Raw genomic sequence first — 57,671 nt, forward strand, 5'->3', positions numbered from 1 at the left:
GACTGCGTTGTCGTTGGTTTTCATTATGCCATGAGTCCGAGCTCGCGTCGCCGCGCGGTGATGCTGGTGCCGAACTCGGTCTTGATGCGTTCGTCGCGGTACCACGTCATGTACTCGTCGAGCCTGCGGATGAACTCCCGCAGGGAGACGCCCGCGAAGGAGCGCTTGTGGAAGAACTCCTGCTTGAGGCGTCCGAAGAAGCCCTCGGCCGCCGCGTTGTCGGGGCTGCAGCCCTTCGCGCTCATCGAGCGCACCAGCCCGTTCTCCTCGCAGATCGAGATCCACCCGTCCCACCGGTAGTGGCATCCCCGGTCCGAGTGGATCACGGGTCTCTCGCCCGGTTTGAGCGCGGCGCATGCCTTGCGCAGCATGCCGTTGGACAGGGCCGAGTTCGGGCTCGTCCCGATCGTCCATGCCACGGGCATGCCGTCGTAGCAGTCGATGACCGGCGACAGGTAGACCTTGCCCGCGGGGATGGAGAACTCGGTGATGTCCGTGACCCACAGCCTGTTGGGCGCGTCCGCGTGGAAGTCACGGTTGACGATGTTCGCGGGCGCGTCGGACAGCTCGCCCTTGTACGAGGAGTAGCGGCGCGAGCTCTTGAACGGGGGCACCAGACCGTTGCCGGTCATCAGGCGCATGACCCGCCTGGCCGACACGACCGTGCCCCTGAGGCGCAGCGCCGCCCACACGCGCCGGTACCCGTAGCGCCGGCCGCTGGCCTCGAATACGTCGCGTATCTCGTCCAGCAGGGGCCCGTCCCTGTCGGGCAGCTCCCTGACGCGCCTGTGGTAGTAGTACGTGCTGCGCGCGACGCCCACGCGCGCCAGCAGGGAGCCGACGGGCTCGCCGGTGCGTTCGGCGACCCGGTCCGCGAGGAGGGACCTTTCCCGGTTCGACAGGTTGTCAGGGTCTGCGCCCGGCTCTTTTCCCAACAGCTCGATCGTGCCCCGGCGGATCTCGAGGTCGATCTCGAGGTCCCTGAGCTCCCGGCAGCGTTCCCGCGCCTTGCCGCGCAGGGACTCCGCCTCGTCGCGCAGGGACTCCGTCTCGCCCCGCAGCTCGTCCGCCTCCCGGCGCAGGGAGTCGGCCTGCTCGCGCAGGGACGCGATGACCCGGAGCAGCTCCTCCACGTCCGCCGCCGAGACCGCCTCCCCGGCCCTGGCGGCCGGCTTGCCGGAGGCCTTTCCCGCCGCCTTCCCGGCAGGCTTTCCCGCCGCCTTGGCGGCGGTCTTCCCCGCGGCCTTGGCGGCAGGCTTTCCCGCCGCCTTCCCGGCAGGCTTTCCCGCGGCCTTGGCCGCGGGCCCTCCGGCCCCTCCCGTCCGCGCGGCGTCGGCCGCGCCGGCGCGCACGGCGCGCCCCGTCACGTCATCCATGGTCGGCTCCTCCAGTCCGCCGGGGTCCCGGCCCTCCAATCCTCTCACGGACCCCGCCGCCGGCGCCACCGGCACGCCGCCCGCCGCGGGAACCCGCCGCGACGGATCGGCCCGGTCCACCCACTTGCGCAGCGTCCCGGGAGACGGATACCCCAGGCACCGGCACGTGCGCTGCACACACCGGCCATGCGTCAGGAAATGCTCCACCGCCGCGCGCCTGAGCCCCTCGGGATACCCGCCCGCCGGCGCCGGCACCCTCGCGGGCGCGACCCTGCCCGGCACGCCCCCGTACCTCTCCGACGCGTACCGGCGGTACCACGCGCGCACCGAATGCCGGCTCGCCGGATACCCCAGCTCCCGCACCACGGCCGTCGCGCTCCGGTCCAGCCGCTCATACAACTCACACGCCCTGAGCCTCTGCTCCCGCGTATAACTAGCCATGACGCCCTCCAGTCAAAAGTCCAAGAAAACGTCACCACCTCGATGTGGATGCCAGGCCGATCGACAGCGAGATGGACGCCTCATACGCCACGAACATGAGGCCGCCGAGCAGCAGGTAGCGCCGCGGAGCGCGGGAGAGCGGCTCCGGGCGGCGCGTGATGAGCAGCAGCACGCCGCCGACCGTATAGATAAGCGCTGAGCCGAGCGTGGGCCCGAAGGAATCTGCGACGAGCCGCACGAGCCCTGCCATGAAGCCCCACAGCACGATGGCGAGCAGGCCGATGATTGTGGCGGTGCGGGTGGCGTTGGCATCGGGGGCGTGGGCGTCGGGGGAGTGCGTGGGCATGGAGGAAGGTCCTTAGGCTTTGGGGTTCTGGGACCAGAGTAATCAACGATGCGAACGATGGGCGGGCGCGACCCGGCATAGACCACACCCGCCCGTCTGTCAGTAGGTGTTGTGGTTCCACCCGTCGTAGGTACCGCAGTCGCTTGTGCACCCGCCTCCGAATGAGAAAAAGAAGCTTTCGTCCGGCTGGGCATTGTGTGCATTTGAGGGAGGCAGAGAACCGGAGCTTGCGGTTCCCGTCGTGGTGGAGCCTCCTGTGGTGGTGCGGGTCGTGCCCGACGTGGTGGAGCGTGTCGTCTTGCTTGCCTGTGCCTGCGCCTGTGCCTGTCGCTGGGCCTCTGCTTGTGCGGCGGCTTGGGCGGCGGCCGCGTCGTCGGCCTGCTTCCTGCCGATGCTGTCGTTGACCTTCACGCTCGCGTTGTAGATGGCTCCGGCGGCCGCGTTGATGGCGTTCGCGTCCGTGCTGTTCGAATCCCTGAGCGCCTGCCCTTGGTTGATGGCGTCGGTCAGGTCGAAGCGGGTCTGCGCGTCCGCCACCTGACCATCCGAACTGCCGAGGAGGGCGCGCCCGTCCGTGAGCTGCTGGTCGAGCGCGGTGTTCGCGTCATCGAGGGTTTTCTTGGTCTGGCTGTCGGTGACGGCTTGCGCGGCCGCCGTGACGTCGCCGGTGGCCTTGTCCCACGTGTTTCCCGCGTCCTTCCACGCTTGGGTGAGCGTGCCGAGCGTGTCCTTGTCCATCGTCGTGTCGCATGCGGCGGGCTTGCTTGCGGGGCTTGTTCGTGCCGTGTTGAGCGTGTCCAGCGTCGTGCTATCCGCAAGGGTCGCGGGATCGATTTTCGTCGTGTCCTCGCTGTCCGCGATGGCCTTCTGGTAGGCGTCGAGGGATGCGCGCGCTCCGTCGCTGGCTTGCTGGCACGCCGTGTACGCCGTCTGCCGGGCGTCCTCGGCCTCGGCCTGTGCCGTGCCGGTCCTATGGGCGTGGATGCCGATGCCCGCGCCCGCGGCCACAAGTGCGATGACGGCGCACGCGCCGATGATGGCCGTGCGCTTCTTCTTCGACTTCTTTGCCGGGTCAGGGGCGACGGGAGTATTGGTGTTCGTGCTCATGTCGGTTCCCTTCTCTATCCAATCGACTATCGAGCAAATCGTGGGAAACGCAAATCGGCTGCCGATTGGTGCGCGGTGCGGCGCGGGAAAATCGTCTCGCAAAATCGTGGAAAATACCGGAGATGGTTTTGAGCGGCGTGTCGTGGCGGTATGATGATTGAGACGGACGTGTTCAGCGGCCATGGGGGTCTGCAAGGCATCGTTGCCGGCACAGCCGTCGCGCGCTCTGCAATTGGGGGAGTGCGTTCGAATGATAGGAAAGGACACAACATGGCAGTTATCAAGGACCGTCTGGGGAACGTGATCGTTCAGGATGATACGAAGACCCTGCGCGAGCTGGTGGTGGAGAACAAGACGCACCTGGCGGGTGCGGATCTCCACGGTGCGGATCTCCACGGGCTCGACCTGAGTGGCGCGGATTTCCGCGGTGTTGATCTGAGCGGTGCCGACCTCAGCTATGCGAACCTCAGCTACGCCAATCTCGGCGCCCTGTGATGCGTAAGGTCTGATTCGGTATTTCGATGATTCGAAAGAGTCCCGCGGGAGGGCCCGTTGCATACGCGCGGGCCCTCCCGTTTGACATACGATGTGTGGCCATATGATGTAAGCGCATGCGATGCACGGCAGTGGGCCGTCGTGAAAAGCGAGACAAGGAGTGAGAGATGAGCTTGACGCAGCGTGGCCCGGCGTATTCCGTGGATCAGAATTCGCGGCGGGTGCTGGATTACTGGATCTGGAGGGAGCTGTGCTCCGATGGAGCCCTTGATTTTTCCAACGATTTCCAGGAAGCATCAAGGAACAAGAACGGCGTCTATCGGCTTCCTGTGAATATGTGCAAGAATGGCGGATCGGATTTTGCTCAGTTTTTCCGCAGTCGAGGGCTCCAACCGAAAAAGAGCGGGCAATCGAGGGGTAATACGCAATACACGAACAATGTTGTGACGCTCTATCTGGGTTGCATCAATTTGTTTCCGATTGTCGAAAAACTCACGAAAACACAGCATCCGTCAGGTTCGACGCCCCAGGCATGGCGATATTGCTATGCCGTGCAACTTGAGCTCACCGATGACTATCGGGTCAGCAAGATACTGCAACATCCCAATCAGTTCGCTTCAAAGCTATCCACAAGCTGGACCTGGGCCGCTCAGTGCTGCCTTGGCAAGGGAGAGGCGCTGACTCCCAAGAACGTCATATCGGAACAGGCAAGCCTCCAGAACGCGTTTGCGGAACGCTTCCGGCTGATTCAGGGCGAGGACATAGACGGTTCGGGTGTGGGCGCACATCTCAACGATGTCATGTGCCAGCTTGTGAGATACTCCGCCGGTCTTCCCACGAACGATGGTGACGCCTTCATCTGTTTCCGCTTGTCGGGGCGCGATCCGGATTCGTTCTATCTCAAGGATCTCTATGAATGCGAACATGCGGAAGGCCGGGCTGCGATGCCACGGCTTTCCGCAAACGGTGCCGCGTATCTCCAAAGGGCATGGCAGCTGTATGGGAAACAGCAGATTCCGCTGGGCGCCGGCAACCTGTATTCGGGTGATGCTTCCAACGGGGTGTCGTTCTTCGACGTCAATTCCGTGGTCGAATTGTCGGACCCCTCGAAGATGCCGCTGGGGCGGTTCCCCTCGCCGCGGGGCCGGCATCTGAACTTCATGCAAAGCCTTGCCCTGAATGCGACGACGACGCAGCTCGATTGTGAGAACGCCGGTGCGCGGATCCAGGCGGTCAACGGACCCCCGGGAACCGGGAAAACCACGCTTCTGCGAGACATTGCAGCATCGTATATCGTCGAGCAGGCGGCGTGCATGGCCGACATGATGGCTCGCGGCACCGCGAAAGGCCATCTGGGTGAAGAGAATCTGCAACGATTGGCGAGATACTCCGTCGTATTCGCAAGCAACAACAACAGCGCCGTGGCCAATGTGATCGACGGCCTGACGAAGATCGCGGGCGTTGATGAGGAATTCCGGAATGAGCTGATGGAGCTCGGGTTCCCGAATCTTGCCAATGGCGATGCCATCCTGGTGGCGTTCCAAGGAGGCCGAAAAGAGAACGTATACATGTTGCTGGAGAAGGTTCGTCACATGGCCGAAGAGCTGGAAGCCGAGCGGAACAGTGCTGAAGCCGAGCGGAACAGTGCTTTCAATGATCTTAAAGCTCTCCGGGAATTCCAAGCGGCTTGGCAAGAGGCGGAGGATCTCAGGCTTGCCCTTGACTACTACTGCAATGGTGAGACGCTTGGCCAGCAGCAGGAGGAGGTACAGCGCCGGTGCGTTGAAGTGCGGAATCAGTTTGCCAACAGCACGGAGCAATACAATTCGTGGAATGCAACCTATGCGCAGGAGATGCAGAACGCGGCTGCCCTCTGTTACTTCGACGAGTACGCGCGTCGGCATGGAATCGAGTATCCGGGATGGACGCGTTTCATAGCTCGCTTCAGCCAGCGCGCCGCCTTGCGTTACAACGCGGTGGTGAATGATTTCAACGCGGCAGTGTATTCGCATAGGCAGCAGCTGGATTGGATCCGGAATCAGGCGACGGCGTGGGGTCAGGAATGCCAAAGGTTGGGTGATGCAAGTGGGTCTCTTGAGAGTGCGTTTGTCTCTGTGCGGCAGCGGCTTGTGTCTATGCAGGAGGCCAGCCAACGGGTGAATCTCGATCCGAGCTCCATTACGGTTCCAGATTTCTCGCAGGGAGATTACCCCGCGCTGCACGGTTCGACACCGTGGTTGTGCGAGGCGTTCGAGCACGCGCAGAGGAAGCTCTTCGTCAAGGCGGTTCGCCTGCGGCATCGGTTCTTGAAGCAGCATGTGCGCGAGATTAACAACATGCTCGATTTCTTCGATGATTCTTATTGGAAAAGCGTCGATTGGAAGGGAAGTAGTCAGAAGGCTCCGGATCTTCAAAAGTGGGCGACATCGTGGAGCATGCTGACGCTGTGCGTTCCCGTTATCGGCACCACGTTCGCCAGCGTCAGGAGGATGATCGGAAGCGGTTCGATCGGAGTTCTCGCTATAGATGAGGCGGGCCAGGCCCTTCCGGAATCCGCGTTCGGGGCGATCAACCGAGCCAAGAAGGTGATTGTGGTCGGTGATCCCGCCCAGCTGGAGCCCATCGACAAGCTGGAGACCCCCATTGATGGTAGCCTCAGATACCGCTTTTTCAACGATTGCTCTTGCTTCGATGGCCGAATCGAGATTCCTTCGGATGCCGACGCGACCCTGAGTGAATCCGTGCAGACCATAGCCGATCAATGTGGCACCTATTTCAGCTATGATGGCCGATCCGGATCCCGCCGGATTGGCATACCCCTGTGTGTGAACCACCGGTGTGGGCACCCCGTGATCGATATCAGCAACAGTCTCTCATACCATGGGCGCATGGTGAGTCCCGGCGATGCACGGATAGATGCCGGGGAGTTGGCAGCCGGGCAGTTGACGCGGAATGCGCACCCGGTGCCGTCGACAACCTGCTATGCGGCGTGGTTCGATGTCTCGCCCGGCATGTTCGGCGGATACGAATCCGGGGGTGGTGCGATGGGCTCTCTTAAGAACTACATTCCGGCCGAGGGACGTTTCGTAATCGTCGCGATTCGTGAGCTGCTGCGTGATGCGCAGATCACCGGATTGATGAAGGACGACATCGTCGTGCTCACGCCTTTCCGCAATTGCGTCGAAGGTCTCAGGCGCGATCTGAAGGAAGCTGACCTCGGAGACATCGGTGTGCAGACCGTGAGCAGCTACCAGGGTCAGGAGGCGCCCGTTGTGTTCTTCGTGCTCGGTGCGGGGTGCGTCAATCAAGGCGCGGCGCGGTGGGCGGTCGGGAAGCATAACCTCGTCAATGTCTCCGTGACGCGTGCGAAGGGCAGGCTGTACATAGTCGGCGACCATGGCATGTATTGCGGCGCCGGGATGCCCGATACGTGCGGGACGGTGTGCGCCGTGCTCGATGGTTCGCCGTCCGGATGTGTTGTTCTGCGGGATACTGTGGCGGCATTCATCAACGATGTGGAGGCGCGGCGGAGCGAAAGCGGCGGTGTCGCGTGGCTGCGGATGTTCGGGTACTGATGCGGCGAGTGGGGGACGGGTACACCGATCCCTACTCTCTGAGTATCGGACCATCTACCAAGACGGAAACGCCGCGGACGTACGAATCGAAACAGCCAGGAGGATGCTATGGAAGAAATAATCCCAACCCCTACGATGGGCGAAATCCTCGAAGAGGAGTTCCTCAAACCCTACGGGTTGACGGCAGAGGCGACGGCCACCGCGATCCACGTACCCGTAAGCCGAATCCGGGACATCCTCGACGGCAGACGGCATGTCGCCGCGGAGATGAGCATCCGGCTCGGACGGCTCTTCGGAGTATCCGATGGGTACTTCCTGACCCTTCAGAACGACATCGACATGCGGGCGCTGAGACAAAGCTTGGCAACGGAGCTTGAAGGGATTCGCCCCGTTGCCAGGCGCTAACTCCGGAACGCCTGAACGGAGAGTTGATTCAACAGGCGCGGGGTCGTCCACATGAGTGGACCGTGCCATCGTGGAATGCATGGCGCTCCCCACGACCGGCAGGAATCGTCTTTCACCTTATGAGATCCTCTGAGACAGCGGCCGTCCATCAGCCGGGGAGTCCTGGTTCGTCCTCGGCGGATTCCCGGATGCCTTTGATGATGTCTCCGATGGAATCGTGCTCGTGGACGATGTATTTCGAAATGATTGAAATGAGAGGGGCCGGATCGTCGTATACCTGCCATCGTTCCAAGCAATTCATGTATTCCCGTCCCGTATCGTGCCGAATACAGATTGGAGCGTAGCCTGCGCGCAGGAGCATCCAGTTGAGAATCTGCCGTCCTGTCCTCCCGTTCCCGTCCGCGAACGGGTGGATGTTCTCGAACATCGCATGGAATCCTGACGCTCGAAGAATGGGATGGGCGTTGCAGGTATTGATGGTGCTGACAAGAGCGTCCACGTCATCCCAGATTTCCAACGGGTCGGCTGTCTTGACGCGGGTGTCGCGGATGCGCACGGCGTAACCGTACGGCCGGAAAGTGCCCCGAAGGGCCGGCTGGACGTCAAGAGCGGTGATCTGATGCAGCGTCAGTATGGCGTTTGTGTCAAGGGGACGGTTCTCCTTCGCGAAGCGTCGTACGGTTTCCATGCCGTCGGCGCATCCCTTCGCGGCGAATACATATCGTGCCGGACCATCGGTGGGGAGGAACTCTCCATCAAGAACAAGCTCGGTGTCCGGGAGGGAAAGGGTCGACCCCTCCATGGCGTTCGAGTTGTACACATATCGTGACAGCCAGTCCTTCCGGTAATCCTCGAGTGCGGATTTCTCGACGCCGTCAAGAGGGTAGAGCGACTCGAGCGCATCCCTCGAAGCGTCGGCGCTGCGGATACTGTTCTCTATGCCGGGGTCCGCGGCGAGCGAGCCCAGCACGTCGGGTAGGCATTTGATCCTCTTGGAAAGTTCTTCGCTGGGCATGCGCGTTCCTTTCGCGTGCATATCGCATGCGGGTGGTTCTGGTGCCAAGTCTAGCCAAGCCGCCTGAAGGGGGGATGCCTTCAAACGGTTCCAGTGCAATCCCGTCCTTACGATGAACTTCCCTCTGTGGTGGCCTTGGGGCCACCGCGCCCACGGGAAACGGATGAATGTTACTGTATGCTTATTCATACAAAGGAAATTCGATTGCACCAAGGAGGGGACATGGTGACGACTTCACTTGACATCGCAGCCTGGCTCGTGTCACACCATGATGCGGAAACCCGCCTTACCAATCTGTCTTTGAACAAGCTCTGCTTCTATGCGCAGGTCGAATCCCTGCGGAACGCCCACAAGACGCTGTTCGACGATCCGATCGAGGCATGGCGGTATGGTCCGGTCTGCCCGGGCGTCTACCGCGCCTACAAGCGCTACGGTCGCAACGCGATTCCCGCTCCGGCGACGCCCGTCCCCGATCTGGCTCCCGACGAGGCCAGGATCATGGAGAATACATGGAAGGATTACGGTTGGCTGTCCGCCTATGACCTCGTCCGTCTTTCGCATCGGGGCGACGGCGCATGGTCCAAGGCGTGGGCTCAGGGCCGGGACACCATGATCACCCCGGATTTGATCCTCGAATCGTCTGATATCAAAGGCTTCGACCCCAGGCGGACGTTCGCCGCGTCTGTGAAACGTGTCGAAAACCGGTACGGGAACACGCTGAGGCTGTTGGAGGACTCGTGACCGTCCTCGCGATGACTCTGGGCGACGAGGAGATACAGGGGCTGGCTGATTCGCTCATGCAGATTCATGCGGAAGTGGTCCGTGGGAAAGGACTGGATCTGTCCCGTGTCGTGTCCTCGGAAAAGGAGGGGGGTTATCCGCGGCAAGATCGTCTCCGTTGCGTATTCATGCTTCGCAACGGTCTTCGACCAAACCCCCTCCGACCGTTTCCCGGATGTGTTCGTTCAGGTTGCGACCTTCGCGCAACACTTCGCCAAAGATCATATCTTCGCCGATGGAAACAAAAGAACCACGGTCATCGCATGTTTCTCCCTGCTTGACCAAGAAGGGATTGAGATTGCGGTGCCGGACTCGCAAGACAGGCTTGTGAACGAGATTTACAAGGCTATTCAGTGCCTCGTGACCGGAGCCGCGAATGTCTGGGATTTCGCCGACTTTCTCCGCCGTGCGTCTTCATGCCGAACGTCCTGAAATCCAACGGGGAACAGTCGCATGCTCAACGACATGGGTCGTTCCCCACAGCGGTTACCTGCCAACAGGACAACGGGTTTGTCTCACGGAATCATGGATGCGGATAATGTGGTCTTATGAGAGTCGACATTCAGGATTTTGAGGCGTGCGGCCGGTCGGGCCTTTACTACGGCGGAAACGGCGGGCGCAAGGAAGGCGTCGTCTGGAACGGTGAGTACTGGATTGCCAAGTTCCCCAGCTTGCACGTCGGGGCTGCAGGGGACGTCCCGTCAATAAACACGGCGCCGATTTCCGAATGGCTCGGATCCCATGTCTACGAGATGCTGGGGGTCCCGGTCCAGAAGACGGTGCTGGGCGTCCGCGACGGCGGGATAGTCTGCGCGTGCAAGGATTTCACTATGCCGGGCAGGAGGCTCGTGAGTTTCCACGACTTGAGGAACACGCTGTCGGATGATGAGGAAGGCTTCGTGGAATCTCCCTCCGCGGGGTCGGGCATGGTTCTCTCCGATGTCCTTATGGGCATCGACCGTCTTCCGGAATTGCGCGAGATACCCGGCGGAAAGGAAAGGTTCTGGCGGATGTTCGTCACCGACGCTTTCATCCGGAACATAGACAGGGATAACACGAACTGGGGGATCCTCGTGGCGCCGGGCACTCGCTCCGCCCTGGCCCCGGTGTTCGACAACGCGGATTCGTTCAACAGAAAACGGACGGAGGCCGCGATCGAGAGGGTCCTTTCCGACCCGCAGGCGGTGGAAAACGACGCCAGGGACGTGAGGTCGTGCTTCGCGCAGGATTCGGGGAAGCCGATCCTGCCCTTGGAATTCATGGAATGCGGCGCCACGCCCGAGTGCATCCGAGCACTCGACTGGTTCATGGAACGCTGGGATTTCGAACGTTTCGATTCCCTGCTCGACGGCATCCCCGAAGAGACCCATGGCATCAAGGTCATTCCCAGACGATACAAGGAATACCGCCACCGGGTTATCGAATGCCGATATCACGAAGTCTTCGCCGGGCTCTGGAGGAAACTCCACGGGAACGTCATCCCAATGGGTTTCCGCTGAAGTTGCGAAAGGGCGTAGGTGGCTTTGTCAATGGTGTTCTGATGAATGCATGTACGGCGACATTTTTCTGCGCCCGCCCGCCTCGCCGCAACACCGACCCTTAATCAACCTCCGGCGGGTCCATCCACTGGTCGATCGTCTCATCGTTCTCGTCCGGGTATGCGAAGCGCACCTCGCGTCCGTCGCGGATGAGCACCTCGCCCAGACGCAGGGTCGCCGCGTTGGATCGCGACGGGGTCTCGAGGCCCTCCGGCATGTCGGCGGGGTAGTTGGGGTCGTCGGGGCGGTGCAAGGTGAGGATGACCTTCTGGCCGGGCAGGTAGAATCTCTCAATCCATTTCGACGCGGTCCCGATGGCCCCCTCCTGCGCAAGGGCGGTGCCGCTGACGAAATTGAACGCATCGAGCGACGGCTTCTGGTCGGGCCGGGAGGGCGATTCCCAGCGGCTGACCGTGACGAGGGTGACGCCGATCTGCCGGGCGAGCTCGGTCTGGGTGATGCCGGCGAATTCCCTCATGCCGCGCAGCATGCCGCCGGTGATCGCCTCCTCGATGTGCCGTTGGGTTGATTCCTCCAACGGGCTCAGGCCGTTTTCGGATGGGTTCAGGCCGCTTTCCGGTTCGCTCATGGTCGTCCTCCTGTGTCGTTTGTTGCTGCGGTCGCTTCCCGGCGCGCGGCTTTCCAAGCCATGTTAAACGATTTAACATAGCGTTTTTGCGATGTTAAGTCGTTTAACATACGATGTCAAATCCCCGAACCGCGGCCGTGCACGGCGCAGGGCACGGCCGCGATCCGCAAGCGCCATTCGCGCCGGCGGAATCGTGATGACCGGGCCAATCGTGGATCGGAAACGCGCGCCCGCACCTCGCAAGCCCTACTCCCGCTTCGATTTGCGGCGCCTGCCGAACGCTCCTAAAATATGCGCCTGGGGGTTGCAAAACCACATGCCCGGCCGACGACGGCGGGGCGGATAAGGATATCAGGATAAGAAAGAAGGGATTCATTATGGGGATTCTTGGAGCCATTGGCACACTTATGATGACGGCGTTCGTCATCGCCCTCGTCATCTTCTCCATCATCTGCACCAGTGCGCCCGGACAGGCGCTGGCGACGTTCATCAACACCATCTTCAACAACATCATCCCGGCCACGTTCGTGCTCGCGTTCGGACTGTTCATAGCCGGAATCGGCATGGCCGTCGCATGGGGGTTCGTGGATGACGCGAAAAGGAAGAGGCAGACGTTCTTCGACACCATCGGCCCCACCGTCGCTGTCGCCATCACGCAATTCATCGACGCCGTGTACATCAAGGGCGTGCTCGACATGGTGGGCGAACGCTACCACGACCACGACCTCGACGCGTTCTACGCGCAGACCACGGCGGCCGGGGCCGTCACCGGCATCGTGTTCGGCGTGCTCATCCTCATACCCGTGTTCTACACGCTCTCGAAATCGCGCGATTGGGATTATTCGAAGGTTGGTACTGAGAGCGGCGGTGCTGGCGCGGGTGCAGGCGCGCGGGGTGGTACTGGCTTCGGCGGTAGCGCCGGCGCGAGCAGCGGCCGCGCGATCGGCGGCGCCACCTCGTCCGACGATTCCGAGGATTGGGACGACGACGATGATGACGACTGGGAGTGAGTGACGGCGTCCGATGATGGGCCCGCGCCGGCGGTGAATCGTCGTAGCGGGCCCATCGTATGCGCTGGTAACATGAGATACATGCACCGTTCGGCTGGTGATGACGCCGGCCTTTCGGGGCTGTGAAATCAAGAACGCAAGAATAATTGAGGGGACCCAATACCATGATGCAGAAGATTGATAAAACCGATACACTGAGAAAAATCCTCGACAAGCAGCATTTCACCGTGGACTATTTCCAGCGTGAATATCGGTGGGGACGCAAGCAGATCGAGCAGATGATTGACGATTTCGCGGGGGCGTTCGAGGAATTCTACGATCCGGAAGCTCATAACTCCCTGCATGATGTCATGAATTACGGCTTTTATTACATGGGCTGCATCATCTGCACCGTCGGCGATGTGAAGCAAATCATCGACGGGCAGCAGCGCCTGACCTCGCTCACGCTGCTTCTGATATACCTGGACCATCTTCAGAAGCAGACGATTCCCGAAGAGGATAGGGTTCCGATTCAAGACATGGTCTATTCCGTGCAGTTCGGCACGAGGAGTTTCAACATCGACGTGGAGGACCGCGTCGACTGCATGAATGCGTTGTTGAAGGGGAACACCAATTTCGAAGCCGACAACGAGAGTTCCAGGAACCTTATTGAGCGCTACCACGACATTGAGGAGTATTTTCCCGACGAGCTCAAGGGCAACGCGCTCCCGTTCTTCATCAATTGGCTGATCGAGAAGGTCCTCCTGCTCGAGATCGACACGGGCGAGGACGAGGCGCACACCATCTTCCTTACCATGAACGACCGCGGCCTGAGCCTCAACAGCGCGGAGATGATGAAGGCATACATCATCCAGCAGATGGATGAGTCTGACCGCGATGAGGCGAACCGCCAGTGGCAGAGCAACATCAACAGTATCAAGAAAGCATACGCCTACGACACAAGCGGTATGGTCAACACGCAGGACGTTGATTTCATCTCCACATGGCTCCGCGCCAAGTATGCCACGACGATGCGTGAAAAGGAGAAGGGTTCCAAAGACAAGGATTATGAGCTCCTTGGCGATGGATTCCACACCTGGGTGCGAGACAACGCGCACAAGGGCATGGGGCTCGCGACCAAGGAGGACTTCAAAGAGTTCGTCTCCAGGGATATGACGCGGGTCACCGAGCTGTATCTGCGCATGAAGGAGTACGGGGAGAACCTTACCGAAGGGTTCGAAGAGGTTTTCTACAACGCGAACAGGAACCTTGCGTATCAGACGATGCTCGTCATCGCTGCCGTAAAGCCTGACGATTCCAAGGATGTCATCGACAGAAAAATCCGGATGACGGCGAAGTTCGTCGATGATTTCGCAACAACCCGCATCCTGAATTTCAAGAGGCCGAACTGGAGCACGAACAAATCCTTGCTCTTCCACGTCATGCAGGGCATCCGGAACGCCGATTGCAAGACGATCGGCATGGTCTATGTGCGGACGCTGCGCCGTATGGATGTATCGCTCGAGGGAATCACACGGTTCGGCCTGAACCAGTTCTCCTCCGGCTACATGCTGCATATTCTTGCGCGCTTCACATCGTATGTGAACGTGCGGATGGGGAATAAGTCTCATTTCGATGAGTACGTCGACCGCGAGAGCGGGGGCAACACTTTTGACATTGAGCATATCCTGCCTGATGTGTACGAGGACTACAAGGATAGTTTCGACAGCGAGCAGGACTTCGAGGAGACGCGGAACGGAATCGGCAATCTGATCATCCTGACGCGTGACAAGAACCGAAGCTACAAGGACATGAACTATAGCGAGAAGGTTCTCCGGTATGAAGGAGACAACATCCTGGCCCAGTCATTGAATGACAACGCGTATCGCAACAATCCTCAGTTCATGCCGGTTGCCAAGGAGTATGGCCTGCACTCCTTCCCGCAGTTCACCAAGGAGAGCATTGCCGAGAGGGCGGAATCGTATCTGAGCATGGCGAACGATATCTGGAACCCCGAGGCAATCAAGGACCTTGCGGGAGGCTGGTCTGACGAGGACGAACAGGAGCTCTTCAAGAACGAGAAGCATCAGGAATTCACGGTGACATACTCCGACCGAAGCTGGCCCGATGCCGTGAAATATGGCTTCCTCTCGGCGTCCCTCAACGGTAGAGGCCACACCATCTACAACGTGCAGGTGGGCGATGTGGTGTATTGCTACATCGGTGGATCCGGCTTCGTGGGAATCGGCGAATGCCTCTCGTCCGCCGTGCCGATGAAGGATTTCACGGTGGATGTGGATGGCGAAACCGTCCCCGTCGCCGATGCGCCGTGGATTGACGAGGACGCCAAGCTCAAACTCGATCCCGACCGGGAGGTGTTCATCCGCGTCAAGTGGAAGAAGTCCGTGCCGGATGCCTCCGATGGTTACTGGGAGAAGGGGATGAAGGCCCTTCCCGTGGTGGCGTATACCCCGAACGACAAGATGACGTATAAGAAGGTGCGGAAGCATTTCGGGTACACGGAGGAGTGAGTTGCGCGGGGCAGGGTTTCGACCCTGCCCCGTTTCATGTGTAATCCCTGCGCAACGATGCAAGGTAACGCTCCGAAAAGCTTGGAAAGAAGCCGTTTTATAACTTTTTATATCTTTTATATCCTTTATAACTTTGATGTAGACTGCTGAGCATTCGCATGCTGAATGGGTGTCGGGATCGGGTGACCATTCCCGGCCTGGACGTGGCCGATGGCGACAAGCAGGCGAAGATCAAACTCGGAGACATGGTGCATGGCCCTGCGCTGGACGGCTTGAGCGCCATGGGCAGGGACTACCTGCTGGCCATGGCCCAGGATGACGGCCCCTCGGCTACCGGCGACATCGCGAAAAGACTGGAACGCGACCTGGGATACGCCAACGTGTACCGCACGCAGCTCATCAAGGAGGACATCATCTACCAATCGTCGTATGGCTATGTGGATTTCAAACTCCCGTACCTGCGCGATTACCTGCGCGAGCACGGTGCATACCATCAGATGCGGAAGAATCTCTCCGGGGGCGAGTAGGCGCAGGGGAGCGGGCGTTGTGTGGAGCGAGGGCGTACGAGGTGCGACGGCTTTTCTCAGGTGCGGAGGCATCTCCGAAACCGTCGTTGCGTGCTTCTATCGATGTCACAAGATGCTCGAACGCTACCACCATTTCGAAGACATAACCGGTCTCGATCTGCACAACATGGATGACCGAGCGTCGCGCCACGGGTTGACGGGAGAGACGTGAGCATGAGGCGGGGTGATCTGAGGGGTTGACGAAGGGGTATGTGTCGCCTGGGAGCAGCGACAGTTGGGTGAGTTGTATGCCCCGTCGCGAGAGAAGAACAATGGTGCTTTCTCAGTCAGGGACATCATCTCGGTGGCGGGAATGCGGTACGCGTCCCGTGAATCCTCCAACTCCACCGACGATTACATGCGGACGTACAACGTGATGAGGGTCGGGGACATCGCTTTCGAAGGGCATACATCGAATGAATTCGCTTTCGGCAGGTTCGTCGAGAATGACTTAGGCGACGGCATCGTTTCCCATGTCTTCGTGGTGCTCAGGCCTCTTCCAGGGCGTAGGTATGATCTCGCTTTCTGGAAAGAGGCGATACATGATGAGTTCCTCATGAAGCGGATCCTCGCCCGGAGCACGAAGCGGTCGACGATGATGCATGAAATCGTCGTCTCCGACTTCCTCAAGGAGGTCTTCGCTGTACCCTCTTTATCCGAACAGCAAAAGATCGGTCGGTTCTTCTCAACCCTTGATTCCCTTATCGCCGCCGCCGAGCGACAGGAGGGCCTCCTCAAGCAGAAGAAACAAGCCTACCTGCAGCTCATGTTCCCACAGGAAGGAGAAGCACAGCCGCGACTGAGGTTCAGCGGATTCAACGGACAATGGCAGCAACGACAGCTGGGTGAGGTGGCGGAGATCGTTGGCGGTGGCACACCCGATTCTTCAAATGCCGATTATTGGGATGGTGACATCGATTGGTATATCCCAAGTGAAATCGGTGAGAGCAGGATTGCCCAGGCGTCGACGAGGAAGATAACCCGTGAAGGTCTGAACCATTCGTCTGCTCGATTGCTTCCCGCAGGAAGTATTCTTTTTACCTCACGAGCCAGTATTGGTCTGATGGCGTTCATATCCCATCCCTCTGCCACGAATCAAGGATTCCAATCGCTGATTCCGAACGGTGAGGTTGATCCTGATTTTCTGTATGCTTTGGGTCCGCGCATCTCCCGTTATGCCAAGAAGCATGCCGCGGGGTCTACGTTCATTGAAATCAGTGGAAGCTCTCTGGCGAAAGCCCCTTTGCGTATCCCCAAACTCCCCGAGCAACGACTGATAGGACAGTTTTTCTCAACCTTTGACAAAATCATTTCCGCAGTCGAGCAACAGATTGAATCCTTGCAAATGGCAAAAGCCGCATATCTGCAAAGAATGTTCGTATGATTGAGCCGCTTGTGGTCTGAGAAGGCTATGCCTTCTCAGACCACAAGCGGCTCCTGACTTTATATGAACAACTTCTGCAAATAAGAGGATTTCATCTTTCGAAGTTGCACGATTCTGCCTTCGGCATTTTCTACCAAACGATCCAACTTTTCGAAGAAATCACCAATTTTCAATTGCTCGTGGAGAGATGGCATCGGAATCCGTTGCCTAAGGAAATCGTCGACCACGAGTTCGTTCATGAGAGTCCCTCTCATCGTTGAGCGCAACAGCAAAGGCGTCATTATATAGCGATTTTGGAGCAGGTATTTCCAGAAAGGAACGCAGATCGGACGTGTTGGCCGGAAACTACGGAACCGCGATGACATCAGCCCATCACCTATATCGTTAATCACCACGTGCCCATACGGGTATTCCTTATGGCGGTTCCCCTCGAATGCGACATCGCCTACTCGCAGTACCCGGTATGTCTCGAGGGAAGCATGGGCTGCGCCATTGCCTTCGGGTTTGAAATGCATCGTTGACACTGAGATAGTTCTGTCGAAGCCGAATTCGGAAGTATTGTTGCGCTCCTCATTGATTTTCAGTACCGATGCCAGCGCTATGCGCTTCCATGTATCGTTGAAAGCGCTGAACCTCAAACGCGGTTCGGTCTTGCCTTCCTGGGGGAACATGAGCTGGAGACAGGCTTGTTTCTTCTGCTTGAGGAGGCCCTCCTGTCGCTCGGCGGCGGCGATAAGGGAGTCGAGGGTTTTGAAGAACTGTCCGATGAGGCGTTGCTCGGGTTGCGAGGGGTAGTGCACAGCTACGGAGCTCACCGCCGCACGAGATAGCGAAATTACTTTTGTTCCCTGCATCAAAGGGAACAGCTGATTGCGGAATCTGAGCGAGTTAAGATACTGACCCCAGTAGCCACAGCTCTTTGGCACAATCGGGCGTAGCGGAAAGGTATGTAAACCGGCGACGACTTCATGATTCATCAAGTGTTGAATTTCAACGCATTTCCCAGCAGTGGTGTCTTCAGCGGTGTCTGCCATGACGATGTCTCCATCTGCCAGACGGTCACCCAAGAAGCAGTTGTCGTCGATATGAATCGATGGTCCTTGTAATTCAGAAACATCGATAACCGCTCCATAACGAATAAGCACATCACCGTAGTGGATGTCTAGAATTCCATAGCAATCATTGTGCAAATTAGCTCGGGGAAGCGTGTTATTTCGAAGTATGTTGAAAGACTCTCCCAACTGTCGCTGCTCCCAGGCGTGGCGGCAGGCAGAAGAGGAGGCAGAAATGCCTGCAGCAGCCAGTGGAGATAGTCATTGTATGTTCACCACTCAGCAATGCTCGACATGGTGCAAACTCGTTTTCCAATCGTGTGGCCTGACATTATTCTCTGCAGCGTGCTACTCATAGTGATGCACCGTGGTAGCAACTCAAACCAATCGATACAGCACAAACATTTCTCAAATTTCCTGTCAAACGGGAGAGCTTGGAACGGATTCTCATCCTTGGGAGCAGCGACAGTTGGGGGAGGTGGTGCAGATTGTCGGCGGTGGTACGCCTGATTCGTCAAATGCCGATTACTGGGATGGCGACATCGATTGGTATACACCCAGCGAAATCGGCGAGAGAAGGTCAGTCGAGACGTCAGCGAGGAAGATCACCCTTGAAGGTCTGGTACATTCGTCCGCCCGTCTACTTCCCGCAGGAAGCATTCTCTTCACCTCGCGAGCCAGCATCGGCCTAATGGCATTCATAAGCCGCCCTTCTGCAACGAACCAGGGGTTCCAGTCACTTGTGCCGAGCAATAACGTGGATTCGAATTTCCTGTATGCCCTAGGGCCATACATCTCCCGTTATGCCAAGAAGCATGCTGCGGGCTCCACCTTCATTGAAATCAGCGGCAGTTCTTTGGCGAAAGCTCCGCTACGAATCCCCTCACTCGCCGAACAGCGCCGCATCGGCGAGTTCTTCTCCACTCTCGACAGCCTTATCGCCGCCGCCGAGCGACAGGAGGCCCTCCTCCGGCAGAAGAAACAAGCCTACCTGCAGCTCATGTTCCCACAGGAAGGAGAAACCCGGCCCCGGCTGAGGTTCAATGGGTTCAGCGGTGAATGGGAGTCATTGCAACTAGGCAAGCTCTATGAGAAGAACACCGAGCGTAACGGGAATCAGTTTGATGCAGGAAAGACTCTCTCCGTCTCTTCCATGACTTTCAACGCTTTTGGTAACGGAGCGGCGGAGGAATCCCTGACAACGTATAAGGTTCTTCGTATCGGCGATGCAGCCTTCGAGGGACATACATCGAATGAATTTGCGTTCGGCAGGTTCGTTGTGAACACCATCGGAGATGGGATAATGTCGCCTCGCTTTACAGCGATTAGACCGACTGCCCGGTGGCGGCAATCGTGCGATCTGGATTTCTGGTCGTGCTATCTGCACGACGAGAACGTGATGAAGCGCATTCTTGTTCGCAGTACAAAGCGCGGCACCATGATGAACGAACTTGTCCTCGATGATTTCTTTACGGAAAGAATCCGAGTTCCCTCTCTCCCCGAGCAGCGCCATATCGGCAAATTCTTCTCCACCCTCGAATCTCTTATCGCCGCCGCCGAGGAGCGAACTAAGCATCTCCGAGAGTTGAAAGGCTCTTATTTGCAGCGAATGTTCGCGTGAACGTCCGACATCTATCGTTCCTTTTCGGTCTGCGCTGAACTTAGCAACATACCGCGGGCCGGAAAGGATTGAACTATGTACCGAAACCAACTCCTGTCGCGTTTCTTCTCGGAATGGGTGAACACGTATAAGAAGGGCGCTGTCACGCAAGTCACTTTGCGTAAATACCTCATGACCCAGCGTCAGTTGGAATTGCTGGCGCCGGAGACGACGCTCGCCGACTTGACCCGTCTCGAGTACCAGCGCATCCTGAACCAGTACGCCGCCGACCACGAGCGGCAGACGGTAATGGACTTTCATCATCAGGTGCGCGCTGCAGTCCTAGATGCTGTGGAGGACGGCGTCATAAGGCGAGACCCGACCCGCAAGGCAGTCATCAAAGGAAAGGACAAAGCTGAGCGCAAACCCAAGTTCCTCAACCAGCATGAACTGGCGACGCTTCTTGCGGATCTTACCGTGGATACGGATCATCCGACGGATTCGATGCTCATGCTGATTGCAAAGACAGGACTGCGTTTCGCTGAGGCGTTGGGTGTGACACCCGCTGACTTCGACTTCCATCACCAGACGCTGCGGGTGTCGAAGACATGGAACTACAAAAGCCCAGACGGTGGTTTCGCCCCGACCAAGAACGCATCGAGCAACCGGCTCGTGCGGCTCGACTGGATGCTGTGCATGCAGATGAAGCAGCTGTGCGAAGGGCGGGACCGGGAATCGCCCCTGTTCATTGCGGAAGGCGAGCGGGTCTTCAACGCAACCATCAACGACCGACTTGCAGTCCTGTGCAAGAAGAACAACATTCCTGTGATTTCCGTGCACGGGTTGCGTCACACGCACGCCTCGCTGCTGCTCTACGCCGGGGTTTCCGTCGCATCGGTCGCCAAGCGGCTGGGGCATTCGAACATGACGACGACACAAACCACGTACCTGCACATCATCAAGGAACTTGAGTCGCAGGACAACGACAAGGTGATGCAGTTCCTCAGCACGCTGTAAACGCTGAGACTCGGGCTATGGTTTGCCCCGCGCCGCGGGGCAAACCATCATACGAACATGCGTTGCAGGTACGCGGACTTCATCTCTTTCAAAGCTCTTGTCCGCTCCTCGGTGGCGGCGATAAGGTTGTCGAGGGTGGTGAAGAACTCGCCGATGCGGCGCTGCTCGGGCAAGGAGGGGAAGATGCATTTGAGCGAGGAGAAGTCAGAAAAACTGATCGTTTTGCCGTCCCTGATGCCGAAAGTCACAGTCTTGAGTGATTCTATGAAGGACTTTCTCTTGAAGTACTGCTTCCAATAAGCATTGTCCTGGCTGGAGCATTCCGCATGGGTAAACACCGTGTATGCGGGGCTGACGATCCCAGTCTTGTCGGACAGTTCGAATCCGCCTTGGAATGACCTGAGGCTGATGACGAAATCTCCAGCTCGGACCAGCTTGTACGAACTCAGGTTATCCGTTTTGAATTTAATGTCTCTGCTTTGGTCGTCTCGGTAAACCATGCCTTCGCTTTGCGTCGCCGACAATACCGGGAGATCAGAATGGCCATTCTCCTTGACAGGGACAAACTGTTCCGAAGACCGTCGCTGCTCCCAGTCTTCGCTGAATCCACTGAACCTCAGCCGTGGCTGTGTTTCACCCTCGCGCGGGAACATGAGCTGCAGGTAGGCTTGTTTCTTCTGCTTGAGGAGGGTCTCCTGTCGCTCGGCGGCGGCGATAAGGCTGTCGAGGGTCGAGAAGAAGACGCCGATGCGGCGTTGCTCGGGGAGAGACGGAATTCCGAAGGCAGCGGAACCGACCAATTCCCAATCCGCACGGGGCATTTTGGAACCGGAGGACTGGTTGGCAATCGTAATAAACCTGGGGCTCTGAATGAGGGAGAACAAGAAAGAGCTGGCAACACTCGAAGGTGCAAGAACCCACCAATCACCAACGGCAACGCCACGAAAACCAGGCTTCAGCCGATTGCCAAGATACGGGCGCAGCTTCCCGTACAGAACGTCACCAGGTTCGAAACAAATACCTCTCTTCCCTTCTTTGGAGGTGAAGTCCCTTGCAAGAGCACCTCTACCAGCTTCCACATCTTCATATTCAACAGATGGCATATCCTCCGTGGAAATTGCCTGCGCTGATCGCCGAACGACCACCTCCCCCAACTGTCGCTGCTCCCAAGGGTCAGTGAAGCCGCGGAAACGCAGTTCTGGCACCGTTTTCTTGCTGTTCTTCTTGGCCATTATTACCTCGTGTTCGTGAAAATCAATGCACATTCTTGGGTGTGCTAAACCCGGTCGGGATGGAAGAAATCGTCATCAAGCACCCATGCCGTGACTTCCTGGGTGTGCAGATGGTAGCGCCTGACGAGTTCGGCGATTTTCGTGCCATTGATCAGCGTGACCATCCGTGTGTAGGAGCGAGATGCGCGGACGGCGTCTTGCGAAAAGTCGGACGTGGTGATGAAGATACCGTATTCGGCGTTGAACTTGTCCATTGCGCCACGGAATCGGTCAATCTCCGGGCTGGACACCGTTCCCTGCCAACGCTTCGCCTGGATGGCAACGCGAGTGGTCCGAAAATCGTCGCCAGTCACGTAGCCGAAGCCGTCGATTCCGCCATCACCCGTTGCTTTGATACCGAGATCAGGGTCAATGGTGACGCCCATTTCCTTCACCAGCTCGCGGGCGAATTCCTCAAACCGTATCGGCGTCAGGCCCATGAGCGCGTTGTGCAGCCTAGATTGGAACTCGGTTTCAGGGTCTTCGGATTCGGGAAGCGACATCTCAGTTTGTTCGATGGCGTCACCCGTGTCTTCCGCCTGTTCCACGGTAGGCACAGGTGCTTCTGTCTCGACAGGTTGCACGGAATTCTCCGAGTTGGCTTCACGCAATTGCTTGTTGCGTTTCGCACGGCGGTTCCACTCCGCGCGAGCTGGCTTGAACACTTCCTTCGTGAGATCCCATGAATTCATGTCCACTTCACGGCCCTTATCCGTCAGGGCAACCGTATGCCTGTCTTCGTCAGACAGGTACCCAGTGAAGACCAGATCCTTGATACTCATGTAGAAGGGGAAGTCGAAGGGGCGGAACGTCTCGCCGGGCCGGTTCGGGGAGTCCTTCTCCGCAGTGATCGTCTCTACATCAATGACGCGTGAGGAATTCTTCAATTCCTCACGAATCTGGGCACGCGTTGCGCGTCCGCCCAGCAGACGAACGACGCGGATGATTTCCGGGTAAATCAGTCGGCGTTGCTCGTCTTGTGGCAAATCATGGAATTCGGTCATTCCTGCGCCTCCGATGTTGCTTCCTTGCCGGCCTGCTTCGACCCATCGCTGTTCATCGCTGACGTGGGCACGAGTTGGTCGATCATGGCCTGGAGCTCCTTCTGGAGGCGTTCCATCTCCTTGGCATTGCTCTCGAGCTCGCGGTTGACTTCGTCGAGATCGATGGGCGCTTCTTCTTCGAAAGTATCAACGTAACGGGGGATGTTCAGGTTGTAGTCGTTCTCCTTGATTTCTTCAAGCGTCGCCACATGAGCGTACTTGTCCACGTCTTTGCGGGCGGCATAGGTGTCGATGACCTTCTGGATGTCTTCGTCGCGCAGGCGGTTCTGGTTCTTGCCCTTCTCGAAATTTTGGGAGGCGTCGATGAAGAGGATGTCGTTCGTCGTCCTGTCTTTGCGGAATACCAGCACGACGGTCGGAATCGACGTGGAGTAGAACAGGTTGCTCGGCATGCCGATCACGGCATCGAGGTAGTTCTTGTCGATGATGGCGCGGCGGATGGTGCCTTCGGCGGCGCCGCGGAACAGCACGCCGTGGGGGAGCACAATGGCCATGCGCCCGGTGGGCTTGAGATGGTAGAGGCAATGTTCCACGAAGGCGTAGTCGGCCTTGGACTTGGGTGCGAGCTTGCCGAAGTCCTTGAAACGGGGATCCTTCAGCTTGGATTCCGCGTTGTCCCAATGCTGCGAATACGGCGGGTTAGCCACCACCGCATCGAAGGAGCGCGGATGGTCGATTCCATTGCTGTCGATGCCGTCCGGCCAATCCTGCTCGAGGGTGTCGGCGTTGCGCAGATCCATCCACTGGTAGTCCACGTCGTGCATCATGAGGTTCATGCGCGCGAGGTTGTATGTGGTGCGGTTGAGTTCCTGTCCGTAGAAATGCACATGCTTGTCGGCGGGCAGCTCACCGTTGTTCGCCTTCCTCAGCTCGCCCTGCACCGTGAGCAGGAGCGACCCCGATCCGCACGTGGGGTCATAGACGTCAAAATCCACGCCGGGAGCATGCACCGCAGCCTTCTCCGTGTCGCTCGAATCCTCCGGCACATAGGTGACGAGACCGGCCAGCACACGCGACACTTCGTGCGGGGTGTAGAACTCGCCTGCCTTTTTGCCGCTGTTGCCGGCGAACTGTGCGATGAGGTACTCGTAGACGTTGCCCAGGATGTCGTGCCCGGATTCATCCAGGAAGTTCACCTCGTCGATGCGTTCCACCAGGTCCGCCAGCGCCTTCGTGCGCGCAGCGGTTGAGTTGCCCAGAGACGAGTTCATGAGGTTGATGTCGTCAAACACGTCACGGAAGTCGCGGCTGGCGTCGGCATTGAGCTGTGCGTTCTGCTTGAAGTGGTCGAAGATGTTGCCGAAGTCCTCGGGGCGCACCTGCTGGTCCTTGACCTTGCGGACGAGAGTCGCCCACGTGTCTTCCGGATCGATGGCGTAGCCGAGTTCCTCGGAAAGGGCCTGGTGCCATTCATCCAGCCCCTCCTGCTCGACGTCGCGCGCATAGGCGTCATTGATGTCTTCGTCGTCCTCCACGGTCAGGAGCCCTGAATTCTTCAGGAAACGCTCCTGCTTGGCGGAGAGATAGCGGTAGAAGATGAAGCCGAGAATGTAGTCGCGGAACTCGCTGGCATCCATCTTTCCACGCAGTGCGTTCGCCATCGCCCACAGCTGTGACGTGAGGTTCTTCGCGCGCTGCTCGTCGGAGATATGTTCGGGTTCGTTCTGCTCTGTCATGTCTGTTCCTGTTCTTAATGAGTGCTCTTGCGGTTATTGGCCGGCGGTCAGTACTTGGTCATCTGGTCGGCGAAGTTCTGGAGAGCTTCGTGCAGTTTGTTGCGGTACTGCAGTCGGGACATCTCGCGGATCTCGGGATCCTCGGCGTCGCTCTGGTAGTAGCAGGCCACTCCGTCGCTCATGATCGCGCCCTTGTACAGACGCTCGAATTCGCTTCCCTGGTTAAGGTCGGACGCTCCCTTGGTATGGCGCCTGATGATTTTCTCGATGAGCTCTCGCGCAGTAGTCACTTCAAGCAGACCCCACTTCTTTCTGAAATTAAGAATCTGGCGGCGCTGGCTTGCCTCGGTGTACTTGTCCACGATGTTGAGGACGTGTTCCGGCTTGACGGGGTAGGTGAGATTCTGCGTCTCTTCGAGCTCGCGGCTCTTCGCGGCATCCGCCGTTCGGATGATCCGGCTGGCCTGCTTGCGGTTTTCCATGGCGTTGGCATGGTCTTTGAGCACAGTGTACTTTTTCTCCACGTCGTCGGAACCCTCGTGAACGGCGTTGATGAGGTCGGCGAGGAGTTTCGCGATGTAGTCGAAGTTCACTCGTACATCGGAGATGTGCTCGACCCTGAAGTGAAGCGAGTCCATGTCGAGCAGCGGTTTGTCTTCAGGGTCTGCGGGGTTAACCGGATTGGCGGGATCGGCCGGCGTGGTATCGATGTAAAGCGTTGTGACGCTCCACTCGTATTCCTTCTGGTTGATGCCAAGGTCGTCATACAACTTGTCCGGATTGTCGTAGTCGAATTCGTCGTACTGCTTGAGCCTGCCCACGTTGTCATTGAGCTCCTGGACAAGCTGGTGGATGTGGGCTTGTGTTTCTTCGCTCTGCGGCGTGCGGGCAAAGCCATCCGTCAGCTCGCGGATCTCGTCAACGATCTTCTTCGTCTTCTCGACGGCCTCATCATACGGCTCCGCGAGAACCGAAGACAGGTCGTCGGGATCAATCGGCAGCTTTTCCTGGACGTTGGCGGAATCACGATTCGCATACTTGCTGATGGCCTCGTCCATCAGCTTCTTGGAGATGGTGGGGTAGCGGTAGTTGACGATGCGGCCGAAGGGCTTGGCCTCTGAATCCTCCACGCGGTTCGTGCGCGAATATGCCTGGATGAGGTTCGCGCCGGCGAGAACTCGGTCGACGTACAGGGTGTTGAGCTTGGGGGCATCGTATCCCGTCAGAAGCTGATCCACCACGATGGCGAGGTCGAGTTTCTCACCCTCACGCTGCTTGTCGGCGAGCCTTTCCATCACATCGTTGAAATAGCCATCGACGTTGAGGTCGTCCTGGCACCAGCTGGTGCCGAAGGTCTGGTCGTAGTCCTTAATTGCGGTACGCAGCCCAAGGTTGTTCGCATACTGATTATCGCCATTGTCAGTGGACCACGAGAACGTCACCGCGACCTTGATCGGTTGCTTGCCTTCTTCGACCAGCTTGGCGTTTGCCTTCTTGAACTCCTCGTAGTATGCGAGCGCCATCGGGATCGAGGATCCACCCCCGCGCACGTGGGTGGTGAGGATGGCGTTGTAGCGGAACTCTTTCGAACGGTTGCGCCACTTGGTGACGATGTCTTCCACCACCTTCTCGATATGGTGCGGATTCGAGTCATAGACGCCCGAATCGACGAGGCGTTCGGCTTCGTCGCTGGACATGCGGGCGATTTGATCATCGATCTCGCCTTCGCTGAGGTTCGGATTGTGCTCGGCGAGAATGGCGGGGAGCACCTTCTCGCGAATCTCATCGTCGGGAAGCGTATGTTCGAAGTCCACCTTAAAGCCCAGCACGTTCTTGTCTGCGATGGCTTCGCGAATGGTGTATGCGTGGATGAGCGGGCCGAACGCCTTGTAGGTCAGGTCTCCCTCGAAGGCAGGGGTTCCTGTGTAGCCGACCCATGCGGAACGGGGGAACTTGTTCTTGATCACGCGGATCATCTCGCCGTTCGTGGAGCGGTGCGCCTCGTCGACGATGAACACAGTGTTCTTCTTGTCTTGACGGGGGAATGATGCGCTCGAGGAGAGCTTCGCGAGCTTCTGGATGGACGTGACGATAATCGAGTCCTTGGTGGAGGTGCTCGACAGCTTGCGCTTGAGATCGCGCACATTGGCGGTGTCTGTGATGATACCGGCCTTCTTGTCGGAGGTGGATTCCGGGTCATAATCGGGGTCGTAGGCCTGGTAGTCCTCGAAGGTCTGCTTCGTCAGCGCCCTGCGGTCCACGACGAACACGACCTTGTCGACGTTGGGCAGGCGCGCTGCGAGCCATGCTGTCTTGAAGCTGCTGATGGTTTTGCCTGAGCCGGTGGTGTGCCACACATAGCCCACTTCCTGTGCGTCGGTACCGAAGGTGTGGTTTCGAAGCTTCTCCAGAACACGCTTCGCGGCATACACCTGGTAGGGGCGCATGACGATGAGCTTGTTGTGCTTGGGGGAATTGTCGAGAATCATATAGTTCGTGGCCATCCGGTGAGCCTGGGGGATGGACAGGAACAGATTGCAGAACTCCTTCCAATCGTAGACAGGGGAGCTGTCTTTCTCATGCTGCCAGCGGAACGCGAACGCGTTGTTGAAGGAGTCGGCATCGGTGTTCGCCATGTAGTGGACGTCGGTGGGTGTCATTTCGACGAGAATCTGCAAGGTGGAGAAGATATCGCCGTACATGTCCCAGCTGGCGTACTGCTGCATCTGGTTCATGGCTTCCTTGGGGTCATGGCTCGAAGCCTTCTCCTCGATCTGGATGATCGGCAGGCCGTTGATGAGGAGAGTGGTGTCGAAACGGCAGTTGGGCGCGCCGGCCTGGACGTGCTCGCGCTTGATTTGGTTGACGATTTGATACGTGGTGTTACCTGCGCCTACCTGGTCCTGGTCGAAGACGGTGAGGTATGTGGGTGCTCCGCCGTTGGAATCGTCACGTTGAATCTGCACCTGGGTCACGCCGTTGACTCCGTAGATCCACTGCCCAGCCTTGAACGGGGAGGTAAGGGCGCAGATCTCCTTTTGAACCTGCGCGAATTCCTGGTCGCTCAGCGGCTTGCCCTGCAGTTTGTCCGCGTTGTTGCGCTCGAGGATTGTGCGGAAGTTATCCCACAGTTGCGGAATCGTCTTGATTTCCGGTCGGTATTCCCACTGCTTCGTGCCACCGAGATGCTGCAAGTAATCGATGAGCTCATCCTCGAAGGCGAGTTCCGCCTGCGGCTTCTCGATGAATTCCATCTTCGTCTTCATTGAATCCCTTCTTCGCTTCGTTGACGCCATTGTCGCGCACTTCAAGCGACAGTCTCATGAATAGTGTAATACGGCGATGGCTTGGATGCAGCAATCCGTAACCCCATAAGCCCCACTTATAAGCCATCATCGGCGAAATTTGTTATCGGAAAGTCTGATGGCTTCATCGAAGATACTTGGAGAACGAGTGCGCGTTTCTTTGAATGCGGCGCGGGTACATTCATTGACGGTTCCCCGAAAGGCGGCAAGGCCAGCTGCTCCATTGTGCTTCGAGCGTGGCCGGGTTATCGTCATGTTGTCTTCCCGCCATGCCTTCTTGAGGAGCCTCCAGAACAGATTCGAGAGAAGGATGGATAGTGAGCTTCTACCATAAGGCCGTCTCCACCGCCGCAGCCGCAATCCTCGTCGGTGTCAGCGCTTTTGCGTTCGCCGGTTGCACCAAGGTGTCCGATTCCCAGTCCGCCGCATCGTCCAACAATGGCGTGACCACCATCAACTTCGTGCTTGAAAGCAATGACAAGCCGTATTCGTATGCGGACGAGAACGGCGATCCCGCCGGTTTTGACCTCGATGTGCTCAAGGCCATCGATGACAAGCTCGACAACTACACCTTCACCTACCAGGTGCAGGATTATGACACCGCACTCGTCGGCGTCAAGCAGGGCAAGTATGACGCGCTCATCGGAGCTTTCTTCGAAACACCGGCCCGCGCGGAGGAATACCAGCTGTCCACGCCTTACAACTACTACTTCATGAACCTCATCGTTCCTCAAGACAGCTCCATCAACTCCCTCGAAGACCTCAATGGCAAGACCATCGCCCCCATCGTGCCCACCGACGGGCGCTATGTGGCGCTCCAGAACTGGCTTCAGCGCCACCCGGATGTGAAGATCGACGTTCCCACCGTCTCCAATCAGGAGACGTTCCCGGACATGATCAACTCCGTGCATGACGGCACGTATGCGGCCGTGTATCTGTCGAAGGACCAGTACGACGGTGTCAAGGACTCGCTGGGGTATGAGATGAAGGTCACCGACGTGGTCGATGGCGCCGGTACCGTCATCCTGTACAACAAGGACAACCAGACGAACCTCAAGAACGACATCGATACACAGATCAACGCTCTGATCTCGGATGGCACGTTCTCCGACCTGAGCAACAAATGGTTCAACCAAGACAACTACCAGATTGCGAAGAAGCTGGGATTGCTGTCCTGAAACGGATGAAGGCGCGGACGAGCGCATACACCGCCCGCGCCTTCGTCAGACTGACAGGAGGTGAACATGGAAACTCCCTCGCAGATAGTGGCGAAGGTATTCCCGGGCATCGTGGCGCATATTCCGCAGACACTGCTGTACTGGTTCCTTCCGTCGGTACTCGCGTTATTTCTCGGCGCCTTGTTGTGCTGGGCGCGGGTGTCGAGCCGGCGCAATCCCCTGTACTGGATTTGCACAGTCAGCATCTCTTTCTTCCGCGGCACGCCCGGAATCGTGCAGATTTACATCGTGTTCTTCGGCTTGCCCAAGCTCATCTGGGCGATCGGCTATGACGTGAGCGACTGGACCGCAGGCGTGTACTTCATCATCGCCACCACACTGAACCTGTCATGCTTCATGGCGGAGACCCTGCGCGGGGGCTACCTGGCGCTCGACCGTGGCCAAGTGGAGGCGGGGCTGAGCATCGGATTCAACCGGGCGCAGAACTTTATCCATGTCATCGCACCGCAGACCCTCAAGGTTGCTTTGCTCAACATCAAAAACCTTGAGATCGACATGCTCAAGGACACATCGGTGGCGTACACAATCGGTGCGGTCGAGATCATGGGCTATGCCAATCGCATGATCTCCCTGAGGTCCGGAGTGGGGCAGCTGTGGATTCTCGGAACGGCCGCCGTGGTGTATTTCGTGATGTGCGCCGTGCTCGAGGTCGTGTTCAATCTTGCGACGCGCCGCATCTCGCGCTATGAGGAGGCTGCACGATGAACCTCGACACCGATTTCATGCTGTCCGACTTTCCGACGGTTTTCGCTGCCTTGCCTAGTACGTTGCTGTTGTCGCTGGATTCCATGCTGTGGGCGTTGGTTTTCGCTCTGATTTGCGGAGGAGCGCAGCTGGCGAAGATTCCGGTGCTCGACAAGGTCACGCTCGTCATCAATACCTTCATCAAAGGTATTCCGCTCGTCGTGCAGCTGCTGTTCTGCTATTACGCGGTTCCGTATGTGGTCAAGTGGTTCGACGGGCTCACCGGCCGTGCGTACGATCCGCGTCACCTGCCGTATTTCGGAGCGGCGGTTCTGGCGCTGGCCTTGAATTTCGGCGCATACATCACGGACGTGGTCATATCCTCCGCCCGCGCGGTCGACAAAGGCCAATGGGAATCCGCGTACGCCTGCGGAATGACGCGCTTCCAGGCGCTGCGCCGGATCGTGGCTCCCCAGATTGCCGTCATCTCCCTGCCGAACATGACGAATTACTTCATCTGGCTGCTCAAGGGCACAAGCCTCGCGTCCATCGTGAATGTCACGGAGATGCTCACGACGGCGCGACTCAGCGCCTCGGACGGCTACCAATTCCTCGAAGCCTACATTGATGCAGCCGTCATCTACTGGATCGTGTGCGCGTGCATCGAATGGGCGTCGGGCAGACTCTACCGTTCGGCGGGGCGTTACCTTGCATCGCCCAGCGGCGGCGCGTTGCAACACAGCAATCGTTCGTAATTTTGTAATAAGGAGGCCATCATGGCATACGAAAACAACATCCCGACCCTTCGAGGCGCAACTGTTGACGCGGCGCGCGAAATCTCCGAAAGGCGCGCCACCACCATCTCCCGCATGGTCGACGAGGCGGCCAAGCATGGTCTCGACGACCAGTTCGCATACGATGCCATCGCCGACTACGGCGCAGACAACGCCAAGGAATTCCGCAAGACGATGCACGACCCGACGTCGTTCAAGGAATTCACCGATCTGTTCGGCACCGACCACAACCGTCAGATCTACGAGATGGAGACCGTGAAGAAAACCGATGACGAGCTCATCATCGACTTCCACTACTGCCCGTACGTCACCGCATGGGTCCGCCAGGGCAAGACGCCGGATCAAATCGCACGACTGTGCGAGATTGCCATGGCGGGGGACCACGAATTCGCAAAATCCTTCCCCCAGCTGGAGTTCCGTCTGGAACGCACCATCGCCGACGGCGAACCCCGCTGCCGTCTGCATTTCATCCGCAAGGGTGCCGCCGTGAACATCTGAAGCGGCTTCGACGCCACAAACCATCAATCGAACAAAAGGCAGGCCATTATGACAGAGTTGAGCGCGGCAGCCGGAACAACGCCAGCGGATGCCCCCGTGGTATCCGTCAACGGGCTGAAAAAATCCTTCGGGAACGTGGAAGTCATCAAAGACGTGTCCTTCGATGTGTCACAAGGGCAGGTTCTCAGCATCCTGGGACCTTCCGGCTCAGGCAAGACCACGATGCTCCGCTGCATCAACGCGCTTGAACGGCCCGACTCGGGTGTGATATCGGTCGGTGGCGTCTCGCTTGATTACGGGAAGGGCAAGCCGCGGTTCCGTGATGCTCTCGCGCAGCGCAGGCACACAGCCATGGTGTTCCAGCACTACAACCTGTTCAAGAACAAGACGGTGCTGCGCAACGTGACCGAAGGCCTCACCGTGGTCCAGCGCAAGAATGGCAAAGAGGCGGAAGAGATCGCTAGGAATGCGCTCGAGGCAGTGGGCATGGCGGGATTCGAAGACAGATACCCCAACAACCTCTCGGGAGGGCAGCAGCAACGTGTCTCCATCGCACGGGCGCTCGCGCTGAACCCCTCGGTGATTCTGTTCGATGAACCGACGTCCGCGCTGGATCCGGAACGCGTCAATGAGGTTCTGAAGACAATGAAGGATATCGCGGCGCGTGGCGTGACGATGATCGTGGTGACGCATGAGATTCGATTCGCCCGCGCGGTGTCAGACTCGGTTATCTTCATGGACGGCGGGAAAATCGTGGAGCAGGGGGCACCCCAGCAGGTGATTGACCATCCCCAGACGGAAAGGCTGCAGGAGTTTCTCAATTCTCTTGCACCGGGGGAATTCGAGTGAAGATGAAAACCAAATGAAGTCTCGCGAGGTTCCCGCCACGGCGGTGATTGTCGCGAGACTTCATTCATCTAGGCTGGTCGTTTATGATGGGGCCTGTCGGTTTGTCACCTCAGTCCTTCGCCACGAGGCGGCGAACTTCGTCGCGAATCGGGTCGGCGAACCGGTAGATGTCGTTGAGATTCTCAATCGGCTCGCGCGTGCAGTTCTTGTTCTCGTCAAAGAGCCCGAGGTATTTCTGGCGGGTGTTGAAGAACAGTCGGCAGACGGGCTTGCGGTTGTTATCGTCAAGGAAGATGGAGCAATACGATTTCGCATCTCGCATCGTGATGCGAGCGGGATCGACGTCGCTGCATGCGATGGCCTTGACGATGCGGTAGGCTGCGATCTCCTCCTCGGTGGTGACGATGCCGTCGTCGGTTTCGTTCTCGGTATCGGCATCGTCCGAGTCCGTGGGGTTTTCGCCTTCGGCATCGGAATCGCTCACGATGCGGATGTCATCAGCGCCAAGTGCCGTCTTGAGCCTGTCATTGACCTGGTCGGAGAGGAACTGCTTAATCGCCTTGGCCACGAGCGGGCGGAACTTGTCCATGACCGACGCATAGAAGGAGCCATCGTAGACGTGACCCGCCAGCAGCTTGACGAAATCGTCGGTCGGCTCGGCGAACTCCGCGGCAACCGCACGCTTGAGCGCACCCACATACTTCAGCTCCTCCGCGCTGCTGGCGATGGAGTCGAGGTCGAAGGCTGGCTTCGTCAGCTTCTGAAGGGCGGGGAGCACCGTGTCATCGATGTCGAGCAGATCCAGGACGAGGAAGGGCTTGGAATCCATCTTGTTGGGCTCGTCGATGTCCATGTAGAAGTTCCACACCTGACCGTTCGTGAGCACGCCGATGCGTGCCTTCGTGCAGGCGAAATAGCGGTAGAGCTGGCTGGCATTCTCGAGGCTCAGCGGCTGCCCGATCTTCTTGCATTCGATGAGGATCTGAACCTGGCCGTCCTGCACCAGGGCATAGTCGATCTTCTCGCCCTTTTTCACGCCGACGTCGGCGGTGAACTCGGGGATGACCTCGTTCGGATTGAAGACGTCGTAGCCAAGCACCTGTCCGATAAACGGCATGATGAAGGCGTTCTTCGTGGCCTCTTCCGTCTCGATGCCGTCCTTCAGATCGTGGACCTTGGCGGCGAGTTGCCCCAAGCTTTCGGCGAATTCCATTGGTTCTTCTCCTTGGTGTGCAATGTGTCCTGTGCAAAGAGCCCGTCGCTGGTCCTTCTTCACCCTGGGATTGTAACTCCACGCTGCACCGTCGGTGTGGCGAAGATGTGATAGCGGTGGGGTCGCATGCAGGGGCTGAGCGGTACACGAGAATGGAGTTCGACTCCATTCTGTAACAGTGTGATGGCCTGCGGACAAAAATCGTGTAAAAACCGCATCGAACACCTCGAAAATGTCCGCAAAGCATCACATTGTTATTGTGGCAGTGCCGAATCGGATGCGGCGGCCATATCGATTTCGCGGTTATTCCACCATTGACGTCCGCTGGAGCCCACTGACCCCTACTGACTCCGCGGTGATTAAGTTCGTCATGGCATGGTACTGTCTCGAATAGGCGGTCCCGCCACCACAAAAACAGCAGGGGAGAAGGGTGCACCATGGGAATACGTTTTCGGAAAAGCTTCAATCTGGGCGGAGGATTCCGGGTGAACGTCAGCAAAAGCGGCATCGGATACAGCTGGGGCACGAAAGGCTTCCGCTACACGAAAACGGCCAGGGGATCGAAGCGAAAGACGTTCTTCATACCTGGCACCGGGTTCTCGTACGTTTCGGAAAGCGGGAAGAAGCGCTCGAACAAATCGGGTCGTGCCCGCGGCTCGAACACGGCGAGCCGATCCCAGCGCACGTACCCGAACCAGCAGGTGCTCACGGAGAACGCCACCAGCACCGAGAGCGTGAACGCGGCCGACTATCAGCCGGCTGAATACGAGGAGCTGCTCGGTCAGATGAAGAAGGCATTGAGGCTCGACTATCTCAGCACTTGGCTGATTGCGACGGTCATCCTTGCTGCGTATCCCGTTTTCATCGTCACGGCAATCGTGGGTGTTGTGCTCAAGGTCGTCGTTCGCCTGACGATGAAGGTCCCGATGGAGTACTCGTTCGATGACGAGGCGCGTGCTGCCTATGACGACCTTTCCGCAATCTGGATGAGTCTGAACAACAACAAGAAGTTCTGGCAGGCGGTGTCTGAGAGCGATCTGGACGGCAAGGCGAGAGGCGGGGCGTCGCATGCGCTCAAGAGGATCCCGGTCAGGGCGACCAGCGCGATGCCATTCTTCGTGGAGTCCAACGTCCGCCCGTTCGGTTTGCGGCTTCGCAAGCAGCGGGTCTATTTCCTGCCTGACAAGATTCTCGTCGTCAGCAGGACGAATGTGGGCGCCATCAGCTACGAGGACGCAGACATGGACTTTGACACAATCGAGTTTGTGGAAACCGATCAGGTTCCCAGCGACGCGAAAGTCGTGGACCAGACGTGGCTCCGGGTGAATAAGAACGGGACTCCTGACCGGCGATTCAAAGACAACAAACAGGTTCCGGTTTGCGAATACGGCCATGTGGCAGTGACTTCTGACATGGGGCTGCACATCGAGCTGATGTGCTCTAACAGCGAGACCGCCAAGGAGATGCGTGCGTCTGCGAAGCGGTTTGAGGAATTCATCAGATAACCCGATCGCAGTCTGTGTATGAAAAGGCTGATTGCGTGCAGGCCCGTCTTGGAACGATTCCGAGACGGGCCTGCACGCACTGGGGCGCACCTTGAGTGACAAGGTGCCTTGTTTTCCTCCAGCGTCTCTCATGCCCTCATTCTGCCGGAAGGCACATGTGGGATTGGTGTGGAAATATGGTGCAGAATTGGCCTAAATCCAGTCGGAATCGTGCCGATTTGAGATGGAAACGGATTGCGTCTATTCTTTCTTCAGGAAGACAGGCGCACGCCTGTATGGAAGTGGCTGTGTTGAAGGAGCAGCCTGAAGGGCATAGGGGGGTATGGCAATGGGGCTATTCCGCGATGCGTTCTCTAAAATGATGACGCCATCAGGCTTCGGGGGGGGGTATTCCTCTGACGCCGTAATCCCCTACGCTCCGTGCAGCGATGACGCTGGCGAAGAGTTCTGGGATGCCGTTCGCAAGCCGACGGATGATGACATCAGCGAAGGATGGCACGACGCCATCGAGCAGTACGGTCTCCAGCACGATGACTCGTATTCGCCCGTCATCGATGATGGGCTCGTTCCCAAGGCATCACGAGAGGTCAAGGCGGCCTATGCGGAAACATGGCGCCATGATGTCGACGGCGCCAGGATCTATGGCATGCCGGGATCCGGATTGCACCAGAGCCAGTTCGGAAAGAAGGAAGTGCATTCCGGAGCGACAGGCGAGCTCATCTTTGCGAAACTGCTTTCGTGGGACCATTTCCTCGACCATTGCGTTTCTTTCTGGTCGCTGTGGAATCCCGAGGAAGATGGAACCCGCAATGACATGGGCAATGACATCGACTGCGTCCTGAAGTTCGGCGATCACATTCTTCTCGTTGATGTTAAGAACTACAGGGCCGGGCTCGAGTATCACTCGCTTATACCTGGCAAGGCGATGTTCTGCATGTACCAGAAGGCGCGTGTGGTGGCCCATGAACCGTATATCTTCAGCGCGAACATGGCCTTTGCGCAGAAGAACCTTTCCGAATACCTCGCTTCCGAAGGCAGCCGGTGCACGGTGGAGTCCTTCGTGGTTCTTGTCCCCGGCGAACTGGGGGAGGCGACCCTCGACCCCGATATCTACTGGCCGGGCAATATCCCCGCCATGGGATACGGACAGTTCAAAGACATGCTCATCGAGCGTGGCCAGCATGATTCGTCGTATTGCACGTTCGATCCGACGAAAACAGCCGAGGAAGGCTATCTCGCGACGCTCGTCAAAGGCTACGACGGCGCGTTGTCCCTGTTGGATTCGCCCATGCCCGTGGCCGAATGGCCCGCCCCAACATGGGATCGCCTCGCAGGTATCAAGCCGGCACCGTCGAAGAAAGGCGGCGATGCCTCGAACCGGTGGAAGAACGGCAGGAACACGCATTCCAGCTCGAACTCGACGCCGAAGCGCGAGAGCAATGCCGCATCCTGGAAAGCCGCTGACCTCGACGATTTTGCTGAGTTCAGAAACGGGGCCGACCTTGACATCCTTCGGGACGCTGATGGCCAGAGCGTGCCTCTGTCTTTCCGCAACGTGTCGGGTGTTGTTGTGGCGGGTGAGCAAGGCTCCGGTTCCGTCATGCGCATGCAATCCGTCGTCGCGTCGCTTCTCGCATCATCCCAGGCGGAAGTGCGGATAGTCGACTGCAATGGACAGAACTCATCGTGCTTCAGTTGTTTCGAAAACTCCTGCCATTCCTATTCCAGGCTGATTGACGGGCTGGATGTTGTGGCTGGAGAAATTGAAAGCGCGTATGTCTCGCTTTCCGCTCGCAAGTCGCGGCTGCGGAAGAAAGGCCTGCAGTCATTCTGGGAAGACGATTCTCACGGTGGCGAAAAACTGGAAATTCTCACCATTCACGAAAGCTCGAATCTGTTCGGGTTCCAAGACCTGGATTCCGGCGCATCACCCGCCGATAGGCCGCAGGAACTGGATGACATCGACAGATATCTGCGGACGATTCTCAAGGACGGGCAGCGAATGGGCGTCTGCGTCATCCTTATGACCCAGCGTCCGTCGACAGTATCCCTGCCGGCCTATTTCGTGGATGCGGCGCAGATTCATGTGTGCTTCCACGTTTCTTCGCCGGAGACGATCGCGACGGTGATGGGTGCGACTGGTTCCTCCGGTGTCGGCTTTGCCGGGAAGCCGGTGATTGCACAGGCGTTCGTGTCCGATCATGGGGCGCCGGCACGGAAGGTCCTGTTCCGGCGCGTCGCGCCGTCCGTCATCGACGCACGGTTCCCGAACGGATTGTCCAACGTTCAGTAAGTGATACCTAACAGAAAATCGAAGGGAGAGAAATATGTGGACCGCAATATTGGTGATTATCGGAATTTGGCTTCTTTGCGAGTTTATCAACCACATTCTCGTGCCGTTCTTCAGCAACACGCTCCTTCCCGCACTTGGAGTAACCTTCCATGCCGCCGGCACAGGAATCTCCGTCATCGTGCGCTACGGGGTAGCGGTGATTGCGATTTTGGCACTTCTGGCGGGGCTTTGGAGCGTTATCAAGGGCTATTACCACGTCATCAACGAAGTGTACGAGGCGCGATTCGGAAAATCGGCCGGTATCGTGGTCGGCATTGCGTCGACCATTCTGTCCGTCGCCGTCATCGTCGCCATCGTGTTGCTCGTTCCGCCGCAGGCAGCTCATCAGTTTTCCGAACTCATGTCGTTCCTGCTCTCAGGCCCCGTCAAGTGAAAGCGCAGAGGTGAAGCTATGACTGAGAAAGCCCAGACCAAGACCGTGAAACTGTGGTCGGTCGAGAATTCCGAGACGGCATATTACTGCGGGCCATGCTATGAGGATATCCGGAAGGTGGTCGCGAAAACACTCGACTCCATCCGTTCGAAGATAGCCGGCATGACCTGGAGTTTTGCGGTATCCGACAATAATCCGGACAAAGCCAAAGGTCGAACTCCTTTCGGCTGGATTCTCCGATGGATCGTCCAGTATATCTTCTGGATTTGCTACTCGGCGGTCCTGGTGATTGCCGGTGTGGTTTTCTGTCTCTTCATGTTGCTGCCGCATGTGGTGGTATCTTTCGCCATGCAGTTCTTCGGCATCATCGGGCTGGGTATTGCCAGGTTGATTGACGACCTGAGCCTGAGGCTGCGTCGAGTCTCCCTTGTATGCGACCGTTGCCATTCCCGTTTCAAAAGGCCGGTCTATGTGTGCCCGAGCTGTGGCGCCATGCATGCACTTCTGTTCCCGAACAAATATGGAGCGCTGCACCACACCTGCACTTGTGGAATGAAGCTTGCCTCAAGCGTTCTCGTTGCGAAGGACCCCCGAAGGAATCTGACCGGTGTTTGCCCGGAATGTTTGAAGTCCGGCCACAAGGAGCTTGTTGCCGGCGCCGGAAGCCGTACGATTTGTGTTCCAGTGGTGGGCGGTGCGTCATCCGGCAAGACGGCGTTGATCACCGCCTACGTCAATGGCCTGATGCGCAATCGTGCATCCGCCAATGACCTGACGATCCAATTCGATAACGAGAATGCGGACAAAGTGATGCAAATCGACCGGATGGCCAGCGATTACGCGAATGGAGTGGTGGCGAAAACTGCCACGGTGACCACGAACGATCGGTCGAGCGCCTTCGCCACGAGCATTTTCATCCAAGGCAAAGATCTGAAACCCAGGCGCTTGCTGCAGATGTACGATATCGCCGGCGAGACATTCGTTGACAATAACGTCCATGAACAGCAGCGCCAGTATGAGCACTGCGACGGAATCATCCTCGTCATCGACCCCATGACGGTGGGACAGGCGCAGGCACGCTTCGGCGGCCAGCTCTCCCTTGGCGATTGGGGTGCCGCGAGCACGGCTCCATTGCAGAATGTTCTCGATGCCTTGAACAATACCGTCAACGAGGTAACGAATATCGCGAGGTCTGGTTCCAAGGTGCGCATACCGCTTGCCGTCGTTCTTAACAAGGTCGATGAGGCGCCCGCTCTCGAGACACGAATCGGGCAGACCGCGGTCCGACTCATGCAGGCGAGTGCCGTGCGGAATCAGTTCGCCGATGATTGCGACACGATGGATTTTCTGTGCCGTCAGTTCTTCGCCGATATGGATGAGATGAGCTTCGTTGCCAATCTTGATGCGAATTTCGCTCATTGCCGCTACTTCTCCGTCAGCGCCATCGGTCATACCGCAGGAGCGGGTACAGGGCCTTTCATGCCGCGGAACGTGGACCTGGTCATGGATTGGATCATCGACCAAAGCGATCCGAAACTCGCTCAGGCCCTGAACTGCAGAAAGTTCTCCAAGGCGAAGCTTCCGGTGATTCAGCCGTATCCGGGCATCTACGACAATCTCGTCGGACAGATCAACAGAACGCAGGTATGAGATTGCGCATATGCTGCGTCACCTCGCGCAGCATATGCGAACGGCGTCGCAATGCAATGGATGAACAGCAATGTACAACCAGAAAGGAACACACATGGAAGAACAGCCGATCGTGCCTCCGAACGGCCAGCAGGGCGTTCCCGTTCCTCTTCCTCCGCGAGATGACGAGGATCGGGAAAACACGCGGTTCGGATGGGACTTTGCACAGAATTTTGCGCAAGCAGGAGCGCAAGCGGGAGCACAGAGTGCACGTGCGGCGGCCGGCGCCCCGGCTCAGGCACCGACCGGCGTCCAGCAGCCGGTGGCTCCCGACAATGCGGTGCCGGCGTTCGGACAGCCAGCTCCTGTGCCGGATGCCGCAGGCGGTGAAGCCGGCAACAATGCCGCCGATGCCGGCATTCCACATCCCGAGACTGTTCCTGCCGTTGTTCCCACGAATGCAGGTGTTGCGTCTGCAGTGCCCAGCGAGGACTCGGATGCCGCTGACGAGACATCCAAGGCGCTCGCGGCTCAGGTCCAGGCGATGGAGGCTTTCCGCGCCGAGTTCGCCGAATCGATCAGCGCCGTCTCGCAATCTCTGGCCGGTCTTCAGGAACAGTTCCGCCAGCGCATGCAGTACGACGAGGCGAAGGAGACGATCATCACCCGTCAGCATGCCGAATTGCAGGAGCTGAGGGATGGGCTCAAGCAGGATCTGCTCCGTCCGGTTCTCTACGACATCGTCGACGCCCTTGACGACATACGGAAGTCGAAGCAGAGCTACGAGTCCATCGATGGCGGTGAGAAGGCGGTCGAAGCCCTTGAAGGGGTCGAGGAATCCCTTGAGTACGTGCTCGAGAAAAACGATGTGGAACGCATCGAGACCGAACCGGGCGAGCGTTTCGTGGCTACTCGCCAGCGTGCCGTGAAATACGAGGATGTCGACGATGCCGCCAGGAAAGGCACCGTCCTGCGCTCCCTTGCACCGGGCTATGCCCTGGGGGCGAACGTTCTGTACAAGGAGAAGGTCGTGGTGTGCAAGTTGCGCCCGCGGCCCGCTGCCGATGCCACGGCCCAGCCTGTGCAGGACTCCCCGCAAGAGTAGGCGTACGGGAATCCCGATACGCCGCGACTCTTCGCGCCCATCATGATTTGAAAAACCAGCTAATCATCGGCATATGAAAGGACAAGCAATGTCGAAATACGTCTACGGTATCGATCTGGGTACCACATACTCCTGCATCGCCTATCAGGGCGAGGACGGCCTGCCGTACGTCATCAAGAACGTCGACACGAATTCGGACACCACTCCGTCGGTTGTACAGTGGGATGACGACGGCACCGTCGTGGTCGGCCAGCAGGCCAAGGACTCCGCCGTGATGTCCCCGGAAAGGACAATCGCTTTCGTCAAGCAGCTCATGGGCAAGACCGATATCGCCATCCAGATCGATGGTCGTGACATCTCCCCGGTGGAGGTGTCCTCCTACATTCTCAAGGAGCTTGCCCGCTACGCGAGCCAGCAGCTCGATGACGAGGTCAAGAACGTCATCATCACCTGCCCCGCGTACTTCGGCGAGGCGGAACGCACCGCCACCAAGCAGGCCGGGGAGATCGCCGGCCTCAATGTGCTCGCCGTCATCGAGGAGCCGACGGCCGCGGCCATCTGCTATGGCGTCACGCGGTCCGATTCGAACCAGAACGTGATGGTCTACGATCTGGGAGGCGGCACCTTCGATATCACCATCATGAACATCAATAACGGAACCATTCGCGTCATCACCACGGAAGGCGACCACGACCTCGGTGGAAAGAAGTGGGACGCTGTCATGAGCCAGCTTCTCGTCGACAAATTCATCGAGGCCTCCGGCTACCCGGGCAATCCCCTCGAGGACGATGACAACGAGGAATTCCTACAGGACCTCGCTATCAAGGCGGAGAAGGCCAAGCAGGCGCTGACCAACCGTCAGGAGGCTAAGCAGGTTCTGAATTTCAACGGCTCTCGTGCCCAAGTCAAGGTCACGCGTGAGGAATTCGACGAAGCCACAAGCTACCTTGCCGAGAGCGCCCTCGAGCTTGCAGACAAGGCTGTCGCGACCGCCAAGGAGCAGGGCATCTCCATCGACCAGATTCTGCTCGTCGGCGGATCGACCAAGATGCCCCAGATTCAGAACGGCGTCAGGGAGCATTTCGGCATCGAACCGAAGATCTTCGACCCTGACGAGGCCGTCGCCAAGGGTGCCGCCATCTATGCCATGCTCCAGGCTGATGAGCAGTCGAAGCTGCGCGAAGGTGAGGTCAGGCAGACGGACGAGCAGGGCAATGATTATGCCGTCGATCAGGAAACCGGTGAGAAGCGTGCCCTGCCGATGCTGGGCGGCGGCGGATCCGCCCTGCCGATGCTGGGCGGCGGCACGGCTCCGATCAAGGTGGTGTCGGTCTCCACAAAGAGTTTCGGTGTTAGGGCGGTTGATCCCGCGGATGGGAAGAAGTACATCTACAACGTCATTATGAAGGATGATGAGTTGCCGGCGAACTCCACAAGAGGCTTCATGACTCTTGAGGATGACCAGGATTATGTTGAGCTTGCCGTGTACCAGACGCCGGACAAGGTCGACAAGTATGCCGTGGATGAGGATCGTTTCCTTGGCAATGCCGAGTTGACGCTGAATCCCCATACTCCTAAGGATTCCGAAATCTCCGTCACTCTGGAACTGACGGAGGACGGAACCGTGTCGCTGCACGCCAAGGACGAGACCTCGGGTAGGACCGTCGATGCGCAGTGGCATGCCGAGAATGTCCTCAGCCAGAAGGAAGTCGAGGAGACCAAGAAGCGCGTGGCCAGCACCGCCCTAGCGTCGGAGTGAGACACAGCCGCTGATCTGCCGGCCGGGGTGCAGAAGTTCTCCAAGCCCCGGTCGGCAGGTATTGCGGCTGGCGGGTTCGCGTGTCTTCTGGAAACCCGGGAGCAGCCGGCGCGGAGCGGTTCGCGGCATCGCCGTTTGTCGGCCGGCCTGCGTCTCGTTCGACACACATGTATCCGCCGCCGTCATGCTGTGGCGGAAGCGGAACATAGAGAAACGGAAATGAGTATGGACAAGCTGAAGAATCCCTATCTTCTTTTTGGGATTTTCGATTTCCACAATGATCTTGTCGGCACCTCCGATAATGATCCGGCCGTTCGGAAAACAATCGATGCCGCCATCAAGGGCAAGAAGGCACAGTGGTCGCATGATGCGTTGAAGAACGCTGCGAAGGCCTCCGCGGCGAGCCGTAATCAGGAATTGGCCAAGGATGCCCAGAAACGGTTGGAGACCCGCGAGGAACGGCGGAAGGCCTGGGACGAAGCTAGGCGTATCGTAGAGAAATCATTCAGAGACGAGCTGCGCATCTTCGCCATCAAGGGGTATGTTCTCGATGGCGAGATTGAGAAAACTGCGGAAATCGTGCAGAAGAAGCTGGGTGTTTCCATCCCCGCTAGCGAAGCTCGCGCGCTTGTTCCCAAGGAAACCCAGATTCGCAAGGACGAGACGCCGCAGCAGCATGAGCTGTCCAAACCGAAGGGATGGTCCCGTTTCCATACGCATGAGTCGGCGCTCGCCGCGAACGGCTATTCCTCGCTCTACGATCTGCTTGGCGGAGAGAATCCCCATTCCGTCGGCGGGCGCGAGGTTGGCGGACGCCATGTCTCCAAGCTGAAGGGTACGTCGACCGCGCAATGGAGAGCATGGGCGGAGGAAGACCGCAAGAAGCTGCCGAGCAAGGCATCCGCCGAGGTGAGCGACCACAAGAAGCTGTACCAACTGTGCGCGGAGGTTTTCAAAACGGATGCCTCGCGCAAGGAATACGACGAATACGTCAGCTACCAGTCCATCCAGAAGCTGTTCGAAGAAGTCAAGCTGGCATGCTCGGTGACGCATCGGCTAGATATGTCGCTCGGCGACCAATACGCCAGGCGCATCGTTGAGATCGCCTCCCGCTATGGGAGCAAGTTGACGCTAGCCGAGGCGACCGGCTACCTGTCCGGGTACTGCACGCAAGTCGGCATCGCCTATGCCGCGGCGAGCCATGATGACCCACATGAGCAGACACTCGAATTCTGCCCATGGTGCGGGGCCCTTGTCTCGCACGACATCGCTTTCTGCACTTCATGCGGCGGCAGGCTCACCATGCCTTGCCCCCAGTGCGGGACCATCAATCGTGCCGATACGAAATTCTGCACCAACTGTTCCTACAACTATGGCCAACTTGCACAGGCTTCATCGCTGTGCGATGAAGCGCAGAGGCTCCTCGAAGCGCTTCGCTTCAGCGAGGCATCCGCCTTGCTTGACGATGCTGGCAGACTGTGGAAGGACCTTCCCGGAATCTCTGATGCGAGGAACGACCTCGCATCGAGACGCAAGACCTTCGGGCCGGATCTCGAGAGACTGAAACAGGCCGTTTCCGACCATCGCATGATCGAAGCGCGCAAACTATACGGTCTCTTGAAAAGCCGGGCGAAGGGCTACCAGGACATCCAGACGGAAGAGCTCATCTCGTCAGGTATCGAAACGGCCGAGATGTTCATGAGCCAAGCCGGCGAGGGTGCTCAGAAGCGTAGCTCCCTTGCCCATGCATGGCAGGCCTGCCGTGATTACCCGGGGCTGTTGTCCGCGATGGCGACGTACCGTCTGGACTCCGTCACGAATCTGGCAGCGAGTGTGTCTCCGGACGGCAGACGTGTGGTGCTGCGGTGGAGTGCGAAGCCTGGGGAAACGGGAACCTATACCGTTGTGCGCAAGAAGTACTCGCGCCCCATCGGGCCGTCCGATGGGGATATCCTTGCCGAGAATATCCCGGCCACGGATTTCAGGGACGATGCCCTCGAGCCCAACGTGCCCTACTACTACGCTGTGGTGTCCCAGCTGGGGCCTCGTTGCTCTGATGTGGTCGCAATCGGCCCTGTGTCGGTGCTGTTCGACGTATGCGGTGTGAAGTTGACGAGCGACGATTCGTCGATCCGCATCGCGTGGTCGGGCGTGCCCGCGAATGCCGAAGTGGAGGCATGGCGCAGTTCCGATCATGCCCCTGTGCGTCCCGGCGACGGCACGATGGTCGCGAATGTCGTTCTCGAAGGTCTGCAGGATTCGGGATTGACGAATGGAATCACGTACTATTACACCATTTTCCTTCGTTACCATGACCGAGACACGGGCAAGACCTTCTATTCCAGAGGTGTGTCGGTGTCGGGCATCTCCAGCGCTCCGCCCGAGCCGGTCACCTATCTGTTCCCCCAGCTGCAGCCGGATGGCTCCTTCGTCATGGAATGGGACCAGCCCGAGCAGGGGGAGGTGAGGTTCTATTACAGTGCGCAGAAGCCGAGCTTTCCCAAGGAAAGCATCGTTCCCGTCCGAGACATGAACGAGAGGTGCATGCCACTGCAGGTGATGGTCACGCGTCCTGGGATGGGTGTCTTTGCGCTTCCCGACGATGGCATCTATCACGTTTTCGCCGCCACGGTCAACGGAAACTCCGCCATCATGGGGGCCCGGACCGTCGTGACGAGAAAACAGGCGGTTGTCATCAGGAACATCGTTCCGACAGGCGCCAACGCCTTCGTGATGTTTGACTGGCCGGCGGATTGCGAACACGTCGTTCTCGTATGGCGCACCGACAGGTATCCCATGTCCGCCGAGGAAAGGGGTTGCGCCCGCCAGATCGTGAACAGGAATCTGTACGACATGCACAAGGGCATTCTCGTGGAAGGACTGAATCCTGGGGCGCTCTACTACTTTGCGCTGTACGCGCAGTTCGGATCAGGCGACGCCATGTCTTATTCCGCAGGGAGCATGGCGACGTTCGGTTTCACGAAGAGCCAGAAGATCAGGTACCGGGTGGATTCGAAATCGTTCCTTGGCAAGCTGCATTCGGCGAAGCTCGTTCTGAGCGCCAACTGCGTGATTCCGGCGTGCGAACTGCGCGTTATGTCATACGCGGCGCCTGTATTCCGCAACCAAGGGATTGTTGCCGTATCCGTTCCTCCGCAGAACGCCCCAGGAGGCGCCGAATTCGAGATTCCGCCCCGGATTCTCGAACGTGGCCTTCAGTACAAGCTGTTTTTCGTCAACGAGGCGGATTACGACAGGATCGATCTTGAACGCGAGCCGGGAGCAAGCCCGGAGATTGGTAGGTAACGATGAGGAAACAGTATGTCTGCCCCTTCTGTTTTGAGCAGCATGACATGAACGATGTCGAATTCGCATGCGAGCAGCGTTTCGCATGCACGCCGGAGCAGGACAACGAGTATTCCCGGTGGGCGGGGGTCAAGGCCCAGCTCAGGCCTCACCATTTCCGTGCGAAGGCTGTGAAAGGGCCCTTGGCGAAGTGGTGGTCGATGCCCGACAGCGCCGTGTGCGACAAATGCAACCATACGAGCCACACAAGGGTGTGCCCGTCATGCCACAATGAGCTGCCGCGGACGATTGATACGGACGAGCAGATCATCGTGGCTCTTGTCGGAACGCGAGGCTCCGGCAAGAGCACCTATATCGGCGTGCTCATCCACGAGATGATCAAGCATATGTTCCTGCCTTTCGGCGGAACGTTCCAGCTGTACGGCGACGAGGACCAGAGGCAGTACCGAGACCGGTTCGAACGCAGCCTATATATAGACCACACTCCGATTCCGCAGACCCAGCGCCATGTTACGACGGGAAGCGGCCGAGGAAAGGACGATCGCCCCATCTTGGGAATGCTCAAGATGCAATCCGGCGGCATGATGAAGAAGATGAAGATCCAGACACTGGTCTTCTTCGATTCCGCAGGCGAGGATTGGGTGGATCAGACGGCGCTGAATGTCGTCGCCAACTACCTGGAGCACGCCGCGGGCATCATCTTCCTCATCGACCCGCTGGCGAACGCGAATGTGCTTGGGCGGATCGGAGACATGTCGAAAGTGGCAGGTTCCATCGGCGCCAACGACACCGATAACGACAGCCTGCAAGCAGAGGTCCTCGTTCGTGCCGCGAACTGCATCCGCGTCGGGAAAGGGCTTAAGGAGAATCAGAAAATCGACATCCCGGTGGCGGTAGCGTTTTCCAAACTCGACGCGCTCGAGGAGAACAATATGCTTCCGCGCGGTTCTCAAATTACGAAGCCGTCGCCGCATGTCCAGTTCCGCCATTTCGATGACAACGATCGGCTGGCGGTGGACGGCGAGATGAGGGGGCTGCTCAGTTCGTGGGGCGAGGCCGATTTCCTTGCCGTTCTGGACCAGAACTTTTCGCATACCTCCTGCTTCGCGTTCTCGGCCCTCGGCCGCCAGCCGGAGAACGGCATGATCCAGCCGCCGGCTCCCCGAAGGATCGAAGACGCCATGCTGTGGATCCTGCATGAGCGCGGGATTCTGTGACCGCATGGTGTGAATACCGAAGCACCGTGCGAATACCGAAAGAGACAGTGGACGAAAGCGTAGGAATGTTATGAAGGCGCAGCAGATAATCTATACATCCTGCAGGCGGGGAATCGACGGGGGATCGTCGGGATTCCAGAACTACTCGTATTCGCCGCAGACCAAGGAATGGCTCGACGCTGGGGACGCGATAGGGACCCTGCAATCGTACCAGCCGCCCCGTCTGCCAGGGCTCCCCGCCTTGCCGACAGCGCAGGAGGCACAGACACTGTTCCCGAGACGCGAATGCTTCGGAAGACTCGACGGGCCCGACGGGCTGTACGGCATGGCGATCTGCTCGTACATCGGGCGCGATTATCCCGAAGGATCCGTGCGCGGCGGCAACTTCCTAAGCCACGCGCTTCTTGTGCCGGTGGAATCGATAACCGAATATCCGTGCGTTTTCATCGACTCGCCGTCGTTCGTGACGTGGATTGACGAGAATCGGGTCCGTTCGGATGTCAGGCCGGAGTATCTGCCCGAGGTCAACGTTGAGAAAAATGGCGAGATCTCCCTGGAATCCGTCAGGAGCTTCCTCTCGGAGGGCGATAATGCGGGACTCTTCGCCCTGATGCTCAGATGTCTGCTCGTCAGGGCGAAGAACGGCGCGGTGCGAAGCATCATCATTCGTGATTCGGCGGAGAACTTCACAGTGTGGGTTTCTGCTCTCGAATACGCTCTTCCTGTGAAACAGGCCCTGGACTGGGGGTTCTCTTTCTACGAATACGCGCCTTCCCAATCCTCCGCCGATGTCATCAGGGCGGTCGACGGTATGGCGGAGACGCTTGACGCCTTTCCGTATGATTTTGTCTTCGATCCGGACAACGGCGTGATGCCGGTGCTCGAGGGGGAGGACGATGACGAAACGATTGCGTTGTTTGCTGAATTCGTCGCGACCGCCATGCAGTATTCGCCTGACAGTATGAGGGTTTTCCATGATTTTCTAGGAAGGACCTCATATACCGCGTCAGGAAAGGGTGTTGCCTCCGCATATCTGGCGTGCCAGCTTGATTCCGGAGCGATGACGCTGGCCGATTGCGATGAAACCGAAATCAAGGATTGCGGACGGTTCCTCAGCAATTACGGAACGGCCGACCAGCGACGCGTTCTCTTTGATACCTGTCTGTCGACGCTGCGTGAAGACGAGCTTCCTGATGAGACGAGAGAAGCCATCGTTGAATGCGTGGCGGAGCTCATCTCCGGAGACGACAAGCTCCGGGGATATGCATTCCAAGAGGTTCGCGATATTCTCGCCGCACTTCTGACGACGCGAGGAGTATCCGAGGTGCTGTACCGACAGGTACATGACGTTGCCGGGGTGCTTCCCAAAGCCGCCGCGGCATCCTTGGATTCCGCTGTTTTTGCAGAGGTGACGGCGAATCCGGGCCTTTCTCTCGATGTCACGACGAGCGGTTCCGGTGTGCCGTGGTCGGTGTCGGAGTATGCCGCGTTGGCGTCCTCGGTTATCGCAGCTGAGGTTGTGCGGGGCGTGAACCTGCCTGCGGGGGCTTCAGGAAAGCAGATGCTCGCGGCATTCTCGCCGCAATCGTCGGCCGCGGTTCGAAAACTCACCGACGCTATCGTCGCGGCATCCCTGCCTTCGACGGGCATGGATGTGGCTTCGCAACTCGGTCGGCAATGGGGCGGCGATTCGTCTCTCGCTCTTATGCTTGACCTGCTGATTCTGCAGCATCCTTCCGCGTCACAGGAGCTTCGCGAGTACGTGATTCGCCAGATCGCCGACATGCTGTTCTCAGGTGATGACCGGCGGAAGACGGAGATTCTCCAGTCCCTTGTTGGCAGTGGGCTGAGCGAGGATGCTTTTCGATTCCTTCAGGAGATGGGCAACCGTTCCGAGAATGACATGGTGGGCTTCGCGCATCTTCTTGCCACGATTCTGCCAGCGCTCCCCGCAGGATTCGGTGCAGCTTATGGCCAGGCTCTCGTTGATTGGTGCTGGGAGGGATGCGTCTCTTCGCTTTCGTGGGCGCAGAGCGTCGCGGTGTTCGAACAGCTCGCCAAGATGCCTGTGGTGTCGCCGCAATGGCGAATCGATGCCCTCGCCGGCCTGACATCCGGCATCCCCATCGTGAACGTCGAAAAGGCCCGCGACGAGATCGATCGGCTTGACCGGCTCTATGGCATGCTGTCGGTTCCGGTCCCTGGGCGCTTTTTGCTGGCAGCCCAGCAGCTGACGATTCATTCGATCGGTGTGCTGTGGTCCAAATCCGACGCTCTTAGAGCGCGGCAATGGACCGAGACCGCCACCCGTCAGGGAGGAACGCTGCCCATGCAGGTGTTGCAGGAAGCGGAACAACACAGGTATGTGCAGGAGATGGCGTCGTCGCTCGCGGAATACGTGACAGCGGACGGCATGTTCTTGCGATTGCAGCTTCACGCACTGCCGATGCCGTTCACCGGTGCATTGACGCGCTTCGTGCTGAATGACATCATCCGTGCCGGAAATGTTGACACCGCCATGCTGCTGGTGCTCGTCGACTATCTGCTGATTCGTTACCCCGAAGAGATTGGATATCCCGAGGCGCGTGGTCTGGGCATCGATGAGGTGTCTTTTGTCAATGACGTGACGCGTTGTCTGATCGATGCGGGGGTTAAATCATCGGTGTTGGAGAAGTATGTCCCCAGCGATGACGGGAAGCAGAGCCGGCAATACAAGCGACTGGCGGAGATATTTGTCAAATACATGGGACGGAATCTTCCGAACCAGGAGTTGAAGACGCTGATGATTCGAATATTGCCCGGCATAAGTCAGCATGACCAGGCGAACCGAGGGTTCTTTGGATCCCTGGCTCGCAGGTTCGGCAGGAAGTGAGTGCGGTATGCCGTGCGGGTGCATTGGAAGAGCATTTCGCAGCGGCGGCATCGCAGACGATACGAGGCTACGTGAAGCACGTAAGGAAAGCAGAAAGGGTTAATCGTGGCTGATAACAATTCGCATAACAAGAGGTATACGTCATCTGAATCGCCGTACGGCGGTTCGAATTCCGGCTCGGGTTCGAGCAGGAACTCCTCCAACAGTGGTTCCTCGGATTCGGATTCGCCGAAGAAGGAACGAAAAGCTCTTACCGTTCTGACGAGGGAGCTGACCCGTGGAGTGTCGTTCGTTTCGCTGGCAGTCATGGTTCTTGCATTGGTCGCAGGGAACGTGATCTTTGGGCAGTTCGCCAGCAGTCAGCGCCAGGAGGTGGAATCCCATCCCGCCACGATTGGCCAGCCTTTCGGCACGGCGGTGATGCATAACTACAGGGGCATGGCAATCGTTATGTCAATCGGCGTTCTGCTGGCTTTCATCGTGCTGTATCTGACGTTCATGTATTTCGAGCACTTCGTATCTCCTATGTCTGCGATGATCTTGTGTTTTGTCGTCGGAGTAATTCTGGTTCTCCTGATTTATTCGTTCACGTCTAATGCCGTCGGCTCATATGTGGAATTCCATATGTCATCGGGGGCGCTGTGGGAGTTGAGGATGAACGGAGTGCAGTTCGATGCACCTCATCGGTTGAATTTCGGGTTGGTGCTGGTATCTGCCGTGTGCCTGCTTGCGGGATCCGCAGTGGCACCGTATAAAAAGATCAAGGACGGCGAGAAGCAGGAGAAAGATCCGAACGGATGGGCATTCTTTTTTGTAGAGTTCGCCGGGGTGACGGCATCGCTGGTGTGTGTGATGCTGCCGTATCTGACGTATATGTCCGCAGTCTAGTGATTGTGTGAAGCACGAATGGAGCCCGACTCTATTCTGTAACAGTGTGATGGCTTACGGACAAAAATCGTGTAAAAACCAGCATCGAACACCTCGAAAATGTCCGCAAAGCATCACAGTGTTATGGAGCGACGCCCGATGCCGGCGGAGGGATGTCAATGGCCACCATCACGTGGCGTAGACTGAATCGTGGTGCTTGTGCGCGCCCGCGGCACCGCTGCCGCGAGCCCGCACGCCGCGCCACACCAGTACCCGCGCCGCGCGCCGCAAGCGAACGCGCCGTGCACCACACGCCAGCGTCCGCGCGTCACAACCCGCGCACCGCACATACCGAAGGGGGATTCGCATGCTGCTGTTTTCCGCATTCCTGGAAGCGAACGAAAAGCTGGACGCCGACGCGTTCATCGAGCTGGCCATCCGCTGCAACCAGGAGAACCAGTACGACTTCAACCGCGTCCGCGGCATCGATTGGAAGCCGGGCGTGCGCACCGCGCGCTACGGAACGCCGGATCTGTCGCTGACCATCTGCGAATACGGCGATGATTCGCTCGACCGCAACTTCCCCGCCGCATGGCTCGAAAGTTACAAGGAGGCTCGTCGTCGCAACCCGCGCACCATCGTCAGCCTGCAGGAGGCGGTCGGCAAGCACGCCGGTTCGAAAAGCCAGAAGAACCGCAAGAACAGGAAGGGTGGCAAGAAAGGCCGCGGTCAGGCCTCCTCTTCGCGAGGCGCCGATGTGGGCGCCACCCAGCTTGCCGCCATCCGCGCGAGGCTGAGGAAATCGCATATCGTCGCCATCCGCCAGGAGAAAGTCGACAAGGGCATCCACTGGCAGACCGACTATATCCTCAACCTCTCGCAGCGCAGCCTGCAGATCCAGCTGAGCCGCACTTTCCGCAGTGGCACGATGGATTTCGACCGCGATTTCTCCACGCCGTGGTTCATCTCGTTCCTCATCGACGGCGGCTACCTCGAGCCCGACGGCGAGATGCCGATCCGCAAGCGCCCGACCGCCGTCACCGCCGACACGCTCGACATGTTCGGCGGCATCGTGCAGGGGCGCCACGCCACGCGCCTGCCGCTCGTCTACGTCTCGCGCACCGCCGACGGCGACCTGGCGGTGAACGCGGATCTGCTCGCCTCGCAGCTCAAGGGCGTGGCGCATGTGTTCACGGAGGAGTCCCACGATATGGACGCCGCGGTGGCGCAGGTGTGCGGCGAACAGCTTGCAACCGACGGCGCGCTGACGATTCTGTGGCCGCGCGGCGATACCGGCTACGAGGTGGAGGAGCGCCCCGTTCCGCGCCATGTGGCGGATGACGTTCGCGGCGGATTCCTAGCCGATACGGTGCGCCGCCGCATCTTCGCCGTCCTGCGGCAGGAGGATGTGTTCGACGAATTCACGTGGGACGGCGTCAACGCGCTGATTGCGCAGACGTCCACCGAGAGGCTCGAAAAGCAGTACGATTCTGCCTCGAACGAGCTCGAACAGGCCCGGCGCCGGCTGGATGCGTCGAGCGAGAAGCTGCGCCAGCAGAGGGACGCGACCTCACGCCTGAGCGCCGACCTTGCCGAAAGCCGTGACAAGCTCGACCGCCTCTCCGAACGCGTGAGCCGCCAGGAGGGTGAGCTTGACGAGCAGAAGCGGCAGAACGCGGAGAAAGACGAGAAACTGCGCCGGATCAACCAGGAAACGCGCCGCGACGACGACGAGCGGCGCAAGCTGCTGGCGAAGGCTGAGGCGGAGCAGCAGGAGCTGATAGACAACGCTGACGAATCCCTGGCGCAGCAGAAGGAGCTGCTCGAGCAAGAGCGCGAGAGGGCGGACCGCCAGAACGAGCTGGTGGAACAGCTGCGCCGCCGCGTGAGGCAGCTGACGCAGCAGGTGGAGGGCCTTCGGGACGAGAACGAGCGGATGGCGCGTCGGTTTGCGAACGGCGCGGTATCGACGCCGCTGGTGTATGCGGGCGGCGAGCACGACCTCTTCGACCGCGAGATGCGCGACTACGTGCTCGAGGCGGTGAAGCATGAGCTGGACGGCTGCGGGCACGGCGACAGCAAGCAGAGCTGGCGCAAGGTGGATGTGCTGAGCGACGTGCTGGAGTCGAACGATTACGAGGGCCTGCACGAGCAGCGGCGCGAGGAGCTGCGGCGCGCGCTGGTGGGGTACCGCGGGATGACGGCGCAGCTCGAGGCGACGCTGGATGACCTGGGGTACAAGGTGATCCGCGGCGATCGGCATTACATACTCGAGTACTGCGGCGACGCGCGGTATCGGTTCACGCTGGCCAAGACGCCGAGCGACGTCCACGCGGGGGATAACTCGGCGACGAAGATCGCGCGGTTGACGCAGTAGGTTGTGCGAGGGGCGTGTGTGGGCAAATCGTGGGAAAGCCTTGCAATTCCAACGATTTGCCTTGCCTTGCATAACGTAGTAGAGTGTGACTACATTCGAATTTTACAACGGACGTGGGATTTGGAAGGCGAGGGGGGTCGCCAGCCGCGAGGGGAGCCGCGCGGAATACACCGGCAAACATCAAACAACGAAGTGAAAGGGATGGGATTGACATGGATGATTCAGATGATGACGAGGAGATGTCCTTCGAGGAGTCTCTGCAGTATGACAAACTCGGCGAGGTGACCGTCGACGAGCTGCAGTCCATTGAGAAGCAGATCGCCGAGCAGGCCGACATGCCGGAATGGGCCGTGGTGCAGCAGTTCTTCGTCGACACGGCGAAGAGGATCATGACCGGCTCGGGGAGCGTGATCGGCCGGCGCGCGTCGAGCTTCGTGCGCGGGGCCCTCGAGGAGGTTATCCGCACGGCGCCCAACGGCGAGGACCTGCCGCAGATGCAGGTGGACCCGACCACGGCCATGACGCTGCTCGGCTCGTATTACTACGATGGCACGCTGGGGGAGCAGGACTACCGCAGGGCCTTCGAATACTACGAGCGCGCCGCGTCACGCGGCGGAGTACGCGCCATGCTCAATCTCGGATACTGCTATCAGTATGGGCACGGCACCGAGCGCGACAGGGAGAAGGCGTGCGACTGCTACAACGTGGTGTATCTGGCGGAACCGTCGGATCCCGAGGCGCGCTACAAGATGGCGGATATGTTCTTCAACGGGTACGGCGTGCCGCGCAACGAGCGTGTTGCCGTGCGGGCGTATCTCGAGATCCTCCATGCCGTGACGATGGCGGAGGACGAGGAATCGAATTCGTGGTTCGAGGCGAACAAGGAGTCGCTGTACCGCCGGCTCGCCCTGGCCTACCGTGACGGCAGGGGCGTCAAGCGCAGTCCGCTCAAGGCGCTCGGGTACTACGAGAAGCTTGAGGTGATCCATTACCGCGACCTCGCGCAGGGTCGCCGTGACACTCCGTATTACAGTACGGCGAAGCACCTTGATGACGTGCAGAAGGAGATCGCCAAGCTGCGCAAGGAGCTCGACGAGGATCCGACCGCCGCGGCGCTGTGACGCCGGGCTGCGGACGAAATTTGAGGGTGGTTTGTGGAGGGTGGTGTATTGGGGGGGGTTAGGCTGGTGGCTTATTTCGTGTTTTTTCTTGGTTTCCTTATGGTATCGTTAATCCCATGCAAGTTCGTGAATGGGCGGAACGGGAGGGCCTGAACCCGTATACCGTATGGAAGTGGTGCCGGGACGGCACCATGCCCGTGCCGGTGGAGAAAACCCCGACGGGCATGTGGCTGATACACGACCCGCGCTACGAGAAGCCCGCGGACACCGTGCGCGAGGGGCGCACCGTGTGCTACGCGCGCGTCGGCTCCGACGACCGGAAGGCCGACCTGCAACGTCAGGCCGACCGCCTGAAGGCGTTCGCCGTCGGCCTCGGCGTGGACTCCCCGGAAACGGTCATGGAAGTCGGCGGCGGCATGGACGACGGGCGGCGCAAGCTCAGCCGTCTGCTCTCCGACCCCACGGTGACCACGCTCATCGTGGAACACCGCGACAGGCTCGCCCGCGTGAACGCGGGACTCGTGGAAAGCGCGCTGAAGGCGGCGGGGCGACGCCTGGTCGTGGTGGACGATACGGAGTTTGACGACGACTTGGTGGGGGACGTGACGGAGGTCCTCGTCTCGTTGTGCGCGCGCCTGTACGGGCGCCGGGCCGCGAAGGACAAGGCGGCGGCGGCTTTGAAGGCGGCCGAGGATGCGTAGGCGGAGTGTGGCGGGCGGGTGCGCGGCGGTGCGGGTGGCGCTCGACCCCACGCCGCGGCAGGCCGGGCTGCTGAGAAGCCACGCGGGCGGGGCGCGCACCGCCTATAACGCGGGTCTGGCGCATGTCAGGGAGCTGCTCGACGCCGGGGGGAGGCCCGAGTGGGGCATGTACGCGCTGCGCAGGTGGTGGAACGGGGCGAAGGATTCGATCGCCCCGTGGTGGGCCGAGAACAGCAAGGAATGCTACTCGTACGGCCTGGAGTGCCTTGCCGGGGCGCTGAAAAACTGGTCGGACTCCAGGCACGGCAGACGCAAGGGACGGAGAGTCGGGTTCCCGCGGTTCAAGTCGCGTCGCGCGTCCCGTCCGGCGTTCGCGTATACGACGGGCTCGTTCGGCCTTGTTCCGGGGGATCCGCGCGCGTTGAGGCTGCCGCGTATCGGGCGCGTCCACTGCATGGAGGACGTGACCGCCCGCGTGGGCGGGAGGCGCGTCCTGCGCATGACCGTCAGCGAGCGGTCCGGACGCTGGTATGCGTCGCTCACGGTGGAGGAGCCGCCCGCGAAGCCCGCGCCCGTGCCGCCGAAAAAGGGGACCGTGGGCGTGGACCTGGGAATCAAGACGCTGGCCACCCTGTCGGACGGCACCGTGGTGGGGAACGGGAAGCCGCTGGGACACGCCATGCGCCGTTTGAAGAAGGCGCAGCGCCGCCTGGGCCGGATGACGAAAGGCTCCGGGAGGCGGGAGAGACAGCGCCGGAGGGTCGCGCGGCTCCACGGGCGGGTGGCCGACGTCAGGCGCGACGCCATGCACAAGCTCACCACGCGCCTGCCCTCGTCCTATTCGGAAATCCATATCGAGGATTTGAACGTGCAGGGCATGATGGCCAACCATCGTCTCGCGATGGCGGTGGCGGACGCGGGCTTCCACGAGCTGCGCCGCCAGCTCGGATACAAGTGCAGGCGCACGGGCGCCAGGCTCGTCATCGTGGACCGATGGTACCCGAGCTCGAAGAGATGCTCCAACTGCGGGTCGGTGAAAGCCAAGCTGGCCCTCGGGGAGCGCACCTACAGGTGCGACGGGTGCGGGTACGTGGCCGACCGTGACCTGAACGCGGCCGTCAATCTCAGGGATTGGAATCCCCCGGTCGCCGGGAGTGCCCCGGAGACCCTAAACGCGCGCGGAGGGGACGTAAGACGGGCCGACGCCAAGCGTCGGGCAACGCGGACCCCTGTGAAACGCGAACCAAGCGACCGGACCCGTCCGGCATGAGACTTGGAGCTGCCCCGGGCAACCGGGACATGCAAGCCGGTCGGTTCACAATAACCAACCGACTTACAACGGATTCGGTGACATCGCGGCAATGTCGCCGGCGGGCGGATATCGCCAACGCTTATAGGTGGTGCGAGCGAAAGACGATAGCGGGGCCGCGATTCGGCGGCGCCGTGTGCATATTCTCGCAATCAGATTCATCCCGCGGATGTGCTTGGCTTGCAGGTCCGCGGGTCTCGTACGTTACGAGACAAGGAGGAGACATGTGCACGGCAATAACCATCAAATCGCGCCAGGGCGACTACTTCTTCGGCCGCACGCTTGATTTCATCACCGACATCTTCAAAGAGGCGGATCCGCTGCACCCCGTCGTCGGCATCTGGCCGGCGGGCGCCACCGTGGACGGGCAGATCGAATCGTGGACCGCACGCTACGCCTTCGGGGGAGTGGCGCCGCGCGGCACCGTCGCGCTGTTCGACGGCGTGAACGAGGCCGGCCTCGCGGGGGAACTCAACGCGCTCGACGAGCAGACCTGGGCGCCGGTCGACGCCATCCGCGCCGACGGCCGCACGCCGCTGCTCACCGAGGAGGTCGTATCGTATTTCCTGTCGCGCTACGCCACGGTGCGCGAAGTGCGCGACCACGCCGACGAATACGCCTGCGCCGATGTGGATTTCGCGCCGCTTGCCGACGCCGGCCCCTTCTCGCGGGTGCCGTCGCATTTCATCTTCACCGATGCCTCCGGCGACTCGGTGGTGCTCGAACCTCTGCACGACGGCCGCTTCACGGTCCTTGACAGCATCGGTGTGCTCACGAACTCGCCCACCTACGACTGGCAGGTCACGAATCTGCGCAACTACGTGCAGCTGCAGGGCTTCAACGCCGGCCACACGCAGCTTGGCGAGACCACATCCGGCAGCGGCGTGCTATTACGCCAGATCGGGTACGGCTCGGGCCTGCTCGGTATCCCCGGCGACTACACGTCCACGTCGCGTTTCGTGCGCGCCGCGTTTCTCTCGAGGTATATCGACGATTTCGACAGCGCCGAGGGCATCGGGGCCCTGCGCGACGTGTTCGCCAGCGTGGTGGTGCCGCGCGGCATCGAGAAATCCGACCCGTCCGGCACGTACCGCGACAGCACGCAGTACTGGTCGGGCTACGACCTGACGAATCGCGCGATCTATGTGAGCGCGCACGGCACGAATGCCACGATCCGCCGCACGGTTTCCGATGTCACCGAGCCCGCCGTGTACGACATCCCCCTCGCCCCCGTGTACGCGTGACGCGCCTGCGCCCTGGTGCGCGGCAACGGTGGCCTTCGCTGGCACTGGGGTGACCAGTGAAGGCGACCGTTGGCGAGAAAACCGGTGCTGTGGTCCGGAACCCGTACCACCGTTCCAGGGCGGGATGGTGCGCGCCGTGTTCGGACGCGCTGTGATGGTTCGGTGATAGTATGTGAGCGAAGTAGCTCGACGGGGGTGCAATATGTTCCGGGGCTCGCGTCAACGCCGCGTCGCGTCCTGCCATATCGTATGCCCGTCGCGCCAACGCGCTGTTACGCGCCAACGCGTTGATACGCGCTGATGCCCGCGCCGCGCGCCACGCACCGCAGCCGGCGTCCGGGACGGAGCCGGCGGCCGCGCAGACACCAGAGGGATACAGCCACCAAGTCAGGAGAAAGACATATGGCCGTTTTCGACGTCATCCAGTTCGAGGGCAATCCGAGCGCCGTCGTGTGGCAGAGCCCGTACACGGACTTCCACTACGGCAGCCAGCTCATCGTCGACGAGAACCACTACGCGGTGCTGCTCATCGAGG

General features: G+C 59.2%; 43 protein-coding genes and 1 pseudogene (1 of these 44 running past the window's edge). 33 read left to right on the forward strand and 11 right to left on the reverse strand.

Annotation, left to right across the window (positions count from 1 at the left end):
• Window positions 1-23 precede the first annotated feature (23 nt).
• The 3 genes and pseudogenes from PSRA_RS08135 to PSRA_RS08145 all read right to left on the reverse strand — a co-directional run bounded on the left by PSRA_RS08135 (window position 24) and on the right by PSRA_RS08145 (window position 3,270).
• A complete protein-coding gene (locus PSRA_RS08135; protein WP_094661404.1) occupies window positions 24-1,817 on the reverse strand; it encodes an IS3 family transposase in 1,794 nt (597 codons plus the stop codon).
• A gap of 40 nt (window positions 1,818-1,857) precedes the next feature.
• A pseudogene (locus PSRA_RS08140) lies at window positions 1,858-2,163 on the reverse strand (hypothetical protein); the annotation flags it as partial.
• 99 nt (window positions 2,164-2,262) lie between these two features.
• Window positions 2,263-3,270, reverse strand: coding sequence for a hypothetical protein (locus PSRA_RS08145; RefSeq protein WP_094661405.1), 1,008 nt, complete (start codon window positions 3,268-3,270; stop codon window positions 2,263-2,265).
• Between the two features lie 270 nt (window positions 3,271-3,540).
• Here PSRA_RS08145 and PSRA_RS08150 point away from each other — a divergent pair, with 270 nt between their 5' ends.
• The 3 genes from PSRA_RS08150 (at window position 3,541) to PSRA_RS08160 (ending at window position 7,745) form a co-directional block, all read left to right on the forward strand.
• Window positions 3,541-3,765 (forward strand): pentapeptide repeat-containing protein, encoded by a 225-nt coding sequence (locus PSRA_RS08150; RefSeq protein WP_094661406.1) that lies wholly within the window; start codon window positions 3,541-3,543, stop codon window positions 3,763-3,765.
• A gap of 167 nt (window positions 3,766-3,932) precedes the next feature.
• Window positions 3,933-7,340, forward strand: a complete 3,408-nt coding sequence (locus tag PSRA_RS08155) for a DEAD/DEAH box helicase (protein ID WP_094661407.1) — start codon at window positions 3,933-3,935, stop codon at window positions 7,338-7,340.
• Window positions 7,341-7,448: 108 nt separating this feature from the next.
• Window positions 7,449-7,745, forward strand: coding sequence for a HigA family addiction module antitoxin (locus PSRA_RS08160; protein ID WP_094661408.1), 297 nt, complete (start codon window positions 7,449-7,451; stop codon window positions 7,743-7,745).
• A gap of 148 nt (window positions 7,746-7,893) precedes the next feature.
• Here PSRA_RS08160 and PSRA_RS08165 read toward each other — a convergent pair whose 3' ends face one another.
• On the reverse strand, window positions 7,894-8,760 hold the full coding sequence (locus PSRA_RS08165) for a Fic family protein (RefSeq protein ID WP_094661409.1): 867 nt from the start codon (window positions 8,758-8,760) through the stop codon (window positions 7,894-7,896).
• A gap of 222 nt (window positions 8,761-8,982) precedes the next feature.
• On the opposite strand from PSRA_RS08165, the gene PSRA_RS08170 reads away from it, so the two are divergent.
• The 3 genes from PSRA_RS08170 (at window position 8,983) to PSRA_RS08180 (ending at window position 11,039) form a co-directional block, all read left to right on the forward strand.
• Entirely contained in the window at window positions 8,983-9,501 is a 519-nt protein-coding gene (locus PSRA_RS08170) for a Panacea domain-containing protein (RefSeq protein ID WP_158216373.1), read from the forward strand.
• Between the two features lie 81 nt (window positions 9,502-9,582).
• The gene (locus PSRA_RS08175) at window positions 9,583-9,972 is read left to right on the forward strand and encodes a Fic family protein (RefSeq protein ID WP_158216374.1); all 390 of its coding nucleotides are present in this window, start codon (window positions 9,583-9,585) and stop codon (window positions 9,970-9,972) included.
• 116 nt (window positions 9,973-10,088) lie between these two features.
• On the forward strand, window positions 10,089-11,039 hold the full coding sequence (locus tag PSRA_RS08180) for a HipA domain-containing protein (RefSeq protein ID WP_094661412.1): 951 nt from the start codon (window positions 10,089-10,091) through the stop codon (window positions 11,037-11,039).
• 100 nt (window positions 11,040-11,139) lie between these two features.
• Here the strand turns inward: PSRA_RS08180 and PSRA_RS08185 are convergent, their stop codons facing one another.
• Window positions 11,140-11,667, reverse strand: a complete 528-nt coding sequence (locus PSRA_RS08185) for a helix-turn-helix transcriptional regulator (RefSeq protein ID WP_094661413.1) — start codon at window positions 11,665-11,667, stop codon at window positions 11,140-11,142.
• Between the two features lie 377 nt (window positions 11,668-12,044).
• Between PSRA_RS08185 and PSRA_RS08190 the strand changes: the two genes are divergently transcribed.
• From PSRA_RS08190 to PSRA_RS08205, 4 genes are all read left to right on the forward strand, one after another.
• On the forward strand, window positions 12,045-12,677 hold the full coding sequence (locus PSRA_RS08190; RefSeq protein WP_143516429.1) for a hypothetical protein: 633 nt from the start codon (window positions 12,045-12,047) through the stop codon (window positions 12,675-12,677).
• Window positions 12,678-12,841: 164 nt separating this feature from the next.
• A complete protein-coding gene (locus tag PSRA_RS08195) occupies window positions 12,842-15,187 on the forward strand; it encodes a DUF262 domain-containing protein (protein WP_211280515.1) in 2,346 nt (781 codons plus the stop codon).
• Between the two features lie 182 nt (window positions 15,188-15,369).
• The gene (locus PSRA_RS08200) at window positions 15,370-15,714 is read left to right on the forward strand and encodes a hypothetical protein (RefSeq protein WP_094661415.1); all 345 of its coding nucleotides are present in this window, start codon (window positions 15,370-15,372) and stop codon (window positions 15,712-15,714) included.
• A 274-nt stretch (window positions 15,715-15,988) separates the two neighbouring features.
• Window positions 15,989-17,137, forward strand: a complete 1,149-nt coding sequence (locus PSRA_RS08205) for a restriction endonuclease subunit S (protein ID WP_094661416.1) — start codon at window positions 15,989-15,991, stop codon at window positions 17,135-17,137.
• Window positions 17,138-17,196: 59 nt separating this feature from the next.
• Here the strand turns inward: PSRA_RS08205 and PSRA_RS08210 are convergent, their stop codons facing one another.
• A complete protein-coding gene (locus PSRA_RS08210; protein ID WP_143516431.1) occupies window positions 17,197-18,282 on the reverse strand; it encodes a restriction endonuclease subunit S in 1,086 nt (361 codons plus the stop codon).
• 274 nt (window positions 18,283-18,556) lie between these two features.
• Here PSRA_RS08210 and PSRA_RS08215 point away from each other — a divergent pair, with 274 nt between their 5' ends.
• Window positions 18,557-19,810: a restriction endonuclease subunit S gene (locus PSRA_RS08215; RefSeq protein ID WP_094661418.1), complete on the forward strand. Its 1,254-nt coding sequence runs from the start codon at window positions 18,557-18,559 to the stop codon at window positions 19,808-19,810.
• A 75-nt stretch (window positions 19,811-19,885) separates the two neighbouring features.
• The gene (locus PSRA_RS08220) at window positions 19,886-20,806 is read left to right on the forward strand and encodes a site-specific integrase (protein WP_094661419.1); all 921 of its coding nucleotides are present in this window, start codon (window positions 19,886-19,888) and stop codon (window positions 20,804-20,806) included.
• Window positions 20,807-20,853: 47 nt separating this feature from the next.
• Here the strand turns inward: PSRA_RS08220 and PSRA_RS08225 are convergent, their stop codons facing one another.
• From PSRA_RS08225 to PSRA_RS08240, 4 genes are read right to left on the reverse strand one after another with little or no spacing between them, the layout of a single operon-like run.
• The gene (locus PSRA_RS08225; protein WP_158216375.1) at window positions 20,854-22,038 is read right to left on the reverse strand and encodes a restriction endonuclease subunit S; all 1,185 of its coding nucleotides are present in this window, start codon (window positions 22,036-22,038) and stop codon (window positions 20,854-20,856) included.
• 44 nt (window positions 22,039-22,082) lie between these two features.
• On the reverse strand, window positions 22,083-23,081 hold the full coding sequence (locus tag PSRA_RS08230) for a restriction endonuclease (RefSeq protein WP_094661421.1): 999 nt from the start codon (window positions 23,079-23,081) through the stop codon (window positions 22,083-22,085).
• Complete coding sequence (locus PSRA_RS08235; RefSeq protein WP_094661422.1) at window positions 23,078-24,817, reverse strand: type I restriction-modification system subunit M; 1,740 nt, start codon at window positions 24,815-24,817, stop codon at window positions 23,078-23,080. The genes PSRA_RS08230 and PSRA_RS08235 overlap by 4 nt, the downstream gene beginning before the upstream one ends.
• Window positions 24,818-24,864: 47 nt before the next feature.
• Window positions 24,865-28,083 (reverse strand): type I restriction endonuclease subunit R, encoded by a 3,219-nt coding sequence (locus PSRA_RS08240; RefSeq protein WP_211280516.1) that lies wholly within the window; start codon window positions 28,081-28,083, stop codon window positions 24,865-24,867.
• A 356-nt stretch (window positions 28,084-28,439) separates the two neighbouring features.
• On the opposite strand from PSRA_RS08240, the gene PSRA_RS08245 reads away from it, so the two are divergent.
• The 5 genes from PSRA_RS08245 (at window position 28,440) to PSRA_RS08265 (ending at window position 32,185) form a co-directional block, all read left to right on the forward strand.
• Complete coding sequence (locus PSRA_RS08245; RefSeq protein WP_245834957.1) at window positions 28,440-29,300, forward strand: transporter substrate-binding domain-containing protein; 861 nt, start codon at window positions 28,440-28,442, stop codon at window positions 29,298-29,300.
• 66 nt (window positions 29,301-29,366) lie between these two features.
• Window positions 29,367-30,065: an amino acid ABC transporter permease gene (locus PSRA_RS08250; RefSeq protein WP_094661424.1), complete on the forward strand. Its 699-nt coding sequence runs from the start codon at window positions 29,367-29,369 to the stop codon at window positions 30,063-30,065.
• Window positions 30,062-30,799 carry an amino acid ABC transporter permease gene (locus tag PSRA_RS08255; RefSeq protein ID WP_094661425.1) on the forward strand — a complete coding sequence of 246 codons (738 nt, stop codon included), beginning with the start codon at window positions 30,062-30,064 and terminating at the stop codon, window positions 30,797-30,799. Before PSRA_RS08250 ends, PSRA_RS08255 begins: the two co-directional genes overlap by 4 nt.
• A 21-nt stretch (window positions 30,800-30,820) precedes the next feature.
• Window positions 30,821-31,336, forward strand: coding sequence for an L-2-amino-thiazoline-4-carboxylic acid hydrolase (locus tag PSRA_RS08260; protein ID WP_094661426.1), 516 nt, complete (start codon window positions 30,821-30,823; stop codon window positions 31,334-31,336).
• A 48-nt stretch (window positions 31,337-31,384) separates the two neighbouring features.
• A complete protein-coding gene (locus PSRA_RS08265) occupies window positions 31,385-32,185 on the forward strand; it encodes an amino acid ABC transporter ATP-binding protein (protein ID WP_211280517.1) in 801 nt (266 codons plus the stop codon).
• Between the two features lie 109 nt (window positions 32,186-32,294).
• On the opposite strand, the gene PSRA_RS08270 is transcribed toward PSRA_RS08265, so the two are convergent.
• The gene (locus tag PSRA_RS08270) at window positions 32,295-33,398 is read right to left on the reverse strand and encodes a type I restriction endonuclease (RefSeq protein ID WP_094661428.1); all 1,104 of its coding nucleotides are present in this window, start codon (window positions 33,396-33,398) and stop codon (window positions 32,295-32,297) included.
• A gap of 437 nt (window positions 33,399-33,835) precedes the next feature.
• On the opposite strand from PSRA_RS08270, the gene PSRA_RS08275 reads away from it, so the two are divergent.
• From PSRA_RS08275 to PSRA_RS08345, 16 genes are all read left to right on the forward strand, one after another.
• Window positions 33,836-34,903 carry a DUF4236 domain-containing protein gene (locus tag PSRA_RS08275; RefSeq protein WP_094661429.1) on the forward strand — a complete coding sequence of 356 codons (1,068 nt, stop codon included), beginning with the start codon at window positions 33,836-33,838 and terminating at the stop codon, window positions 34,901-34,903.
• A 322-nt stretch (window positions 34,904-35,225) separates the two neighbouring features.
• The gene (locus tag PSRA_RS08280) at window positions 35,226-37,196 is read left to right on the forward strand and encodes a nuclease-related domain-containing protein (RefSeq protein ID WP_143516432.1); all 1,971 of its coding nucleotides are present in this window, start codon (window positions 35,226-35,228) and stop codon (window positions 37,194-37,196) included.
• Window positions 37,197-37,230: 34 nt separating this feature from the next.
• Entirely contained in the window at window positions 37,231-37,629 is a 399-nt protein-coding gene (locus tag PSRA_RS08285) for a hypothetical protein (protein WP_094661431.1), read from the forward strand.
• 18 nt (window positions 37,630-37,647) lie between these two features.
• Window positions 37,648-39,279, forward strand: coding sequence for a TRAFAC clade GTPase domain-containing protein (locus tag PSRA_RS08290; RefSeq protein ID WP_094661432.1), 1,632 nt, complete (start codon window positions 37,648-37,650; stop codon window positions 39,277-39,279).
• Window positions 39,280-39,373: 94 nt separating this feature from the next.
• Window positions 39,374-40,363 (forward strand): nucleotide exchange factor GrpE, encoded by a 990-nt coding sequence (locus PSRA_RS08295; protein WP_158216376.1) that lies wholly within the window; start codon window positions 39,374-39,376, stop codon window positions 40,361-40,363.
• An 88-nt stretch (window positions 40,364-40,451) separates the two neighbouring features.
• Complete coding sequence (locus tag PSRA_RS08300) at window positions 40,452-42,122, forward strand: Hsp70 family protein (protein WP_158216377.1); 1,671 nt, start codon at window positions 40,452-40,454, stop codon at window positions 42,120-42,122.
• Between the two features lie 27 nt (window positions 42,123-42,149).
• A complete protein-coding gene (locus PSRA_RS08305; RefSeq protein ID WP_143516434.1) occupies window positions 42,150-45,428 on the forward strand; it encodes a zinc ribbon domain-containing protein in 3,279 nt (1,092 codons plus the stop codon).
• 47 nt (window positions 45,429-45,475) lie between these two features.
• Window positions 45,476-46,645, forward strand: coding sequence for a hypothetical protein (locus PSRA_RS08310; protein ID WP_143516436.1), 1,170 nt, complete (start codon window positions 45,476-45,478; stop codon window positions 46,643-46,645).
• 70 nt (window positions 46,646-46,715) lie between these two features.
• On the forward strand, window positions 46,716-49,517 hold the full coding sequence (locus PSRA_RS08315) for a GAP1-N2 domain-containing protein (RefSeq protein ID WP_094661437.1): 2,802 nt from the start codon (window positions 46,716-46,718) through the stop codon (window positions 49,515-49,517).
• 105 nt (window positions 49,518-49,622) lie between these two features.
• On the forward strand, window positions 49,623-50,405 hold the full coding sequence (locus PSRA_RS08320; protein WP_143516438.1) for a hypothetical protein: 783 nt from the start codon (window positions 49,623-49,625) through the stop codon (window positions 50,403-50,405).
• Between the two features lie 346 nt (window positions 50,406-50,751).
• Window positions 50,752-52,761 (forward strand): hypothetical protein, encoded by a 2,010-nt coding sequence (locus PSRA_RS08325; RefSeq protein ID WP_094661439.1) that lies wholly within the window; start codon window positions 50,752-50,754, stop codon window positions 52,759-52,761.
• A 212-nt stretch (window positions 52,762-52,973) separates the two neighbouring features.
• Entirely contained in the window at window positions 52,974-53,882 is a 909-nt protein-coding gene (locus PSRA_RS08330) for a tetratricopeptide repeat protein (protein WP_094661440.1), read from the forward strand.
• Between the two features lie 116 nt (window positions 53,883-53,998).
• Window positions 53,999-54,583: an IS607 family transposase gene (locus PSRA_RS08335; protein ID WP_094661441.1), complete on the forward strand. Its 585-nt coding sequence runs from the start codon at window positions 53,999-54,001 to the stop codon at window positions 54,581-54,583.
• Complete coding sequence (gene tnpB / locus PSRA_RS08340) at window positions 54,576-55,853, forward strand: IS607 family element RNA-guided endonuclease TnpB (protein WP_245834958.1); 1,278 nt, start codon at window positions 54,576-54,578, stop codon at window positions 55,851-55,853. The genes PSRA_RS08335 and tnpB overlap by 8 nt, the downstream gene beginning before the upstream one ends.
• A gap of 263 nt (window positions 55,854-56,116) precedes the next feature.
• Window positions 56,117-57,136: a linear amide C-N hydrolase gene (locus tag PSRA_RS09435; protein ID WP_169712494.1), complete on the forward strand. Its 1,020-nt coding sequence runs from the start codon at window positions 56,117-56,119 to the stop codon at window positions 57,134-57,136.
• A 402-nt stretch (window positions 57,137-57,538) separates the two neighbouring features.
• A protein-coding gene (locus tag PSRA_RS08345) for an SPFH domain-containing protein (RefSeq protein ID WP_158216378.1) crosses the window boundary here: on the forward strand, window positions 57,539-57,671 show its start. The gene runs 1,256 nt beyond the window's last position; 133 of the gene's 1,389 nt are visible here — the first part of the coding sequence; it begins with the start codon at window positions 57,539-57,541; its stop codon lies off the right edge, out of view.

Source organism: Pseudoscardovia radai (genome assembly GCF_002259605.1).
GTDB lineage: Bacteria > Actinomycetota > Actinomycetes > Actinomycetales > Bifidobacteriaceae > Pseudoscardovia > Pseudoscardovia radai.

Excerpts from the sequence above, each read along its gene's own strand:
- PSRA_RS08185 (WP_094661413.1), bottom strand. The coding sequence starts at position 11,667 with ATGAGCGAACCGGAAAGCGGCCTGAACCCATCCGAAAACGGCCTGAGC.
- PSRA_RS08150 (WP_094661406.1), top strand. The coding sequence starts at position 3,541 with ATGGCAGTTATCAAGGACCGTCTGGGGAACGTGATCGTTCAGGATGAT.
- PSRA_RS08135 (WP_094661404.1), bottom strand. The coding sequence starts at position 1,817 with ATGGCTAGTTATACGCGGGAGCAGAGGCTCAGGGCGTGTGAGTTGTAT.
- PSRA_RS08235 (WP_094661422.1), bottom strand. The coding sequence starts at position 24,817 with ATGACAGAGCAGAACGAACCCGAACATATCTCCGACGAGCAGCGCGCG.
- PSRA_RS08225 (WP_158216375.1), bottom strand. The coding sequence starts at position 22,038 with ATGGCCAAGAAGAACAGCAAGAAAACGGTGCCAGAACTGCGTTTCCGC.
- PSRA_RS08260 (WP_094661426.1), top strand. The coding sequence starts at position 30,821 with ATGGCATACGAAAACAACATCCCGACCCTTCGAGGCGCAACTGTTGAC.
- PSRA_RS08295 (WP_158216376.1), top strand. The coding sequence starts at position 39,374 with ATGGAAGAACAGCCGATCGTGCCTCCGAACGGCCAGCAGGGCGTTCCC.
- PSRA_RS08155 (WP_094661407.1), top strand. The coding sequence starts at position 3,933 with ATGAGCTTGACGCAGCGTGGCCCGGCGTATTCCGTGGATCAGAATTCG.
- PSRA_RS09435 (WP_169712494.1), top strand. The coding sequence starts at position 56,117 with ATGTGCACGGCAATAACCATCAAATCGCGCCAGGGCGACTACTTCTTC.
- PSRA_RS08310 (WP_143516436.1), top strand. The coding sequence starts at position 45,476 with ATGAACGATGTCGAATTCGCATGCGAGCAGCGTTTCGCATGCACGCCG.
- PSRA_RS08285 (WP_094661431.1), top strand. The coding sequence starts at position 37,231 with ATGTGGACCGCAATATTGGTGATTATCGGAATTTGGCTTCTTTGCGAG.
- PSRA_RS08275 (WP_094661429.1), top strand. The coding sequence starts at position 33,836 with ATGGGAATACGTTTTCGGAAAAGCTTCAATCTGGGCGGAGGATTCCGG.
- PSRA_RS08335 (WP_094661441.1), top strand. The coding sequence starts at position 53,999 with ATGCAAGTTCGTGAATGGGCGGAACGGGAGGGCCTGAACCCGTATACC.
- PSRA_RS08270 (WP_094661428.1), bottom strand. The coding sequence starts at position 33,398 with ATGGAATTCGCCGAAAGCTTGGGGCAACTCGCCGCCAAGGTCCACGAT.
- PSRA_RS08170 (WP_158216373.1), top strand. The coding sequence starts at position 8,983 with ATGGTGACGACTTCACTTGACATCGCAGCCTGGCTCGTGTCACACCAT.
- tnpB (WP_245834958.1), top strand. The coding sequence starts at position 54,576 with ATGCGTAGGCGGAGTGTGGCGGGCGGGTGCGCGGCGGTGCGGGTGGCG.
- PSRA_RS08280 (WP_143516432.1), top strand. The coding sequence starts at position 35,226 with ATGGCAATGGGGCTATTCCGCGATGCGTTCTCTAAAATGATGACGCCA.
- PSRA_RS08325 (WP_094661439.1), top strand. The coding sequence starts at position 50,752 with ATGCTGCTGTTTTCCGCATTCCTGGAAGCGAACGAAAAGCTGGACGCC.
- PSRA_RS08250 (WP_094661424.1), top strand. The coding sequence starts at position 29,367 with ATGGAAACTCCCTCGCAGATAGTGGCGAAGGTATTCCCGGGCATCGTG.
- PSRA_RS08330 (WP_094661440.1), top strand. The coding sequence starts at position 52,974 with ATGGATGATTCAGATGATGACGAGGAGATGTCCTTCGAGGAGTCTCTG.
- PSRA_RS08290 (WP_094661432.1), top strand. The coding sequence starts at position 37,648 with ATGACTGAGAAAGCCCAGACCAAGACCGTGAAACTGTGGTCGGTCGAG.
- PSRA_RS08220 (WP_094661419.1), top strand. The coding sequence starts at position 19,886 with ATGTACCGAAACCAACTCCTGTCGCGTTTCTTCTCGGAATGGGTGAAC.
- PSRA_RS08255 (WP_094661425.1), top strand. The coding sequence starts at position 30,062 with ATGAACCTCGACACCGATTTCATGCTGTCCGACTTTCCGACGGTTTTC.
- PSRA_RS08195 (WP_211280515.1), top strand. The coding sequence starts at position 12,842 with ATGATGCAGAAGATTGATAAAACCGATACACTGAGAAAAATCCTCGAC.
- PSRA_RS08180 (WP_094661412.1), top strand. The coding sequence starts at position 10,089 with ATGAGAGTCGACATTCAGGATTTTGAGGCGTGCGGCCGGTCGGGCCTT.
- PSRA_RS08265 (WP_211280517.1), top strand. The coding sequence starts at position 31,385 with ATGACAGAGTTGAGCGCGGCAGCCGGAACAACGCCAGCGGATGCCCCC.
- PSRA_RS08165 (WP_094661409.1), bottom strand. The coding sequence starts at position 8,760 with ATGCCCAGCGAAGAACTTTCCAAGAGGATCAAATGCCTACCCGACGTG.
- PSRA_RS08300 (WP_158216377.1), top strand. The coding sequence starts at position 40,452 with ATGTCGAAATACGTCTACGGTATCGATCTGGGTACCACATACTCCTGC.
- PSRA_RS08315 (WP_094661437.1), top strand. The coding sequence starts at position 46,716 with ATGAAGGCGCAGCAGATAATCTATACATCCTGCAGGCGGGGAATCGAC.
- PSRA_RS08190 (WP_143516429.1), top strand. The coding sequence starts at position 12,045 with ATGGGGATTCTTGGAGCCATTGGCACACTTATGATGACGGCGTTCGTC.
- PSRA_RS08145 (WP_094661405.1), bottom strand. The coding sequence starts at position 3,270 with ATGAGCACGAACACCAATACTCCCGTCGCCCCTGACCCGGCAAAGAAG.
- PSRA_RS08160 (WP_094661408.1), top strand. The coding sequence starts at position 7,449 with ATGGAAGAAATAATCCCAACCCCTACGATGGGCGAAATCCTCGAAGAG.
- PSRA_RS08230 (WP_094661421.1), bottom strand. The coding sequence starts at position 23,081 with ATGACCGAATTCCATGATTTGCCACAAGACGAGCAACGCCGACTGATT.
- PSRA_RS08240 (WP_211280516.1), bottom strand. The coding sequence starts at position 28,083 with ATGAAGACGAAGATGGAATTCATCGAGAAGCCGCAGGCGGAACTCGCC.